Source organism: Streptomyces sp. A1277, from assembly GCF_004795015.1.
GTDB lineage: Bacteria > Actinomycetota > Actinomycetes > Streptomycetales > Streptomycetaceae > Streptomyces.
On the sequence record NZ_SSBI01000003.1, the window covers coordinates 1 to 57317 of the forward strand.

The following is a 57317-nucleotide window of genomic DNA, read 5'->3' on the forward strand; positions in this document are numbered from 1 at the left end:
GCGGCCGGCGCCGGGGCGGCCGGGGCCTTGGCCTCGGCCGGGGCGGCACCGGGCGCACCGATGACGGCGAGCTTGGCGCCGACCTCGGCGGTCTCGTCCTCGCCGACCACGATCTCCAGCAGCACGCCGGAGACCGGGGCCGGGATCTCGGTGTCGACCTTGTCCGTGGAGACCTCGAGCAGCGGCTCGTCCTCCGTGACCTCCTCGCCGACCTCCTTCAGCCAGCGGGTGACGGTGCCCTCGGTGACGCTCTCGCCGAGCGCCGGCAGGGTGACGTCGGTGCCGGAGGCGGAGGAGGCGCCGGTGGTGGCCTCGGCGCTCGGCGCCTCGGCCGGGGCCTGGGTCTCGGTCGACGGGGCGGTCGGGGCCTCGTCGGCGGCCGGGGCGGGAACCGCGGCCGGCTCGGCGGCCGGGGCCTCGTCGGCGGCCGGGGCCTCGTCGGTGGCCGGAGCGCCCGAGCCGTCGTCGATGACGGCCAGCTCGGCGCCGACCTCGACGGTCTCGTCCTCGGCGACCTTGATGGACGACAGGATGCCGGAGGCGGGGGCCGGGATCTCGGTGTCGACCTTGTCGGTCGAGACCTCGAGCAGCGGCTCGTCGGCCTCGACGCGCTCGCCCTCGGCCTTCAGCCAGCGGGTGACAGTGCCCTCGGTGACGCTCTCGCCGAGCGCCGGAAGGGTTACGGAAACCGACATGGTTTCAGTTGCTCCTAACGAAAATACGGAAGTGGTCGGTCGTCGCGCCCGGTCGACTGGTCAGTCGTGGGAGTGCAGGGGCTTGCCGGCCAGGGCCAGGTGGGCCTCGCCGAGCGCCTCGCTCTGGGTCGGGTGGGCGTGGATGAGCTGGGCGACCTCGGCCGGCAGCGCTTCCCAGTTGTAGATCAGCTGGGCTTCGCCGACCTGCTCGCCCATACGGTCACCGACCATGTGGACGCCGACCACGGCACCGTCCTTGACCTGGACGAGCTTGATCTCGCCCGCGGTCTTGAGGATCTTGCTCTTGCCGTTGCCCGCGAGGTTGTACTTCAGCGCGACGACCTTGTCCGCGCCGTAGAGCTCCTTGGCCTTGGCCTCGGTGATGCCGACGGAGGCGACCTCGGGGTGGCAGTACGTCACCCGGGGGACACCGTCGTAGTCGACCGGGACGGTCTGCAGACCGGCCAGCCGCTCCGCCACGAGGATGCCCTCGGCGAAGCCGACGTGCGCCAGCTGGAGCGTCGGGACCAGGTCGCCCACGGCCGAGATCGTCGGGACGTTGGTCCGCATGTACTCGTCGACCAGGACGTAGCCGCGGTCCATGGCGACCCCGGCCTCCTCGTAGCCCAGGCCCTGCGAGACCGGGCCGCGGCCGATCGCGACCAGCAGCACCTCCGCCTCGAAGGTCTTGCCGTCGGCGAGGGTCACGCGGACGCCGTCCTGCGTGTACTCGGCGCTCTGGAAGAAGGTGCCGAGGTTGAACTTGATGCCGCGCTTGCGGAACGCGCGCTCAAGAAGCTTCGAGCTGTTCTCGTCCTCGACCGGGACGAGGTGCTTCAGGCCCTCGATGATCGTCACGTCGGTGCCGAAGGAGGTCCACGCGGAGGCGAACTCGACGCCGATGACGCCGCCGCCCAGCACGATCGCGGACTTCGGGACGCGGTCCAGCTTCAGCGCGTGGTCCGAGGAGATGATGCGGTTGCCGTCGATCTCCAGGCCCGGGAGCGACTTCGGCACGGAGCCGGTCGCCAGGAGCACGTGGCGGCCCTGGATGCGCTGGCCGTTCACGTCCACCGAGGTGGGGGAGGAGAGCCGGCCCTCGCCCTCGATGTAGTGCACCTTGCGGGAGGCGACGAGACCCTGCAGGCCCTTGTACAGGCCCGAGATCACGTCGTCCTTGTACTTGTGGACGGCCGCCATGTCGACGCCCTCGAAGGTCGCCTTCACGCCGAACTGGCCGGCCTCGCGGGCCTGGTCCGCGATCTCGCCGGCGTGCAGCAGGGCCTTCGTGGGGATGCAGCCGTTGTGCAGGCAGGTGCCGCCGACCTTGCCCTTCTCGATCAGAGCGACGTCCAGGCCCAGCTGCGCTCCGCGCAGGGCCGCGGCGTACCCGCCGCTGCCACCGCCGAGGATCACTAGGTCGAAAACGGTGCTGGCGTCGTTCGCCACGTCACGTCCTCCATGCATGTGCGCCGTACGCCGGGCCCCGTCCTCGGGGTGTGACCGGCCGGTCGGCTGGTGTGCGGCCGCTTTGTCTTCGGCCCTGTGGTGGGGGCCCTGTCCTGCCGAGAACCCATCTTCGCACTTGTTGACGGTGGGCGGGACGCGGGGCCCGTGTCCGGGACGGATGATCGTCCGTCCCGGTGGATTACCGCGGAGTAGGAAACAGGGGATTTCGTCGAGAGCGAAACCGTCCCCGTCCCGGCCGCGGTGCCGTGGGGGGAACGCGTACGGCCCCGGACGTATGCCCGGGGCCGTAGCGCAGCCGCTGTCTCAGCCGAGGTCGCCGGCGGCGGTGCGCTCCGCCAGCTTGACCAGGGTGCGGATCGCCGAGCCGGTGCCGCCCTTCGGCGTGTAGCCGTACGGGGCGCCCTCGTGGAAGGCGGGGCCGGCGATGTCCAGGTGCGCCCAGGCGATGCCCTCGCCCACGAACTCCTTCAGGAACAGGCCGGCCACCAGGCCGCCGCCCATCCGCTCGCCCATGTTGGCGATGTCGGCGGTCGGCGAGTCCATGCCCTTGCGCAGGTCGGCCGGGAGCGGCATCGGCCAGGACGCCTCGCCGACCTCGTCGGCGATCTCGTGGATCGAGGTCCGGAAGGCGTCGTCGTTGGCCATGATGCCGAAGGTGCGGTTGCCCAGGGCCAGCACCATCGCGCCGGTCAGGGTCGCCACGTCGACGATCGCGTCCGGGTTCTCCTCCGAGGCGCGGGTCAGCGCGTCGGCGAGGACGAGCCGGCCCTCGGCGTCGGTGTTGAGGACCTCGACGGTCTTGCCGCTGTACATGCGCAGGACGTCACCGGGGCGGGTGGCGCTGCCCGAAGGCATGTTCTCGGCGAGCGCCAGCCAGCCGGTGACGTTGACGCGCAGGCCCAGGCGGGCGGCCGAGAGGACGGTCGCGAACACGGCGGCGGCGCCGGCCATGTCGCACTTCATCGTCTCGTTGTGGCCGGCCGGCTTCAGCGAGATGCCGCCCGAGTCGTAGGTGATGCCCTTGCCGACGAGGGCGAGGGTCTTCTCCGCCTTCGGGTGCGTGTAGGCGAGCTTGACCAGGCGCGGGCCGCGGGCCGCGCCCTGGCCGACGCCGAGGATGCCGCCGAAGCCGCCCTTGACGAGCGCCTTCTCGTCGAGCACCTGCACCTTGACGCCGTGCTCCTTGCCGGCGGCGGTGGCCACGGCGGCGAAGGACTCGGGGTACAGGTCGTTCGGCGGGGTGTTCACCAGGTCGCGGGCGCGGTTGATCTCCTCGGCGACGGCGAGGGCGCGCTCGGCGGCGGCCTTGAACGCCTTGTCGCGCGGCTTGGCGCCGAGTACGGCGACCTCGGCGAGCGGCAGCTTCGGGCCACCGGCCTTGGCGTCCTTGGGGGCGAGCTTGTTCTCGCCGGCCTGGTAGGCGGTGAAGGCGTACGCGCCCAGCAGCGCGCCCTCCGCGATGGCCTCGGCGTCCTCGACGGAGGCGATGGGCAGCGCGAAGCCGGCCTTCTTGGCACCGGCCAGCGAGCGGGCGGCCGCACCGGCGGCCCGGCGCAGCGCCTCGGCGTCGTACGCGCCGTTCTTCTCCGGGGCCGGGCCGAGACCGGCCGCGACGACGACCGGGGCCTTGAGGCCCCCGGGCGCGGGGACCTTCGTCAGTTCGCCCTCGGCACCCGAGGCGCCCAGGGTCGCCAGGACGGCGGCGAGCTTCCCGCCGAACGCCTTGTCCACGGCCTCGGCGCCCGGTGCGAGGACGAGGTCCCCAGGCTTGGATCCAGCGCCCTTGGCGACGCCCACGACGAGGGCGTCGGCGCGCAGCGTAGCCGCACCGGCAGTGCTGAGAGTGAGAGCAGTCACGGTGGTGAAATCTCGCTTCCGTTGAGTTCTTTTCCGGTCGAAGGGGTGGGCCGACCGTGCCCGGCGCATCGTAGACGCCGCCGCAATGCGCCGGGAATGAGCCTACGCGCGCCTTTACCGCCTGATCACGGCGGCGGGCCGTCGGACCCCCGCGGGCGTCGTACGGTGGTGGTCCCGGGAAGATCGTCCCGGTGGAACGGGTCCCGAGCGCAGCGGCGTTGGCGGGGGCCCGGTGAACATGGGGGAACGATGCGCGACTGGACGGCCGCTCGGGTGACCGGAGGGCGCAGCGCTCTCGCCGTCACCGTACTGATGGTGCTGGTGGTGCTCACCGGCTGCTCCTCGGAGCCCGGGCCGCCCCCGGCGGGGAAGGCGTCCGCCTCCGCGCGGCCCGCCGCAGCGCGCTGGCAGCCGAAGCCGGGCACGGACTGGCAGTGGCAGCTGTCGGGGAAGCTCGACACGACGGTGGACGCCCCGGTGTACGACATCGACGGCTTCGACCGGGACGCGGCCGATGTCCAGGCGCTGCACGGCAAGGGGCGCAAGGTCATCTGCTACCTGTCCACCGGCGCCTGGGAGGACTTCCGCCCGGACGCGGCCCGTTTCCCCACCGCCGTCCTCGGCAAGGGCAACGGCTGGAAGGGTGAGCGCTGGCTCGACATCCGGCGCACCGAGGTCCTGGAGCCGCTGATGGAGACCCGGATCGCGATGTGCGCGAAGAAGGGCTTCGACGCGGTGGAGCCGGACAACATGGACGGCTACCGCAACACGAGCGGCTTCCCGCTGACCGCCGCCGACCAGCTGCGCTACAACCGGCTCATCGCCCGCCTGGTCCACCGCCACGGCATGGCCGTCGGTCTGAAGAACGACCTCCCGCAGATCCCGGAGCTGATCGCGGACTTCGACTTCGCGGTCAACGAGCAGTGCGCCCAGTACGAGGAGTGCGAGGAGCTCACCCCGTTCGTGCAGGCGGGCAAGGCGGTCTTCCACGTGGAGTACGAGCTGCCGGCGGCGCGGTTCTGCGCGCGGTCCCGGAAGCTGGGGCTCAGCTCGCTGCGCAAGGAGTACGAACTCGGCGTCGAGCGTGAGACCTGCGCCCAGGGCTGACGGGCCGGCTCAGCCGAGCGCCAGTGCCACCAGCGTCACCGTCGCCGCCGTCTCCGCCAGCGCCCCGAACACGTCCCCGGTCACCCCGCCGAACCGCCGCACGCAGTGCCGCAGCAGCAGCGCGGCGGCCACCGGCCTGGCCGCCACCACCACGAGCGCGACGGCCACCGCGCCGGCCACCGGGACCGTGCCGGCGACGGCCGCGCCCAGCCCCTCCGGGCGGGCGGCCGGGACGCCGCGCCGGGAGGCCAGGGTGAGCGCGAGCCGGGCGGTGACGGCGGAGGCGACGGCCGCCAGGGCTCCGTGCGCCCAGCCCTGCGCGTACAGCTGCTGAAGGACCGCCACCTGGGCGAGCAGGACGAACAGCAGGGTGATCACGCCGAAGGGGCCGATGTCCGACTGCTTCATGATCCGCAGCGCGTCGTCGGCCGGCTTGCCGCTGCCCAGGCCGTCGGCGGTGTCCGCGAGGCCGTCCAGGTGGAGCCCCCGGGTGAGGGCGGCCGGCACCGCGGCGGAGGCGACCGCGGCGAGCAGCGGCCCCGCGCCGCCCCACAGCAGCAGACTGCCCGGGACCGCCGCGAGGACGCCGACGACGAGCCCGGCCACTGGCGCGCACAGCATCCCGGCCCGGGCGGCCTCGCGGTCCCAGCGGGTCACGCGGACGGGGAGCACGGTCAGGGTGCCGAAGGCGAAACGTACGCCGTGGCTGTTCAGGGAGGTCACGGCGCGCAGGCTAATCGGTGGGGGCGGCCGTTAGATTGTCAGAAATACCGCATAGCGGGGCAGAAGTGGACGGGCGGGAGTGCGTGGCATGGGTCACTGGTTCGATCAGAACTTCATCGAGCCGGGGAAGCTGCCCCTGCTCCTGGCCCTGGCCGCGTTCGTGCTGACGTTCGGGGCCACCCGGGTCATCACCCGGATGATCCGGGCCGGGAAGGGACCGTTCCGCAACATCACGCCCGGCGGCGTCCACGTCCACCACGTGGTGCCCGGCGTGGTGCTCAGCGTCGTCGGCGGCTTCGGCGCGGTGGCGAGCGGACGGCACGGCGTCACGGCCGCGGTCTGCGCGGTCGTCTTCGGGATGGGCGCGGGCCTGGTGCTGGACGAGTTCGCCCTGATCGTGCACCTGGACGACGTGTACTGGACCGAGGAGGGGCGCCGGAGCGTGGAGATCGTGGTGCTCACGGCGGCCCTGGTGCTGCTGGTGCTCGGCGGGTTCTCGCCGCTCGGCGTGGACGGTCTGAGCGACGATCAGCAACAGGGCCGGTCCGGGGCCGTGGCCACCGTCGTGGTCAACTTCTGCTTCGTGCTGATCGCCCTGTTCAAGGGCAAGGCGCGGATGGCGGTGGTCGGCACCCTGGTCCCGTTCGTCGCCCTGGTCGGCGCGGTCCGGCTGGCCCGGCCGACCTCGGTGTGGGCCAAGCGGTTCTACCGCGACCGGCACCGCGCCCGCTCCCGCGCGGTGCTGCGCGCCTACCACCACGACGTCCGCTGGGCCGGGCCGCGCCGCAGGTTTCAGGACCTCATCGGCGGCGCACCGGACCGGGTCCCCGCACCCTCGCCCAAGCCCTGACCGCCCGGCCGCCTCCCGCCCGGCACCGGGACCGCGCACAGCACGAGGGCCGCCACGATGGCCGCCAGGTGCTCCCGGCCCGCCAGGTTGTCCTTCACCACGGCCTCGGCCGCCATCGCCACGATCACCAGCGCCCCGGTGACCCGGGCCCGATAGGCCCAGCAGACGCAGACGGCCAGCGCGACGACCGCCGCCGACGGACCGGTGTCCACGATCCGGGCGTCCGACGCGGGCAGTCCGAAGAACCCGTCGGGCCCGGCGGCGATGCCGATCCGCGCGTACAGCGTCCCGGCCAGCGTCGCCGCGTACGCGATCAGCAGGGTCCGCCACCGGCCGAGGCAGACCTCCGCGACCCCGAACACCACCAGCATCTGCACCAACGCGCCCCACACCGGCAGGTCCAGCGCGGGTACGAACAGCGACAGCGGGGTACGCAGCAGGGCCATGCCCAGCGGGTCCTGGGCCCGGACCGCGCCGAGCGTCTGCACCGGCCCGTAGCCCCAGGGCCGGTTCTGCACCACCTGGAGCAGCCCCGTCAGGCACACCGCCGCCAGCGTCACCGGCACGGCCCGCAGCCCGTCGGCGGCGAGCGGCGCCCGTACGGCCGACCGGAGCGGGCCCCACTCGCGGCGGGCCGCCCGGCCGAGCGCGCGCACGGCTCTCATCCACGCGGTCCGGACGGGAGGTCGCGGCCCCGGCCCAGCCGCGAGCGGTGCAGCCACTTGGGCAGGCCCGGAGCCTCCAGGAACCCTTCGGCGCGGCCCGCCGCGATGCCGATGCGCAGCAGGTCCGCGCTCTTTTCGAAGAGCAGGAACCGGGGCTCCCAGATCGGGCGGTACTTGGCGTTGGCGCGGTAGAGCGACTCGATCTGCCACCACCGCGAGAAGAAGCTGAGCAGCGACCGCCACATCCGCAGCACCGGCCCCGCGCCCAGCCGCGACCCCCGCTCGAAGACCGAGCGGAACATCGCGAAGTTCAGCGACACCTGCGTCACGCCGATCTTCCCGGCCCGCTGCAGGAGTTCGATGACCATGAACTCCATCAGCCCGTTCTCGGCGTCCCGGTCACGCCGCATCAGGTCGAGCGAAAGGCCCTTGGGGCCCCACGGTACGAAGCTCAGCAGGGCCCGCAACTCGCCCCGGGCGCCGTCCTCGCCGGGCGAGGCGTCGCGGCACTCGAGCATCACGCACTGCCCGTCGGCCGGATCGCCGAGCCGGCCCAGCGCCATCGAGAATCCGCGTTCGGTGGCCCCGTCGCGCCAGTCGTCGGCCCGCCGCACCAGCTCCGCCATCTCGGCCTCCGGGATGTCGGCGTGTCGGCGCACCGTCACCTCGTAACCCGCCCGCTTCACCCGGTTGTACGCCTGGCGCACGGTCCGCATCGCCCGGCCCTCCAGGGTGAATTCGGCCGTCTCCACGATCGCCTCGTCGCCCAGCTCCAGGGCGTCGAGGCCGTGCCGGGCGTAGACCGTGCCTGCCTCCTCGCCCGCCCCCATCACGGCCGGGATCCAGCCGTGTTCACGGGCCTCGGCCAGCCACGGCGTGATCGCCCCCGGCCAGGCTTCCGGGTCCCCGATCGGGTCGCCGGACGCCAGGGAGACCCCGCCGACGACCCGGTAGGCGACGGCCGCCTTGCGGGTCGGCGACCAGACGGCGCTCTTCTCGCGGCGCAGCGCGAAGTAGCCGAGCGAGTCCCGTTCGCCGTGCTTGTCGAGCAGCGCCCGCAGCGCCGCCTCGTCCTCGGGGGTGATCGGGTCGACCGCGCGGCGGGAGCGGAAGGCCGCGTACACGACGGCGATCAGCAGCAGCGTGGACAGGACGTTGATGGCGACGTTCACCCAGCCGGGCGCGGTGATGCCGGGGAACCGGTAGTCGCTGGCCGCGACGGACACCAGCCGCAGCGCGCCGTAGCCCCAGCGGTCCAGGAACGTCGAACGGTAGTCGTCGTGCGCGGTGTTGGTGACCGTGACCAGGCCGGCCGCGAGCAGCGAGGTGACCAGCAGCCCGCCGACCGCCACCAGCGCGGCCAGCTTCGGGTTGGACCGGTCGCCCTTCGCGTAGAACTCGCGCCGGCCGAGCAGCAGCGCCGCCACGAACATGGCGGTCAGCGCCAGCGAGATCCAGTTCTGCGGGTACCGCCGGACCTCCGGGAACCCGATCACGGCGGCGCACAGCAGCAGCGTCAGGCCGCTCAGCACCAGGTTGACGATCCAGGCGGCCCGCTTTCGCCGCCGCATGGTGACGGCCAGGAAGAGCGCGACCACGCCCGAGGAGAAGCCCGCGGTGAGCAGGTACGGGGTGAAGTAGTCGTCCGTGTTGTGGCGGCGCAGATCCTGGCCGAAGGTGACCCAGACGGCGCTCAGGAAGTTGATGAAGGACACGACGCGCAGGTACCAGATGGCCAGGGCCGCGCCGCGTCGTGAACGCCCGGTGCTGGGCTTGCGGACGGCACCCCGCTCGAACTCCTCGCCGACCATCTGGACCTCTCCCATGAAAAGCGATCTTATGGGGCATCACGCTTCATGAGGGGCTGCTCCGCGGCCGGTGTCCGGCAGCCGCGGAGCAAGGCGGCGGCCTGCCCGCCGTCAGTCCTCCGCGTCGTCCTTCCCACCGTCCGTGCCGCCCTCTTCCGCCACCGGCTCGCGCTCGGGCAGCTCCGCCGCCAGCGCGGCAGCGGCCTGGACGAACGGCAGGGCGAGCAGCGCCCCGCACCCCTCACCGACGATGACGCCGTGGTCCAGCAGCGGGTTGAGCGCCATCCGGTCGAGCGCCTTCGCCTGCGCCGGTTCACCGCTCAGCTGGCCCGCCAGCCACCAGTCCGGCGCCCGGAACGCGGCCCGCTGGCCGACCAGCGCTGCGGCCGCGCCGACCACCCCGTCCAGGATCACCGGGAGCCGGCGCACCGCGCACTGCAGCAGGAAGCCGGTCATCGCGGCCAGGTCGGCGCCGCCCACCGCGGCCAGCAGCTCCAGCTGGTCGCCCAGCACCGGCCGGGCCCGCCGCAGCGAGTCGCGCACCGCCGCGCACTTGCGCATCCACGCCAGGTCGTCGATCCCCGCACCGCCGCGCCCGGTGACCACCGAGGCGTCCGTGCCGCACAGCGCCGCGATCAGGGTGGCCGCGGCCGTCGTCCCGCCGACGCTCAGGTCGCCGAGCACCACCAGGTCGGTGCCCGAGTCGGCCTCCTCGTCGGCCACCGCGATCCCGAGCCGCACCGCCGCTTCGGCCTCCTCGGCCGTCAGCGCGTCCTCGACGTCGATCCGGCCGCTGCCGCGCCGCACCCGGGTCCGTACCACCGCTTCCGGCAGCAGCTCCGGATCGCAGTCGAGACCGGCGTCGACGATCCGCACCGGTACGGAGAACCGGCGGGCCAGCACCGCCAGCGGGGTCGCCCCGTCCAGCGTGGCCCGGACCAGCTCGTGGGCGGTGCCGGCGCTGCGCCCGGACACGTCCAGCTCCGCCACCCCGTGGTCACCGGCGAACAGCACCACGCGCGGCTGCTCGACGGTCCGCACCGGCACGGCCTGCTGGGCGGCCGAGAGCCACTCGCCCAGCTCGTCCAGGCGGCCGAGGGCACCCGGAGGCACGCTGAACCGCTCCCGGCGTTCCTCGGCGTCTCGCCGTACACCCCCGTCGGGGCGTTCGATCAGGTCGGAGAAGTCGTCCAGATTCACGGGGGTCTGCCTCGCGGGTCGATACGTGGGGTGGGGCCGGGGAGCCCGGCGGCGGGCTCACTGCGGAACAGTACCCGCCGTGTTTTCCGGCCCCCGCCGATGCGCGGCCCCGGTCGCCCGGCACCGGCCGGGCGCGCCGCGTCGAGTCACACACCGCGGCGAGTCACACACCGCCGCGCCCCGCGCCGCCGCGCACTCGCGCCCCCGCGCACGCGCGGTCGGGTCGGCACCGCACCGAGAGCGAGGAGCCGGTCGAGTCCGCGCCCCCGCGCCCCCGCGGTCAGCCGCGCAGGGGCAGCACCTGCCCGGCCACCACCAGCAGCACCTGCTCGCACTCCTCGGCCACCGCCGCGTTCAGCCGCCCCAGTTCGTCCCGGAACCGCCGCCCGGCCGCCGTCGCCGGAACCACCCCGGAGCCGGTCTCGTTGGTCACCAGGACGACGGTGCGCCGCGTCCCGCGCACCGCGGCGACCAGCTCGGCGGTCCTGGCCCGCAGCGCCCGCTCGCCGCCCCGCGCCCACGCCGCGTCGTCCCAGGCGTCCACCCGGTCCATCGCGTCCGTCAGCCAGAGCGACAGGCAGTCGATCAGCAGCGGCGGCCCGTCCGAGGACAGCAGCTCCGCCACCTCGCACGTCTCCTCGGTGCGCCAGGCCGCCGGCCGGCGCTCCCGGTGCAGCCCGACCCGGGCCGCCCACTCCGCGTCCCCGTCCCGGCGGCCGCCCGTCGCCACGTACACGACCTCGGGGTACGTCTCCAGGCGCCGTTCGGCCTCGACCGACTTCCCGGAGCGGGCGCCGCCGGTGACCAGCGTGCGCCGGGACACGGCGGGCGGGGTGCGGTAGCCGCCGACGGCCAGCGTCGTACCGTCCGGCACGGCCCGCGCCCCGGCCGCGGCGAGCCGGCGCTCCAGCTCGGGCCCCGGCGGCGCGTCGTGGTCCAGGTGGACGGCGATCAGCTCGGTGCCCGGCCCGATCGCCTCGACGGCCCGCAGCCGCGCCACCGCGTCGGGCCGCCCCACGACGTCCCCGGCCACCAGGTCGTACGGCTGCGCGACCGGCTCGGCGAGGCCGGCCGGTGCGCCGCCGGGCGGCAGGTAGAGCAGGCGGGCGCCCTCCGGCGAGGTCACCTCGTACCCCGTGCCCGGCGCGTCCATCGGCACGGCCCGCACCCGGTGCCCGCTGATCAGCGTGAGCACCCGCCCGTCCGGCACCCGGCCCGCCGGAGGCAGCCCGGCGGGCAGTTCGACGGCGGGCCCGTCGTGCGGATGGGTCAGGAGCACCTGGCGTACGCCGGTGAGCGAGTGTCCCGCGCGGGCGGCGGCGAACACCGCCCCGGGTGTGAGGTCGAGCAGCAGCGCGTCGTCCACCAGGAGGGCGGTCGCGGCCCGGCTGCCGGCGGAGCGGGCGGTGGCGCACGCGGCGCAGGGGCAGTCGGGCCGCGGCAGCCCGTCGGGGGCTCCGGTGCCGAGCAGAGTCAGTTCCACGCTCCGAATCCTCCCGCGTGCGCGCGGGAGGTGCGCGACGTGGGGTGCGCCGGGTGCGGCCGTACCCCTCCCGCCCCGGTCCGGAGCCATTAGGCTGCGGACCGTAACAAGTGACCCAGGAGGCGGACATGGCGTGGACGTGGCGGTTCGAGAAGTCCGACGGTACGGAGACGGAGCCGGCCCTGCAGCCGGAGGAGTTCACGACGCAGGGTGACGCGGAGTCCTGGATCGGTGAGTACTGGAAGGAACTCCTGGACGGCGGGGCGGACCAGGTGACGCTGTTCAAGGACGGGACGAAGATCTACGGCCCGATGAGCCTCCAGGCCGACGCGGCAGGCTGACGGGACGCGGCGACGGCCGCCGGGTGAGCCCCCGCGGGCCCGCCCGGCGGCCGTCGCCGCTTCGTCTCCCTCAGATCTCGCCGAGCGTGACCCCGGCCGTCTTCCGCGCCTCGCCGCGCATGTAGGTCACGGTCACCTTCTCGCCCGGCTTGTTCCCGGCCAGGGCCTCCGAGAGCGAGGTGATCGTGGTGACGGGCGCGTCGTCGACCTTGGTGATGATGTCGCCGGACCGCAGTCCCGCCTCGGCGGCCGCGCCGCCCTTCTTCACGCTGACGATCGCGACGCCCGCGGGCTGGTAGCTGTCGTTGACGACGGTGCGGCCCGTGATGTCCAGGGCCGCCCGGCCCGAGTCGGTGACCTTGCCGTTCTTGATGATCTGGTCCGCGACCGTCCGCACCATCGAGGCCGGGATGGCGAAGCCGATCCCGGGCGCGGCGCTGTCGCCCATCTGCGGGTCGGAGGCGGCGAGCGTCGGGATGCCGATGACCTGGCTGTTCAGGTTGACGAGGGCGCCGCCGCTGTTGCCCGGGTTGATCGCCGCCGACGTCTGGACCATGTTGGCGATGGTCGCGCCGGTGCCGCCGCCCGAGCTGCTCTCGCTCACGGTCCGGCCGAGCGCCGAGACGATGCCCTGGGTGACGCTGCTGGACAGGCCGAGCGGCGAGCCCATCGCCAGCACGATCTGTCCCACCGCGACCTTCTCCGAGTCGCCGAACTTGGCGGCCCGCAGCCCGTCGGGCACGTTGTCGAGCTTGATGACGGCGAGGTCCTGCTCGGGATAGGCGGCGACCAGCGACGCCTTGAGCACCTTCTCGCCGGTGGCCACCGTGACCTTGAAGGACTTCTCGTCGCCGACGACGTGGGCGTTGGTGACGATGTGGCCCTTGGTGTCGTAGACGACGCCGGAGCCGAGGCTGTTTGAGGCGTCGATCTGCACGACGGAGGGCAGCACGTCGTTGATGACGGACTGGTACTCGCTCTGCAGGTCACCGGAGGCCCTGGAGGCCGAGCCCGGCTGGGCCGATCCGGACTTCGTCGCGTCGGGCTTCGCGGCGGCGGCGTTCGAGCCGGAACAGCCGCTTGCCAGCGCGATCGCGCAGACGCCGGCGGACAGGGGCAGCAGCAGCCGGCGCACACGGCGGCGGGAGTGAAGGGCATCCATGTCCGGATTATTACTTTTGACCCCATGGGTGGCCTGTTGAGCGCATCCACCGGGGCACCGCCCGAGGCCCGTCCCGGACGGGAGGCCCGTCCCGGACGGGAGGCTCTACCCGGACGGGAGGTTCTACCCCCGCACCCCGCACAGGTGCAGCAGCGCGGCCACCCCGCGGTAGGGGTCCGTCCGCCCCGCCCGGTCCTCCGCCGCGAGCACCCGCTCAAGCTCGGCCGCGGGCGGCAGCTCGACGTCGTTGCTCACGTTGTCCGTGAAGATCCGCACCCCGTACCAGGCGTGCAGCGGCGCCGCGATCGAGGCGAGCGTCGCCGTGAGGGCGTCGAGCCGGTCCGCACGCACGGACAGCCCGAGGCGGTTGGTGTACCGGTCGCTGTCGAACGCCGCCAGCGCCCCGTCCCAGTCGCCCGCCGTCCCGGGCCGCATCGCCAGCGCGTCCGCGTTCCGCACGAGCAGGGACAGCAGCCCGCCCGGTGCCAGCATCCGGGCCAGGCCGGCGACCATGGCGTCCGGCTCCTGCACGTACATCAGGACGCCGTGGCAGAGCACCACGTCGAAGCTGCCGGGCAGAAAGTGCACCCCGGTGTCCTGGCCGTTGCCCTCGATGAGGCGGACCCGCTCGCGGATGCCCGCGGGCTCGCCGCCCAGCGCCTCACGGGCGATCCGCAGCATCTCCGCGTCGGACTCGAGACCGGTCACCGTGTGGCCGGCCCGGGCGAGGCGCAGGGCCTGGGTGCCCTGGCCCATGCCGACGTCCAGGATGCGCAGCCGCTGCCCCACCGGGAAACGGGCGGCTATCTGCTCGTCCAGCTGCCGGGCGACCAGCTCCTGGCGCACGGTGTTGCGCAGGCCCGAGAGCCCCTTCGTCCATGCCGACGAGGCCCCGGCGAAACCGGAGACCGCACCGGCCGGCCGGTCGGCGGACACGCCGTCGACCGAGCCGGAGAAGTCCGTACTCAGGGCCGCTCTCCGCGCTTGGCCTGCGGCTTCGGCAGGCGAAGCCGGCGCATCTGCAGCGTCCGCATCAGTCCGTAGGCGACCGCGCCGCGCTTCGGGGTGTCCGGGAAGCGCGTGTTCAGCTGCTTGCGCAGCCGGAACGCGAGCCCGATCGAGTCGAGCACGATCAGCACGATCACGATGAGCCAGAGCAGCAGCGAGATGTTCTGGATGCCCTGCACCTGGACCACGCTGAGGATCAGGATGATCACGGCGAGCGGCAGGAAGAACTCCGCGATGCAGAAGCGCGAGTCCACGAAGTCGCGGACGAAGCGGCGCACCGGCCCCTTGTCGCGCGCCGGCAGATAGCGCTCGTCACCATTGGCGAGCGCCTCCCGCTGCTTGGCCATGTCCACGCGCCGCGCTTCGCGCTGGCGCTTCATGGCCTCCTTGCGGTCGAGCGGCGCGCCACTGGAGGCACGACGGCGCTGCGACTGGGCCTCGCTGCGCTTGGGGGTGGGGCGACCCTTGGGTGCCTGCGGGTCGCGGGACGTCTTGGAGAGGTCCGCCGTCACCTTGTCGGTGGGGGCCTTCTCTTCCTTGGAGCGGCTACGGAACACAAGGCCCAAGGGTACGGGGTCGATCGCGGGTACCCGCAGGCCGGCCGGGAACGATCCGGCAACGGCCTGCGTCCTTGCCGGTGTATGAGCGGACGATACGGGCGTCACCTACTCCCTGGGCCGGAGCGTGCCGAGGGCGCAGTCGTCCTTGGGGAGGACCCCATCCACGCTCGAACAGTGCGGTAATAGAGGCAGGGCCCGTACTGTGGGTTCTGTTGGAGTGCTGGAGCCCAGTTGAGTCAGAAGGGGGCGCGCGAAGCCCATGAGCGGTGTCATGAAGCGTATGGGGATGATCTTCCGCGCGAAGGCAAACAAGGCCCTTGACCGGGCCGAGGATCCGCGCGAGACCCTCGATTACTCGTACCAGAAGCAGCTGGAGCTGCTTCAGAAGGTGCGCCGCGGCGTCGCCGATGTGGCGACCTCGCGCAAGCGGCTGGAGCTGCAGCTGAACCAGCTGCAGGGCCAGTCCTCGAAGCTGGAGGACCAGGGCCGCAAGGCACTCGCGCTCGGCCGCGAGGACCTGGCGCGCGAGGCGCTGTCGCGCCGCGCCGCCCTCCAGCAGCAGGTCACCGACCTGGAGACGCAGCACACCACGCTGCAGGGCGAGGAGGAGAAGCTCACTCTCGCGGCCCAGCGGCTGCAGGCCAAGGTGGACGCCTTCCGGACGAAGAAGGAGACCATCAAGGCCACCTACACGGCGGCCCAGGCGCAGACCCGGATCGGGGAGGCGTTCTCCGGCATCTCCGAGGAGATGGGCGACGTCGGCCTGGCCATTCAGCGGGCCGAGGACAAGACCCAGCAGCTGCAGGCGCGCGCGGGCGCGATCGACGAGCTGCTCGCCTCCGGCGCCCTGGACGACCCGAGCGGCACGGCGAAGGACGACATCGCCGCCGAGCTGGACCGGATCTCCGGTGGTACGGATGTGGAGCTGGAGCTTCAGCGCATGAAGGCCGAACTGGCCGGCGGCTCCTCCTCGCAGCAGGCGATCGAGGGCGGCCCGCAGGACGCCCAGCAGCAGTCCGGCCAGTCGCACAAGTTCGACAAGAATTAAGGCGGCGTCATGATCGTACGGATCATGGGGGAGGGCCAGGCAGTCCTGGCCGACAGTCATCTCGCCGAGCTCGACAAGCTCGACGACGCCTTGCTCACCGAGATGGAGAACGGTGACGGGCCGGGCTTCCGCACCACGCTCCACGCGCTCCTGGCCCGGGTGCGCGAGCTCGGCACACCCCTGCCCGACGACTCCCTGGAGCCGTCCGAGCTGATCCTGCCGTCGCCCGACGCGACCCTCGAAGAGGTACGCGCCATGCTCAGCGACGACGGCCTGATCCCCGGCTGACACCGGCAGCTCTCCAGCACCCGCACCCCTGTGCCCCGCGCCCGGCCCACCGGACGCGGGGCACAGCGGCGCCCACGCCCGCGGCTCCCGGGCGGCCGGACCGGCCCGCGAGCGACACGCCGTAACGTAGCTCTACGTGACCACCCTCGGAACCGGGGTCCTGCGCATGCGCCAGTGGCTGCGCGCCCATCCCCTCGCGCTGGACGGCGCGCTCGCCCTGGCCGTGCTCGTGGCCATGACCATCGGATCGTTCGCCGATCCGGGCGGGCACGACGTGCCCACCTTCGGCACCCGCACCCCCGCGGCGAGCAGCCTGCTGCTGATGACGCTGGGCGCCCTGGCCCTCGTCCGGCGGCGCCGCGAACCGATGGCCGTGCTGGCAGCCACCGGCGCGCTGACCGTCGTCGAGCTGGTCACGGCCGACCCGCCGGCCCCCGTCGTGATGAGCGCGGTCATCGCCCTGTACACCGTCGCCGCCCGGACCGACCGGCCCACCACCTGGCGGGTCGGGCTGCTCACCATGGCCGCGCTCACCGCCGCCGCGATGCTCTTCGGCTCGGCCCCCTGGTACAGCCAGGAGAACCTGGGCGTCTTCGCCTGGACCGGCATGGCCGGCGCCGCGGGCGACGCGGTCCGCTCCCGGCGCGCGTTCGTCGACGCGATCCGCGAACGCGCCGAACGGGCCGAGCGCACCCGCGAGGAGGAGGCCCGCCGCCGGGTGGCCGAGGAGCGGCTGCGCATCGCCCGCGACCTGCACGACGTCGTCGCCCACCACATCGCCCTGGTCAACGTGCAGGCCGGGGTCGCGGCCCACGTCATGGACAAGCGCCCCGACCAGGCCAAACAGGCCCTCGCCCACGTCCGCGAGGCGAGCCGCTCGGCGCTCAACGAGCTGCGCGCCACCGTCGGGCTGCTGCGCCAGTCCGGCGACCCGGAGGCCCCCACCGAACCGGCCCCCGGCCTCGCCCTCCTCGGCGAACTCGTCGCGAGCGTGCGCCAGGCGGGCCTGCCCGTCGAGGTGGCCTGCGCGGCGGGGGAGGACCCGCCGCTGCCCTCCGCCGTCGACCTGGCCGCGTACCGGGTGATCCAGGAGGCCCTGACCAATGTGCGCAAGCACGCGGGGCCGGGCGCCAAGGCAGAGGTGAGCGTCGTACGGGTCGGAGCCACGGCCGAGGTCATGGTGCTGGACAACGGCCGGGGGAACGCCGCCGGCGCCCCGCAGGCCGCGCCCGGCGGCGGCCACGGCCTGCTCGGGATGCGCGAACGCGTCACCGCGCTCGGCGGCACCCTCACCGCCGGCCCCCGCTACGGGGGCGGATTCCGCGTCCATGCGATCCTGCCCGTCGAGGCCCGCGCGCAGGAGCCCGGTCGGCCGGGCGCGGCGGACCGGACGGGGGAGAACGCATGACACCGGCCATCAAGGTCCTGCTCGTCGACGACCAGGCGCTGCTGCGCAGCGCGTTCCGGGTGCTGGTCGACTCGGAGCCCGACATGCGGGTGGTGGGCGAGGCGGCGGACGGGGCGCAGGCCGTGGAGGCGGCCCGCGCCGAGCGGCCCGACGTGGTGCTGATGGACATCCGCATGCCCGGTACGGACGGGCTGACCGCGACCCGGATGATCAGCGCGGACCCGGATCTCGCGGACGTCCGCGTGGTCATGCTCACCACCTTCGAAGTGGACGAGTACGTGGTGCAGTCGCTGCGCGCCGGTGCCTCGGGCTTCCTCGGCAAGGGCGCCGAACCGGACGAACTCCTCAACGCCATCCGGATCGCGGCCGGGGGCGAGGCGCTGCTCTCGCCGGCCGCGACCAAGGGCCTGATCGCCACGTTCCTCGCGCAGAGCGGGAACGTGGCCGGTGAGGGGCCGGGCGCCGCGGTGTACTCGGAGCGGCTGGCGGCCCTCACCGGCCGGGAGCGCGAGGTGCTGGTCCTGGTCGCGGGCGGGCTGTCCAACGACGAGATCGCCGAGCGCCTGGTCGTCAGCCCACTCACCGTCAAGACACATGTGAACAGGGCGATGGCGAAGCTGGGCGCCCGGGACCGCGCCCAACTGGTGGTAATCGCGTACGAATCGGGCCTGGTGCGCCCTCGCGCGGAGTGAGGGTGCAGCCGGGGCGTACTCCAGCTGCGGTATGCGCGGCATGAGAAAGCGACCCTGGGGCCGACGCTTTTGCCCCCGGGGATCGGTGATCGTATAGGTGGGCCGGGTCTGTCCCCGTCACCCGCCCACCTGCCGCGTAAGCCACAGAAGAGAGACCCACCCATGTCCTGGCTGTCCAGATTCAGCCTCGCGCAAAGGGCCCTGATCGGGCTGATCTCGATCGTCGCGCTCGTTTTCGGAGCGATCGCGATCCCGCAGCTCAAGCAGCAGTTGCTGCCCACCATCGAACTTCCGATGGTGTCGGTGCTCGCCCCCTACCAGGGTGCGTCCCCCGATGTGGTCGAGAAGCAGGTCGTCGAACCGCTCGAGAATTCGATCAAGGCCGTCGACGGCGTCACCGGCATCACGTCGACCGCCAGCGAGGGCAGCGCCGTCATCATGGCGTCATTCGACTTCGGTTCCGAGGGCACCAAGCAGCTCGTCGCCGACATCCAGCAGGCCGTGAACCGCGCCCGCGTGCAACTGCCCGACAGCGTCGACCCGCAGGTCATCGCCGGCTCGACGGACGACATCCCGACCGTCGTCCTCGCCGTCACCTCCGACAAGGACCAGCAGGCGCTCGCCGACCAGCTGGACCGCACCGTCGTCCCCGCCCTGGAGGACATCGACGGCGTCGGCCAGGTCTCCGTCGACGGTGTCCGGGACCTCCAGATCTCCGTCACCCCCGACGACAAGAAGCTCGCCGCCGCCGGACTGAACGCCGCCTCGCTCTCCCAGGCCCTCCAGGCGGGCGGCGCGACCGTTCCCGCCGGCGCCTTCTCCGAGTCCGGCAAGAGCCGCACCATCCAGGTGGGCGGCGCCTTCTCCTCGCTGAAGCAGATCGAGGACCTGCGGGTCACCGGTCAGGACCCGGCGTCCGGCAAGCCCGGCAAGCCGGTGCGCATCGGTGACATCGCGACGGTGAAGCAGGAGCCCGCCACCGCGGACTCCATCACCCGGACGAACGGCAGGCCGAGCCTCGCCGTCATGGCGACGATGGACAAGGACGGCAGCGCCGTCGCCATCTCGAACGCGGTCGAGGACAAGCTCCCGGACCTGCGCAAGGACCTCGGCTCCGGCGCCGAGCTGACCGTCGTCTCCGACCAGGGCCCCGCCGTCTCCAAGGCGATCTCCGGCCTGACCACCGAGGGCGCGCTCGGCCTGGTCTTCGCGGTCATCGTGATCCTGGTCTTCCTGGGCTCGCTCCGTTCCACCCTGGTCACCGCGGTCTCCATCCCGCTCTCCGTGGTCCTCGCGCTGATCGTGCTCTGGACCCGTGACCTCTCGCTCAACATGCTGACCCTGGGCGCGCTCACCATCGCGATCGGCCGGGTCGTGGACGACTCGATCGTCGTCCTGGAGAACATCAAGCGGCACCTCGGCTACGGCGAGGAGCGCCAGTCGGCGATCCTCACCGCGGTGAAGGAGGTGGCCGGCGCGGTCACCTCGTCCACGCTCACCACCGTCGCCGTCTTCCTGCCGATCGGCCTCGTCGGCGGCATGGTCGGCGAGCTGTTCGGCTCCTTCTCGCTGACCGTCACCGCGGCCCTGCTGGCCTCGCTGCTCGTCTCGCTGACCGTGGTCCCCGTCCTGTCGTACTGGTTCCTGCGCGCCCCCAAGGGCGCCGCCGAGGACCCGGACAAGGCGCGCCGCGAGGCCGAGGAGAAGGAAACCCGCAGCCGGCTCCAGCGGATCTACGTCCCGGTGCTGCGCTTCGCCACCCGGCGCCGCATCACCAGTGTCGTCATCGCTGTCGCCGTCCTGTTCGGCACCTTCGGCATGGCCCCGCTGCTGAAGACCAACTTCTTCGACCAGGGTGAGCAGGAAGTCCTGTCCATCAAGCAGGAGCTGACCCCGGGCACCAGCCTGGCGGCCGCCGACGAGGCGGCCAAGAAGGTCGAGAAGCTCCTCACCGACGACAAGGGCGTCAAGGACTACCAGGTCACCGTCGGCTCGTCCGGCTTCATGGCCGCCTTCGGCGGCGGTACCGGCGCCAATCAGGCTTCCTACCAGGTCACCCTGAAGGACTCGGCCGGCTTCGAGGCCACCCAGGAACGCATCGAGAAGGGCCTCGCCAAGCTCGACGGCATCGGTGACACCACCATCAGCGCCGGCGGCGGCTTCGGCAGCCAGGACCTGAGCGTCGTGGTCAAGTCGGCCGACGCGGACACCCTGAAGAAGGCGTCCGAGCAGGTGCGTGCCGAGGTCGCCAAGCTCAAGGACGTCACCGACGTCCAAAGCGACCTGGCGCAGAGCGTCCCGCGGATCTCGGTCAAGGCCAACGACAAGGCCGCCGACGCCGGTTACACCCAGGCGACGCTGGGCGCGGCCGTCGCCGGAGCGGTGCGCGGCACCCCGTCCGGCAAGGCGGTCATGGACGACACCGAGCGCGACGTCGTCATCAAGTCGGCCCACCCGGCCACCACGATGCAGGAGCTGAAGGACCTTCCGCTCGGCGGGACCAAGCTCGGCTCGATCGCCGAGGTGAAGCTGGTCCCCGGTCCGGTCTCCATGACCCGCATCGACGGCCAGCGCGCCGCGACCATCACCGCGCGCCCCACGGGTGACAACACCGGCGCGGTCAGCACCTCGCTCCAGACGAAGATCAACGACTTGGACCTCCCGGACGGTGCCACCGCCACCATCGGCGGCGTCTCCGAGGACCAGGACGACGCCTTCGTGAACCTGGGCCTGGCCATGCTGGCCGCCATCGCGATCGTCTTCATGCTGCTGGTCGCCACCTTCCGGTCGCTGATCCAGCCGCTGATCCTGCTGGTCTCCATCCCGTTCGCGGCCACCGGCGCGCTCGGTCTGCTCATCGTCACCGGCACCCCGATGGGCGTCCCGGCGATGATCGGCATGCTGATGCTGATCGGCATCGTGGTGACCAACGCGATCGTGCTGATCGACCTGATCAACCAGTACCGCACCCAGGGCATGGGCGTCGTCGAAGCGGTTGTCGAGGGCGGCCGCCACCGTCTGCGCCCGATCCTCATGACCGCCCTGGCGACGATCTTCGCCCTCCTCCCGATGGCGCTCGGCGTCACCGGCGAGGGCGGCTTCATCTCCCAGCCGCTGGCCGTGGTCGTCATCGGCGGCCTGATCACCTCGACCCTGCTGACGCTCCTCCTGGTGCCGACGCTGTACGCGATGGTCGAGCTCCGCAAGGAACGCCGGGCCAGGAAGAAGGCCGCCAAGCGGGCCAGGAAGGCGGGCCTCCCCGCCCCGGACGAGTCGCAGGAGTCCTCCTCCGACGAACCGGAGCCGGCCAAGGCATGATCCGGGAAGGGCCTGATCCGGTCCGCCCGGCATGACCAGGGGCCTGTTCCGCACCGGCGTGCGGAACAGGCCCCTTCGGGTTCGGCGGTGGTTGTCAGGCGGCCCCGCTGAGCGCCTGGACCATGCGAAGCCACAGCTCGCCGTGCGGATGGGCGTGCTGGACGCTGAGGCCGGCGATCTCCCTCAGCAGCCGGACCCGGATCTCCTCGCGAGAGCGGGGGATCAGGGTGGCCAGCTCGCTCGGTTCGACGCCCTCGACGGCTCCGGCGAGCACCATGCCCGCCTGCGCGTGGGTCAGGGAGGACAACGAGTCGTTGAAGACCTGCCCCTCGATGGCCGCCGCGTGCATCAGCGCGTTGCCGTCCCCGGCCGCCATCGCCCTCTCCACATAGGCGTGGAGGGCGTCGCGGTCCTCGACGAGCCGGTAGGCGGCGTCCAGCCCGTCCGAGCGGGAGACATCGAGGAGGGCGACGTGCGAGAGCGGGGTGTCCTGGGCCGGCCGGGCCCCCAGGAGGCGCGGGTGGTCCTGGAGGAAGGCCCGCGACTCCGCCCAGGAGGCACAGCGGACCCACTCGTCCATCTGATCCGCGAGGATCAGCGGGTCGTAGGCGGCGGTGACGCCGAGGGCGAGCACCGCCTCGCGGAGCGCGGCGTGCTGCTGCGCGGTGCCGGGGTCCAGGAGCGCCAGCTCCTCAAGGGCCGTCGCCGTCTCCTCGCCGCCGAGCGCGTCGGCGTTGCGGGACCAGAAGTCGCGTGAAGCGGGCCAGTCGGGCGAGAACATCCAGGAGGCGACCAGCTCCAGCGTCTTGGCCGACAGGGTGAGCCAGCCGGGGGGCGGGCCGAACGTCTCCGCCTCCCACGCGGCGCGTACGGCCTCGGTGTCGGCGTGGTCGCGAAGCGCCTGCCGGGCCCGTACGGTCACCGTGTCCGGGCCGCTCTCCGGCTCGGCGCCCCCGTCCGCGCCGAGGAACGACACGAGTTCCCGCACGCCGTCCGAGGGGCGGGTGCCGGGGCAGCCCAGCAGGAAGATGCTCCGCTCGACACCGAGGCGCCGGGCGGTCTCGGGGTGCACGTCGGCGAACTCCGCCGCGACCGCCTCGAATGCCTCGACCGCCGAGGTGTGGTCGTTGGTGCGGGCGAGCGCCCGGGCCAGGTCGCCGAGGGCGTGCAGCAGGTCGTTCGCGAAGGCCCGTGGGTCGTCCAGCGCCACGGTCCGGTAGGCGGTGACCGCGTCCCCGGCCGCGCTCACGGCCCCTTCGGGGTCCTGGTTCATCTCCAGGAGCTTGCCGAGATTCCGCAGGGCGAGAGCCAGGCCGGGGAGGTGGGCGCCGCTGTGCCCGTCCACGAGCTCGTGCCAGAGCCCGACGCCTTCGCGGGCCGCTGTCAGAGCCTGCTCCGGATTGCCGGTTCCGGCGAGGTTCTGGGCCAGGGTGCCGAGCGAGCCCGCGAGGGAGGGGCGGAGGGCGGGCGCCTGGGGGACGAGTTCACGCAGGAGCGCGACGGACTCCTCCGATGCCCGCAGCCCCTCCGCCGGTTCCTGGGCCCTGTTCAGGTGGGCGGCGAGATTGGTGAGTGCGGTGGCCAGCTCCTGCCGGAAGACGGCGGGCTGCTGTGCGGCGAGTTCACGGCGGATGGCGACCGCTTCCCGGCCGGCGGCGAGCGCCCCCGACATGTCGCCCAGGGCCGCGCGGAAGTTGCCGAGGTTGTTGAGGGCCACCGCGAACTCCGCCAGGAAGGCGTCCCGGTCCTCGGTGGCGAGGCGCCCGTAGAGCGCGACCGCCTCCTCGGAGTGGGGCAGGGCCTCCCCGGGCCCACCCGCGGTGCCGAGGTGCATCGCGAGGTTGTTGAGCATCGCGGCCAGCCCCGGCGCTGAGGCCGCCGGGCGGTTCCGGACCAGATCGCGCTGGAGGCGGACGGCCTCGCGGGCGAACAGCACCGCCGACGCCCGGTCTCCCGCGGCAGCGGTCTTGTTGGCCAGGGAGGTCAGGGACCGGGCGAGATCCGGCTGGAAGACGTCGGGGTGCTGCTTGGCGAGCCCGGCGAACATGCGCGCGGCCTCACGTGCCGGAGCGAGCGCGCCCTCGTCGTCCCCGGAGGCGGAGAGCCGGTCCGCCAGATTGTGGAGGGCGCCGGCCAGGTCGGGCTGGAAGGCGGCCGGGTGACGCGCGACGAGTTCCCGGCAGATCTCCACGGCCTCCCGCGCGGGTGCGAGGCAACCCGGCAGGTCACCCACGTCCGCCCGGTGCACGGACACGTTGGTCAGGGAGCCCGCCAGTGCGGCCCGCAGGGCGGTGGGATGGCGGTCGGCCAGCTTCCGGTTGACCTGGACCGCCGCCACCGCGTGCGGCAGCGCCTCCTCATGACGTCCGATGGACTTGAGGCTGCTCGCCAGATTGGTGAGGGAAGAGGCGAGAGGGGCCAGGAACTCATCGGGGTGCGCGGCGGCGAGCTCGGTGTACATCTCCACGGCCTCCTGCGCCGGGGCAACGGCGGCCCGGCGTTCCCCGACGGCTGACAGACTCACCGACAGGTTGGTCAGCGCGTCGGCGAGTCGTGGCCGGAAGGCCGCCGGTTCGCCTTCGGCGAGCTGCCGGAACATGTCGACGGCGGCCCGCGTGAGCGTGAGCGCTCCCTCGCGGTCACCGATGTCGTGGACGCGTCGGCCGAGCGTGGCGAGGGCGAGGGCCAGGTCGGGCCGGGCCTCACTGCCTCCCGCGCCGGCGAGGCTCCGTTGGAGCGCGACCGCCTCACGCGCCGGAGCCAGCGCCCCTTCGCGGTCGCCGATGTCGGCGCACCGGTTGGCGACGGTGATGAGCGTGTGGACCAGTCCCGTCGTGCAGGACCCGGGAGCGGCCTCCTCCAGCGCCCCGTAGAGGCCGGCGGCCTGCCGCGCCGCACTCAGCGCCCCATCCAGGTCCCCGTCCGCCCCGAGGCGGGTGGAGAAGCCGTGCAACGCCTGGGCCAGAACCGGCACCGCGCTCGGCCCGACCCGCGCCGCCAGTTCCCGCAGCATCCCGATCCCCGGCTCACCCGCCCGCACCGCGTGCCGCGACAGCCCCCGCACCACGTACGGATCGACCGCCCCCCAGCTGCCGTCCGCCGCGCGCCGCTCGGCGTGCGCGACGAGCGCGGCGAGTACCACTTCCGCGGCCTCCGCGCCCCCCGGCGCCTCCCGGTCCGCGAGGTGGGACACGAACTCCCGGTGGTACAGCCGGTACACCGCCTGCCCGCCCTCCGAGTCCTCGACGATGTAACGCCCGTACGCGGACAGCACCCAGTCCACGTCCCTCTCGTCGTACGGCACGTCACGGCCGCCCAGCGCACCGGCGACCTCCTCCCAGACGCCACCGGCGGGCATGCCGCGCCCCACCGTCCACGCCAGCGCGGTCAGCAGATCCCGGGCGGCGGACGGCAGTTCGGTGCCGTCCGACAGGACCCGGACCGGACCCGCCCGAAGGTCGTCCTCGAACGCGGCCTCGATGGAGCCCGGCAGACCGTCCTGCCAACCGTCCTCCCCGGCGGCCCGCCCCCGCGCCAGCAGCGAGCCCGTCACCAGCCGGGCGAACAGGAACCCGCCGTCCACCGCCGTGGCACGCGAGGCGACCGCGTCGCCCGTCTCCCGCGCCCGGTCCTCCGGGACACCGGCCGCCGCGCACCTGCGGAACACGTACTCGGCGATGTCCTCCTGCGTGTGCGGCTCCCGCTCCAGGTCCGCGGTGGTGACGCCCGCCCCGATCAGCCTGGCCAGCGCGTCCGGCAGGGTCTCGTCCTGGTGCCCGCCGTCCGACAGGCGGCTGCGGAACGCGCGTTCGCGGGAGCCGAGCAGGACCGGGACCGCCCGCCCGAGTGGGAAGACCAGCTCCTCGATCATGGCGCGCAGGTGCTCGGCGGGCACCTCGTCCAGGCCGTCGAGCACCAGCACCGGCTGCCGGGGCAACTCGCGGAGCTCGCCCCGGAAGTCGTCCGTGTTGCGGGGCTCCGGCAGCCCGAGCTGCCGGGCCAGCTCCGAGGCCGCCTGGAGCGGGCTCAGGCCGCGCAGATGCACCGAGGCGAGGGAGCGCTCGGGGCGCGGGCCCGGGTCCGGGTCGTCCTCGCGCAGGCCGCCCCGGGCCTCGGTCTCCTTGCGCTGCACGGGATCGGTGAGCGTCGCGATCCGCCCGAGCACGGCCGACTTGCCGCTGCCCGCCGGACCGGTCACCAGGAAGAGCCCGGCCTCCTCCGCCTCCAGCCAGGCGACGATCCGGCCCAGCACCTCCTTGCGGCCCGTGAAGAACCAGCCCTCCTCGCGGTAGCCGACCCCGCGCGCGGCGAGCACCAGGTGCTCCACCAGCCGGGCCGGGGCCCCGGGCACATGGCGCGGGTTCGGGAAGACCGGCCGCCCGGTGCCCACGGTGGCGGGCACCGGCGTCTGGCCCTCGCCGCGCCAGCGCTCACCCAGCGCGTCCAGCAGGTCCGGGCCACTGATCCACGCGTTGTGCGCGCTCCACGCCGAGCGGTACTCGGTGGTGGCCGGACCCGCCCTCAGCACCTCCGTCAGCGCGTCGAGCAGCGGGCCGTCGCCGTCCGACGTCTCCCCGGGCCGGCAGCTCGCCATGATCCCGAACCACTGGACCCGGCCGGGCGGCGTGGACGTGGCCTCCCACCGCCGCAGCGCCTTCTCCAGGCCCCGGCCCACCGCGTCTCCCGCATGGCAGGTGTCGATGACCATCAGAATGTGGTCGGCGCCCGAGGCCACCGCCTCATTGACCAGCGTCTCGGCCGCGACGCCCCGCCTGAGGGCGCGTGCCTCACGCGTCACGTGATCGGCGCCGAGATCCAAATCGCTGAGGGCGAGGCGCAGTTCGCCGTCGATCAGCACGCCGTGCCCCGACCAGACGATGATCGCGGGCTTCGGTGCCCCGGATGCCCGCCATCCCTCGCTCCAGGCGGTGAGGGCGTTGTCGAAGGCCGCCCAGGACGGGTTCCCGCCGTCCACCACCCGCGGCGCGATCCCCAGCGCCTCCAGCAGTCCCGCGATGCCCTCCATCTGGGCCACCGCCCCGGTCAGCCGGGGGAAGCTCCGCTCGTCGGCGTACTCCTCGCACACCACGCACAGCGCCGTTCCCGCGGGCTCGTGTCCCTCGTCGTCCACCACGCCCGCCTCATACGCCATCGTTCGCTTCGCCTTCCCGTACCAGCACCAGAGCGGTCATCACCGGATCGCCGGACCCGCTGCGCTGTGCATGCGGGCCCGCCCCGTACTCACGCCGCCGATGAAGACAGCAGGGTATGCACGGATGGGGCGCCCCGGGGCCGGTCCGGACAAACTCGGCCGTTTCCAGCCCTCGGGTGGTAAGGGCGAGTTCGGTGCCGGCCGCAAAGGAAGACGGCCTGTCCCACACCCGCGTGTGGGACAGGCCGTTCCGCTGTTTCCGAGCCCCTACTTGAGGGAAGCGACGAAGCCGCTCCAGGCGGCGGCCCGGACGACGAGTGAGGGGCCGGTGGGGTTCTTGCTGTCGCGTACGGGGACGAGGCCGGGGAAGTCGTCGCTGATCTCGACGCATTCGCCCCCGTCGGTGTTGCTGTAGCTGCTGCGGCGCCAGCGGGCGGAACTCAGCTCGGGGGAGTGGGTCATGGTCGGTAGTCCTCCATCGCGGTACGGATCAGTTCCGCCGACTCGGCCAGGGAGTGCGAGTTGGCGCGCAGTACGTCGTACCGCCGCCGCCAATTCTTCACCGCGTCCGGGTCCTCGTAGAGGTGACCGGTCTGGATGCTCTCCTCGTACGCCACCGAGGTGCCGTCAGGCAGGGTCAGCAGAGTCAGCGCGCCCCCCAGCAGCGAGTGCGGCCCCGCACTGAACGGCATCACCTGAACCTTACTGTCCGGAGTATCCACCCGCTCCAACAGCGAGGCCAGTTGCTGGTGCATGCAGGACCGGCTGCCCACCTGCCGCCGCAGTACGGCCTCGTCGATGATCGCCCAGCGGAACGGCGGATTCGCCGAGTGTTGCCGCTCCTGTCGGGACATGCGGGCGGTGACGCGCTCATCGACCATTTCGGCGGTCAGGTGTTCCTGACGACGGAGTAACTCCCGGGCGTACTGCTCGGTCTGGAACAAGCCGGGCAGCGCTTGCGCGCCGTACTGCTCTATGACCTCGGCCCGGGCCTCGAAGTTCATGTACCGCTTGTACTTGTCGGGATGGATCTCCTGCTTGGCGAGCCCGTAGAGCCCCGTGAAGTGCCGGTCCGTCCCGAAGGCGATGTCCAGACAGCTGGGAATGTCCGGCGGCGGCATCAGTTCCGCCGTCTCGATCCGGGCGAGCGTGCTCTTGCTGGAGTTGACGATGTCCGCCAGCTGTACGAGGGAGAGCTTCGCGCGCTCGCGATGGCGGCGCAGCTCCGAGCCGAAGTAGTGGCGAGCGGAGGCGAAGGGGGAGAGCGGCTGGGACGTGAACGTCATGGAGCGGGCCTTCCGTGTGTCCCGTGCTGAACGTCGGGACGCGGCGGTCCTGTTGGGGAAACCCGCCGCAGCGCGACGATTGCGGCACACACCGTAACCAGCGGGTGTGGCCGGGGGCCAGAGTGCTCCCCGAACGGAGGCGGAGACGACATGATGTTCGACGCGCAGGGGAGCCCGATGCGGCTGCTCCCATGGGTCGGCGACAGCGGGGCGCCGTGCTACCTGAGCACCGACGACCCCGGCGGCCGGATGTCACGGCTGGCCGACGAGGTGGAGACGGATTTGCTCGACTCGGCCCAGTACGTCCTGACCGAGGCGCGGGCGCTCCTCGCGGAAACGGGGGTGGGGACGCGCGAGTTGCGGTTCACCGGGGTGCGGCTGGCGGAGTCGTTGCGGGACGCCTTGCGGATCGCGGAGAGCCGGGGATACCGGCTGGCTCCCGCCCTCACGCCTGCGGAGGCCGAGGAAACCAGGGCTTGCCCGGCGGGCCCGGGAGCCGGCACCGGCGGGGCTTGAACCGCCGCCGGCAGAGGCGGCCCGCTCCGAGGCCGCCGCGCCGGTGTCCCGGGCGCGGCGGCCGTCCGGATGGGGGCGGCCGCTACGGCAGCGCCAGCATCCGCTCCAGTGCCAGCTTCGCGTACTTCTCCGTCTCCGGGTCCACCACGATCCGGTTGACGAGCTTCCCCTCCGCGAGCGACTCCAGCGTCCACACCAGGTGCGGCAGGTCGATGCGGTTCATCGTGGAGCAGAAGCACACCGTCTTGTCGAGGAAGACGATCTCCTTGTCCTCGGCGGCGAAACGGTTCGCCAGGCGGCGCACGAGGTTCAGCTCGGTGCCGATCGCCCACTTGGAGCCGGCCGGGGCCGCCTCCAGGGCCTTGATGATGTACTCCGTCGATCCGACGTAGTCCGCGGCGGCCACGACCTCGTGCTTGCACTCCGGGTGCACCAGCACGTTGACGCCGGGTATCCGGGCGCGCACGTCGTTGACGGACTCCACCGAGAAGCGGCCGTGCACCGAGCAGTGCCCGCGCCACAGGATCATCTTCGCGTCGCGCAGCTCCTCGGCGGTGAGGCCGCCGTTCGGCTTGTGCGGGTTGTAGAGGACGCAGTCCTCCAGGGACATGCCCATGTCCCGGACGGCGGTGTTGCGGCCCAGGTGCTGGTCGGGCAGGAAGAGGACCTTGACTGCCGAGGGCTCCCCCTGATCGAAGGCCCACTCCAGGGCCCGCTTCGCGTTGGACGAGGTGCAGATCGTGCCGCCGTGGCGGCCGGTGAACGCCTTGATGTCGGCGGAGGAGTTCATGTACGAGACGGGCACGACCTGCTCGGCGACGCCCGCCTCGGTCAGCACGTCCCAGCACTCGGCGACCTGCTCGGCGGTGGCCATGTCGGCCATCGAGCAGCCCGCCGCCAGGTCCGGCAGCACGACCTTCTGGTCGTCGGTGGTCAGGATGTCCGCGGACTCGGCCATGAAGTGCACACCGCAGAAGACGATGTACTCGGCCTCCGGGCGGGCCGCCGCGTCACGGGCGAGCTTGAAGGAGTCGCCGGTCACGTCCGCGAACTGGATGACCTCGTCGCGCTGGTAGTGGTGCCCGAGGACGAAGACCTTCTCCCCCAGCTTCTCCTTGGCCGCGCGGGCGCGCTCCACCAGGTCCGGGTCGGACGGGGAGGGCAGGTCGCCGGGGCACTCGACACCACGCTCGCTCCTGGGGTCGGCGTCGCGGCCGAGCAGGAGCAGGGCGAGGGGCGTCGGCTGGACATCGAGGTCCTGGACGGGGTGGGCCGTGGTCACGTCACGCACCCTTTCTTCTGCGGAGTTCTCTATGGAGAAAGCCTTTTCGTCTAATTGACGCTATCTATCATAGCCGCTTCACGTCACTTTGACGATGCCGATAGCGTCAATGTGACGCATCCGCACCCGGGACCGGTGTGCGAGCATGAAGGGAACAGGCAAGCGCTCGGCCCGGAATGAATCCGCGGTCCCGTCGGTTGCAACGTCGGCAAGCAGTCTCCGTACAACCCGGGAGAGAAGCAGATGTCCGTATCGGACGAGACCACCACCGTGAGCGACGGCATCCTCCTGTCCGACGCCGCCGCAGCCAAGGTCAAGGCGCTGCTGGAGCAGGAAGGCCGCGAGGACCTGGCTCTGCGCGTCGCCGTCCAGCCCGGCGGCTGCTCGGGCCTGCGTTACCAGCTCTTCTTCGACGAGCGTTCCCTCGACGGCGACGTCGTGAAGGACTTCGACGGCGTCAAGGTCGTCACCGACCGCATGAGCGCCCCGTACCTGGGCGGCGCCTCGGTCGACTTCGTCGACACCATCGAGAAGCAGGGCTTCACCATCGACAACCCGAACGCCACGGGTTCCTGCGCCTGCGGCGACTCCTTCAGCTGAGCCGTCCCACAGCGTCACGGCGGCGGCCCCGGGATCCTTTCCCGGGGCCGCCGCCGTTGTCGTGTCCTGTGTCCATGTGTACGAGGAGGGCTCAGCCGCGCGGCACCAGGGAGCCGGAGGCCGCGTCGACCACCTCGCGTCCATCCAGCGGCCGCTCCAGCGTGACCGTACGGGTCAGCTCCTTCGCGGCCATCACGCAGACCTTGCCCGCGTCCTTCTTCTCGGACACGGTCACCCGTACCGTTTCGCCGTCCTCACGCGCGCTCACCGAGTACGTACTGCACACGCCGCCCCAGAACGTCACCGACAGGGCCCGCCCGCTCGCGCTGTACGACGGGACCGTGCGGGCCTTCGTCGCCCCGCCGCCGTCCGGGGTCTTGCCCGGCGACGGCTCCCGCGTCAGGTACTCCGGGTCCACGGCCACCTGGGTGACCGTGTCACCCACACCACCGGCCGGCTGCACCGAGAAGATCCAGGACGGTACGAGCAGCTGCTTGCCGCCCGCGGTGTGCACCGCCAGACCGAAGGCCGCCTTCTTCACCGTCACCGTCGTCGCCGGCCGCGCCGAGCCACTGCCGGAACCGCAGTCGGCCCCGGACGGCTTCGTGCCGTTCTCCAGCGGGGCCGGCGATGCGCAGTCGCCGGTCTTCCCGCCCGCCGGGGGCTGGGCCGCGTTGAGCCGCTTCAGCGCCTCGGCCGCGCCGATCACCGGATAGGCGTCGCCCTTCTCCAGCCCCTTCAGCATTCCGGCGCCGCCAATCACCTGCCCGTCCGGGCCCACCTGGATGCCGGTCGCCCAGCCGTACGTGGGCAGCCCGTCCACCACCGGATCGGCGTTCACCACCCGGGCCGAGCCCATGAGCTGCCGGGCGTCGAGCGCCGCGTCGTCCTGGCCCGCCGCCTTGAGCACCGGCGCGGCGGCGGCCTTCGCGGCCTTCTCGTCCACGGGCTGACCGGAGCCGCCGGGCGCCGACGAGCAGACGGCCCCCTTCTTGCAGTCGTCCGTCCCGCCGGTGCCGTACCGGGTGAAGGTCCAGCTCCCGGGCGCCTGCTTGTTCACGCGCAGCACCGGGCCCGAGCCGTCCCCGTCGGAGCCCACCTTCCAGGAGGTGGCCTCGGACTGCGGGGTGCCCGCCAGCCCCAGCGCCTTCGCCAGCCGGGTCACCTCGGCGGCCGTGACGGACCCCTCGGCGCGCTGGACGGCGGCCCTGTCCGGGCCGTCCGGCAGCTTGCCGGGGGCGCGGTAGACCAGCCGGCCGCCGTGCGGATCGGGCTCGCCGGGCGCGATGCCCTCGGGCGGGCCGGAGGAGTGGGACGAGGGGGAGACCGGTGAGGCGGCGCCGTCCAGCGCGAGGGGTGGCGGAGTGCGGTCACCGTCGGCCGCCGCGCTCCGCGCATCGTCGCCGCCGTCCGCCGCGGTCGCGGCCCAGTAGGCTCCGCCGCCGCCGGCCAGCAGTACGGCCGCCGCCACCGAGGCCGCGACCAGCGGCGAACGCCGTCGGGAAGTGGTCACGTCGTTGTCGGGTCGCTCGGTGCTCACCGGATCGCTCCTTCGCCTGCATCGCCGTCGTACGCCTGGCCGGCATACGGCCCGCCCCTGCGGGGGGGGACACGGGTGGGACGGGACGAAGGGGCGCACGGTTCCCCCGGGGCGGGGGAGGCGCGGTCTCAGTCCCCGTACTCGGCCATGGAGTCGATCAGCCGGGCCGAGGCGGCCGGCACGGTCACCCCGTGGATCAGGGCCGGGGCGACCGGGGCAGGGGTGATCCTCGCGGGTACCACCCAGTGCGGAGCCATCCGTGCGCAGTCTCCGCGCAGCTCGGCCAGGCCGGTCTCGGACTCGCGCGGGGCGATGTGGTTCGACATAACGGCACCGTAGGCACCACGGAGCTCGGGAAGAAAGCCCTACTATCGGGTAGTTTTTCCGCTTCGGAGCATGCGGGAGCGGGTAGCGTGAACTGTCACGTCACCCCCGGGACGCGGACATCCGTTCCCCTCGACCTCCGCAGGAGACGTCTCCCCGTGCGTATCGCAGTCACCGGCTCCATCGCCACCGACCACCTCATGACCTTCCCCGGCCGCTTCGCCGACCAGCTGGTCGCCGACCAGCTGCACACGGTCTCGCTCTCCTTCCTGGTCGACAACCTGGACGTGCGCCGGGGAGGTGTCGCCGCCAACATCTGCTTCGGCATGGGCCTGCTCGGCACCCGGCCGATCCTGGTCGGGGCGGCCGGCTCCGACTTCGACGAGTACCGTGCCTGGCTCGACCGCCACGGCGTCGACACCGGCTCGGTGCGGATCTCCGAGGTCCTGCACACCGCCCGCTTCGTCTGCACGACGGACGCCGACCACAACCAGATCGGCTCCTTCTACACCGGCGCCATGAGCGAGGCCCGGCTGATCGAGCTGAAGGCCGTCGCCAACCGGGTGGGCGGGCTCGACCTCGTCTCCATCGGCGCCGACGACCCGGAGGGGATGCTCCGCCACACCGAGGAGTGCCGTACGCGCGGCATCCCGTTCGCCGCGGACTTCTCGCAGCAGATCGCCCGGATGGACGGCGACGAGATCCGCATCCTCCTCGAAGGCGCCACCTACCTCTTCTCCAACGAGTACGAGAAGGGGCTCATCGAGTCCAAGACCGGCTGGACCGACGCGGAGATCCTGGGCAAGGTCGGCCACCGGGTCACCACGCTCGGCGCCCAGGGCGTGCGCATCGAGCGGGCCGGCGAGGAGCCGATCGAGGTCGGCTGCCCCGAGGAGAACGTCAAGGCCGACCCGACCGGCGTCGGCGACGCCTTCCGGGCCGGTTTCCTCTCCGGTCTCGCCTGGGGCGTCGGCCTGGAGCGCGCCGCCCAGGTCGGCTGCATGCTCGCCACGCTCGTCATCGAGACCGTGGGCACCCAGGAGTACACCCTGCACCGCAACCACTTCATGGACCGCTTCACCAAGGCGTACGGCCACGAGGCCGCCGCCGAGGTCCGCACGCACCTCGTCTGACGCGTCCCGTCAAAAGAGCCCCGTCAGGAGAGCCGGCGGACCACATAGGCCGCGCCCCGGTCCGCCGGCTCCTCGCCCACGTACTCCTGCTCCCGCATCGCGCACCAGGCCGGGATGTCCAGCCGGGCCGCCTCGTCGTCGGAGAGCACGGTCACCGTCCCGCCCACGGGCACCCCGCCGATCACCTTGGCGAGTTCGATCACGGGTACGGGGCACCGCTTGCCCAGCGCGTCGACCACCAGGGACTCGTCCGAGGCGGGGGAGGGGGCCGGGGTCGTCGGCGCGTCCAGCTGCTCGCGTACGCCCGCGACCAGGCCCGGCAGCACGTCCAGGAAGCGGTCGACCTCTTCGTCCGTGGTGCCCCGCGGCAGCGACACGCGGACGTTGCCCTCCGAGAGCACCCCCATCGCCTTGAGCACATGGCTCGGCGTCAGCGTGCTGCTCGTGCAGGACGAACCGGACGAAACGGAGAAACCGGACCGGTCCAGCTCCTGGAGCAGAGTCTCCCCGTCGACATAGAGGCAGGAGAAGGTCACCAGATGCGGCAGCCGCCGCACCGGGTCGCCGACCACCTCCACATCGGGCACCAGTTCGGGCACCCGGGTCCGGATCCGGTCCACCAGTGACCGCAGCCGCACCGCCTCGGCGTCCGCCTCCGCCCGCACCGCGCGCAGGGACGCCGCCGCCGCGACGATCGCCGGCAGGTTCTCGAACCCCGGCGCCCGCCCCGACTCCCGTCCGTCGGACGGGCCTTGGGGTGCGAACCGGACACCCTTGCGCACCGCGAGCAGCCCGACCCCGGCCGGCCCGCCCCACTTGTGCGCGCTGCCCGCGAGCAGCGACCACCCCTCCGGCACCGGGCCCCAGGTGAGCGACTGGGCCGCGTCCACCAGGAGGGGCACCCCCGCCGCCCGGCACGATCCGGCCACCTCGGCCACCGGCTGCTCGGTGCCGACCTCGTGGCTGGCGGACTGCAGACAGGCCAGCGCGGTGTCCTCGCGCAGCGACTCCCCGAACGTCTGTGCGTCCACCGCGCCGGTCCGCTCCACCGGTACCCGGGTGACCGTCCCGCCCTTGTCCTCGTGGTCCGTCGCCGCGTGCAGCACCGACGAGTGTTCGACCGCCGACACCACCAGATGGCGGCCGACACGCCGACGCCCGGCGAGCGCCCCGGAAATTCCGGAATGCACCGCACGGGTGCCCGACGAGGTGAAGGTCAGTTCATCGGGACGGCATCCGACGGCCTCGGCGGCGGCCTCCCTGGCCGCGTCCAGCAGTAGCCGGGCGCGCCGCCCCTCGCGGTAGAGCCTGGCCGGGTCGGCCCACCCTTCGTCCAGCGCGGCAAGCAGCGCCTGGCGGGCGACGGGATGCAGGGGGGCGGCCGACGCCGCGTCGAAGTAGGGCACCCGGCCACGCTAGCCCGGCCGGGCCCCGGGCCCCGGACCCGGCCGGGTCCCGCCGTGGGAGAGGGGGCGTCAGTTGGCGGCCGGAGGCGCGAATTCCACCCCTTCGGGGTGTCGGGCGGCGCGTTGGGCACCCTCCCCGCGCGACCCCAAATAGCGTCCAGTAGGGTTTGGTCCGCATAAACATCCAAACCCCTGCCCGCACAGGGCCGGCGACCGACCAGCGAGACGGACGCGCCGACCGTGCGGGCGAGACTCTCGGGAAGGCGCTACGTGAGTCCCAACGGCTCCGACCGCTCGTCGCGGCGCCCGATGCGGCGGAAGCTGCCGCAGGTGCTGACTGCGGGCCTGATCCTGGCGACCGCCACCGGTTGCACGTACAAGGACTTCCCCCGCCTCGGTATGCCTACGCCGGTAACGGAAGAGGCCCCTCGGATCCTTTCCCTCTGGCAGGGCTCGTGGGCGGCAGCGCTCGCCACGGGCGTGCTGGTCTGGGGCCTGATCCTGTGGAGCGTCATCTTCCACCGGCGCAGCCGCACCAAGGTGGAGGTACCTCCGCAGACCCGGTACAACATGCCCATCGAGGCGCTGTACACCGTGGTCCCCCTGATCATCGTCTCGGTGCTGTTCTACTTCACCGCACGGGACGAGACGAAGCTCCTCACGCTCTCCCCCAAGCCCGCCCACACCATCAACGTGGTCGGCTACCAGTGGAGCTGGGCCTTCAACTACATCGAGAACGTGGACGGCTCCGCCGCCACGGGCAACGAGGTCCCCAAGGAGCTCGACGCCATCCCGAACAGGTTCCGTGAGGCGTTCCCCAAGAACGCGGACGGCGTCTACGACGCCGGCATCCCGGGGGACCGGAACCCGCAGACCGGCAACCCGGGGCCGACCCTCTGGCTGCCCAAGGGTGAGACGGTCCGTTTCATCCTGACTTCGCGTGACGTCATCCACTCCTTCTGGGTGGTGCCGTTCCTCATGAAGCAGGACGTCATTCCGGGCCACACCAACGCCTTCGAGGTGACTCCCAACCAGGAGGGCACCTTCCTGGGCAAGTGCGCCGAGCTCTGCGGCGTCGACCACTCCCGGATGCTCTTCAACGTCAAGGTCGTCTCCCCGGAGCGCTATCAGGCGCACCTCAAGGAGCTGGCCAAGAAGGGCCAGACGGGCTACGTGCCGGCCGGCATCGAGCAGACTGACCCGGCCAGGAATGCGGAGACGAACAAACTGTGAGCATCCTCAACGAACCTCAGGGTGCCGCGGCAGCAGACGACTCGTACGAGGACGAGCTGCCGGTCCGGCGCAAGCAGCCGGGAAACGTCGTCATCAAGTGGCTGACCACCACTGACCACAAGACGATCGGCACGATGTACCTGGTCACATCGTTCGCCTTCTTCTGCATCGGCGGTCTGATGGCGCTCTTCATGCGCGCCGAGCTGGCCCGTCCGGGCACGCAGATCATGTCGAACGAGCAGTTCAACCAGGCGTTCACGATGCACGGCACGATCATGCTGCTGATGTTCGCGACGCCGCTGTTCGCCGGATTCGCGAACTGGATCATGCCGCTGCAGATCGGCGCGCCCGACGTGGCGTTCCCGCGGCTGAACATGTTCGCGTACTGGCTGTACCTCTTCGGCTCGATCATCGCGGTGGCCGGCTTCCTCACCCCGCAGGGTGCCGCCGACTTCGGCTGGTTCGCCTACTCCCCGCTCTCGGACGCCGTCCGTTCGCCGGGTGTCGGCGCCGACATGTGGATCATGGGTCTGGCCTTCTCCGGCTTCGGCACGATCCTCGGTTCGGTCAACTTCATCACCACGATCATCTGCATGCGCGCTCCCGGCATGACGATGTTCCGCATGCCGATCTTCGTCTGGAATGTCCTGCTGACCGGTGTGCTGGTCCTGCTGGCCTTCCCGGTGCTGGCGGCCGCGCTGTTCGCCCTGGAGGCGGACCGCAAGTTCGGTGCGCACGTCTTCGACGCGGCCAACGGCGGCGCGTTGCTCTGGCAACACCTCTTCTGGTTCTTCGGGCATCCAGAGGTGTACATCATCGCCTTGCCGTTCTTCGGGATCATCTCGGAAGTGATCCCGGTGTTCAGCCGCAAGCCGATGTTCGGTTACATCGGCCTGGTGGCCGCGACGATCTCCATCGCCGGCCTCTCGGTGACCGTGTGGGCCCACCACATGTACGTCACCGGCGGTGTGCTGCTGCCGTTCTTCTCCTTCATGACGTTCCTCATCGCGGTGCCGACCGGGGTGAAGTTCTTCAACTGGATCGGCACGATGTGGAAGGGCTCGCTGTCCTTCGAGACACCGATGCTCTGGGCGATCGGCTTCCTGATCACCTTCACCTTCGGCGGGCTGACCGGCGTCATCCTGGCCTCGCCGCCGATGGACTTCCACGTCTCCGACTCGTACTTCGTGGTCGCGCACTTCCACTACGTCGTCTTCGGCACCGTGGTGTTCGCGATGTTCTCCGGATTCCACTTCTGGTGGCCGAAGTTCACCGGCAAGATGCTGGACGAGCGGCTCGGCAAGATCACCTTCTGGACGCTGTTCGTGGGCTTCCACGGCACGTTCCTGGTGCAGCACTGGCTGGGCGCGGAGGGCATGCCGCGGCGTTACGCGGACTACCTCGCCGCGGACGGCTTCACCGCGCTGAACACCATCTCGACGATCTCCTCGTTCCTGCTCGGCCTGTCGATCCTGCCGTTCTTCTACAACGTGTGGAAGACCGCCAAGTACGGCAAGAAGATCGAGGTGGACGACCCGTGGGGCTACGGGCGTTCGCTGGAGTGGGCGACCTCCTGCCCGCCGCCGCGGCACAACTTCATCACGCTGCCGCGCATCCGTTCCGAATCCCCGGCGTTCGACCTGCACCACCCGGAGATCACCGCTCTGGAGCAGCTGGACCACCTCTCCGAGGGTGACAAGGCCCTCGCCGGTGGCAAGGAGGCGGGCAAGTGAAGATCCAGGGCAAGATGTTCCTCGGTCTGGCGCTGTTCATCCTGATCATCGCCATCACGTACGGCGTGTGGTCCAAGGAGCCCGTCGGCACCACCGCACTGCTCCTCGCCTTCGGCCTGAGCGTCATGATCGGCTTCTACCTGGCCTTCACGGCCCGGCGGGTCGACGCGCTGGCGCAGGACAACAAGGAAGCCGACGTGGCGGACGAGGCCGGCGAGGTGGGGTTCTTCTCCCCGCACAGCTGGCAGCCGCTCGCGCTGGCGATCGGAGGCGCGTTCGCCTTCATGGGAGTGGCCTTCGGCTGGTGGCTGCTCTTCTTCTCGGCCCCGATCCTGCTGATCGGTCTGTTCGGCTGGGTGTTCGAGTACTACCGGGGTGAGAACCGCACCCAGTGACGCCGGACCACCGGTGACACACCGCTCCACCTGACGGGGGGCCGGCACTTCCGAGCGGAGTGCCGGCCCCCGTTTGCAGTCATCCGACGCGCTGAAACGGATGAATCTTCTTAGCGTGAGTTCATGAACCACACGCCGCGCATCCGTCCCGTAGTGAGCTGCACTCTGCTGGCCGCGACCCTGGTCGCCGGGGCGGCAGCCTGCGGGGAGTCCGATGGTCATCCGCTCTCGGCCCAGCCGTTCGACGCGGCCGACGAGATCTCCTTCAGCACTCCCGACGGCGGCAAGAAGGTCGATCCCGACAAGCCCCTCGAAGTCACCGTCGACAGCGACGACGGCCGGATCACCGACGTGTCGGCCGTGGACGCCGCAGGACGCCATCTGGCGGGCGAACTCGCCGCCGACGGCCACCGCTGGCACTCCACGGCTCCGCTGGCCGCAGGGACCCGCTACACCGTCAAGGTCCGCATGGAGGACGACGACGGCGCCCCGGGCACCCGCACGATGTCCTTCGACACCGCCGCGGCCAAGAAGTTCCTGAAGGTCACCTTCGGCCCCCAGACGGGCACCTACGGCGTCGGGCAGCCCCTCACGGCCCAGCTCAGCGCCCCGGTCACCGACAACGCCTCCCGCGCCACCGTCGAGCGCGGCCTGAGGGTGCGCTCCACGCCCGCGGTCACCGGCTCCTGGTACTGGGTCGACGACAAGACGCTGCACTACCGGCCCAAGGAGTACTGGCCGGCCAAGGCCACCATCGAGGTCAGCAGCAACCTGACCGGCATCAAGGTGACCAACGCGCTCTACGGCGCGCCCGCGAAAGCGCTGAAGATCACCACCGGCGACCGCATCGAGGCCGTCACCGACGCCTCGGAGCACTCCATGACGGTGCTGCGCAACGGCGAAGTGATCAACACCATTCCGGTGACCACCGGGAAGCCCGGCTTCGACACGCGCAACGGCGTCAAGGTCGTGCTGGGCAAGGAGTACTACGTACGTATGCGCGGGGAGTCCATCGGCATCGCCGAGGGCTCCTCGGACTCCTACGACCTCGACGTCTACTACGCCACCCGGGTCACCTGGAGCGGCGAGTACGTGCACGCGGCCCCCTGGTCCACCGGATCGCAGGGGTCGGCGAACGTCAGCCACGGCTGCACCGGCATGAGCACCAGCGAGGCCGAGTGGTTCTTCAACACCGTGCGCGAGGGCGACATCGTCAGCGTCGTCGGCAGCGACGGCGAGACCATGACACCGTTCGACAACGGCTACGGCGACTGGAACCTGTCCTGGGCCAAGTGGCAGAAGGGCAGCGCGCTGCACAACGACACCACCGCACCGCGCGTCGACACGGTCCGGGCGGCGCGGCTGCGCCCCCAGGTCTGACGGCCGGGGGTGCGCCGCCCCTCCAGGAGGCCGACTGGCGGGGGCTCAGGCCCCCACGGAGAGCCTGGTGCGCAGCAGGGCGGCCAGGGAGTCCGCGAACTCCACCGGCTCGACCGGCAGGGTCACCGCGGCGTCCGCACGGCTCCAGGTGGCCAGCCAGGCGTCCTGCGGGCGCCCGATCAGCACCAGGACGGGCGGGCACCGGAAGATCTCGTCCTTGATCTGCCGGCAGACACCCATCCCGCCCGCCGGGGCCGTCTCGCCGTCCAGCACGCAGACGTCGACACCCCCGTGCTCCAGGGCGTCCAGGACGGCGGGCAGGGTGGCGCACTCCAGGAACTCCACCGGCGGCACGTCCGCCGCGGGCCTGCGCCCTGCTGCCAGCCTCACCTGCTCACGGGTGTGCGCGTTGTCGCTGTAGACCAGGACCGTGGCGGTCGGCTGCATTGTTCCTCCGTGACATCCGTGTCTTCGGGGCACTCGGGGCGCTCGGTGTACGAGAGCGGTCCGATGCGCGGATCGTACTCCGACCGACAGCCTGTCAGCACCGGTCCGGACAGCGGACGCATGGGCCGTTCGGGCAGGACACACCCCCCTGACACACCGAACAGCACCCCCCGGAGTGAGGGCGGGATAAGCGACCGACATAATGTCGGTCGTGGCGACAGCAACGACAGTAGAAACCGGGCACGCGCACCCGTCGGTCAATCGGCCGAACCTCACCAGCGTCGGAACCATCATCTGGTTGAGCTCCGAGCTGATGTTCTTCGCGGCCCTCTTCGCGATGTACTTCACCCTGCGATCGGTGACCGGACCAGATCACTGGAAGGAAATGGCGTCGTCCCTGAACGTTCCGTTCTCGGCGACGAACACGACCATCCTGGTGCTCTCCTCACTCACCTGCCAGCTCGGCGTCTTCGCCGCGGAGCGGGGCGATGTGAAGAAGCTCCGCGCCTGGTTCGTGATCACTTTCGTGATGGGTGCGATCTTCATCGGAGGCCAGATCTTCGAGTACACCGAGCTGGTGAAGGAGGACGGCATCTCGCTGTCCTCGGACCCGTACGGCTCGGTGTTCTACCTGACCACCGGCTTCCACGGTCTGCATGTGACAGGCGGTCTCATCGCCTTCCTGCTCGTCCTGGGCAGAACATACGCGGCCAAGAGGTTCACCCATGAACAGGCGACCGCTGCCATCGTCGTGTCCTATTACTGGCACTTCGTCGATGTTGTGTGGATCGGCCTCTTCGCCACGATCTACTTGATCAAGTAACCGGGCCCGAGCCCGAACCACATCCAGCATCGACGCAGAAGATCCTGACACCGGGGTAATCCGTGAAAAAGCTCTCCGCACGACGACGCCATCCGTTGGCGGCGGTCGTCGTACTACTCCTCGCGCTGGCGGCCACCGGGGGGCTGTACGCCGCGTTTGCGCCCGCGAGTAAGGCGCAGGCCGACGACACCGCCCAGTCCCTCGCCATCGAAGAGGGCAAGAAGCTGTACTCCGTCGGTTGCGCCAGCTGCCACGGAACCGGCGGTCAGGGCACCACCGACGGGCCCCAGCTTGTCGGCGTGGGCTCCGCCGCCGTGGACTTCCAGGTCGGTACGGGCCGTATGCCCGCGCAGCAGCCGGGCGCCCAGGTACCGAAGAAGAAGGTCATCTACAACCAGGCCGAGATCGACCAGCTCGCGGCCTACGTCGCGTCGCTCGGCGCCGGCCCGGTCGTACCGACCAAGAGCCAGGTCAGCCCGGAGGGTGCGGACATCGCCAAGGGTGGCGACCTGTTCCGTACCAACTGCGCCCAGTGCCACAACTTCACCGGCAAGGGCGGCGCGCTGACGAACGGCAAGTACGCGCCCGACCTCGACGGCGTGGACCCGAAGCACATCTACGAGGCCATGCTGACCGGCCCGCAGAGCATGCCGTCCTTCCCGGACTCGACGATGCCCAACCAGCAGAAGCGGGACATCATCGCCTACATCAAGACCGTGAACGGCTCCGAAGCCGAGACCCCCGGCGGCCTCAGCCTCGGAGGTCTGGGTCCGGTCAGCGAGGGTCTGTTCGGCTGGATCTTCGGGCTGGGCGGTCTGATCGCAGTTGCCATTTGGGTCGCGGCCCACACCGCTAAGGCCAAGAAGTCATGAGTAGCCAAGAGATTCCAGAAGAGAACCTGCCGGAAGAGCAGGGTGCCGCGCACGACGCGGTGGACAAGGCGAACGACCCGTTCGCCGACCCGGGACTGCCGGCGCACAAGCCGCGCATCCAGGACATCGACGAGCGGGCCGCGAAGCGCTCCGAGCGCGTCGTCGCGACCATGTTCCTGTTGTCCATGCTGGCGACGGTGGGCTTCATCGCCTCCTATGTCATCTTCCCGGTCGACAAGATCGTCTTCATCTTCCCGTTCGGTCATGTGAGCGCGCTCAACTTCTCCCTGGGGCTGACCCTGGGCCTGGCGCTCTTCCTGATCGGCGCGGGTGCCGTCCACTGGGCGCGCACGCTGATGTCCGACGTCGAGGTCGCCGACGAGCGGCACCCCATCGAGGCGGCGCCCGAGGTCAAGGCCAAGGTTCTGGCCGACTTCGCGGACGGCGCCCGGGAGTCCGCTCTCGGCCGGCGCAAGCTGATCCGCAACACCATGTTCGGCGCGCTGGCCCTGGTGCCGCTCTCCGGTGTGGTGCTGCTGCGCGACCTGGGTCCGCTGCCGGAGAAGAAGCTCCGCAACACCCTGTGGGCCAAGGGCAAGCAGCTCGTCAACATGAACACCATGGAGCCGCTGCGCCCCGAGGACGTCGTCGTCGGTTCGCTGACCTTCGCCATGCCCGAGGGCCTGGAGGAGGACTCGCACGACTTCCAGACGCAGATCGCCAAGGCCGCGCTGATGATCATCCGCATCGAGCCGGACGACATCAAGGACAAGCGCGAGCGCGAGTGGGCCCACGAGGGCATCGTGGCCTTCTCGAAGATCTGCACCCACGTGGGCTGCCCGATCAGCCTGTACGAGCAGCAGACGCACCACGTGCTCTGCCCGTGCCACCAGTCCACCTTCGACCTCTCCGACGGCGCCCGCGTCATCTTCGGTCCGGCCGGTCACTCCCTCCCGCAGCTGCGGATCGGTGTGAACAGCGAGGGCAACCTCGAGGCGCTCGGTGACTTCGAAGAGCCCGTCGGTCCTGCATTCTGGGAGCGCGGATGAGTACTGCGACGAACACACCCGGTGCCGCCGCGCCGGGCAACCGCAAGGCGCCCGCCGGTGAGCGGGTGGCCGACTGGGCGGACGGCCGGCTGGGGATCTACTCCCTCGCCAAGGCCAACATGCGGAAGATCTTCCCGGACCACTGGTCCTTCATGCTCGGTGAGATCTGCCTCTACAGCTTCATCATCATCATCCTCACGGGTGTGTACCTGACGCTGTTCTTCCACCCGAGCATGAACGAGGTCGTCTACCACGGCCCGTACGAGCCCATGCAGGGCATCCGGATGTCCGAGGCGTACGCCTCGACGCTGGACATCAGCTTCGACGTCCGCGGTGGTCTGCTGGTCCGGCAGATCCACCACTGGGCCGCGGTCATCTTCCTGGCCGGCATGTTCGTGCACATGTTCCGGGTGTTCTTCACCGGCGCGTACCGCAAGCCGCGCGAGATCAACTGGCTGTTCGGCTTCCTGCTGTTCGTCCTCGGCATGTTCACCGGGTTCACCGGTTACTCGCTCCCGGACGACCTGCTCTCCGGTACGGGTGTGCGCTTCACCCAGGGCGCGATCCTGTCGATGCCCGTCGTCGGTACGTACATCTCGATGTTCCTGTTCGGCGGGGAGTTCCCCGGCGGCGACATCATCGCGAGGTTCTACTCGATCCACATCCTGCTGCTGCCGGGCATCATGCTCGGGCTCGTGGTCGGCCACCTCATCCTGGTCTTCTACCACAAGCACACGCAGTTCGCGGGTCCGGGCAAGACGAACAAGAACGTCGTCGGCATGCCCCTGCTGCCGGTGTACATGGCGAAGGCCGGCGGGTTCTTCTTCCTGGTCTTCGGCTTCATCGCGATCATCGCGGCGATCGCCTCGATCAACCCGATCTGGGCGCTCGGCCCGTACCGACCCGACCAGGTGTCCACGGGCGCCCAGCCGGACTGGTACATGGGCTTCGCCGAAGGCTTCGTCCGTGTGATGCCGGGCTGGGAGATCAACCTCTGGGGCCACACGCTGGTCCTGGGCGTGCTCATCCCGCTGGTCGTCTTCGGTCTGATCCTCGGCGTCCTGGCGCTCTGGCCGTTCATCGAGTCCTGGATCACCGGGGACAAGCGCGAGCACCACATCCTGGACAAGCCGCGCAACGCCCCGACCCGGACGGCGCTCGGTGTCGCCTGGGTGACGATCTACTTCGTCATGCTGATCGGTGGCGGCAACGACATCTGGGCGACGCACTTCAGCCTGTCGCTCAACGCGATCAGCTGGTTCGTCCGGATCGCCTTCTTCGTCGGACCCGTCCTGGCGTTCGTCGCCACCCGGCGGATCTGCCTCGGCCTCCAGCGCCGCGACAAGGAGAAGGTGCTGCACGGGCGCGAGTCCGGGCTCATCAAGCGCCTGCCGCACGGTGAGTTCGTCGAGGTCCACGAGCCGCTCTCGCCGGAGATGCTGCACGCCCTCACCGCGCACGAGCAGTACAAGCCGCTCGAGATCGGCCCGACGGTCGACGAGAACGGCGTGGAGCGCAAGGTGTCCACGCTCCAGAAGGCCCGGGTCAGGCTCAGCAAGAGCCTGTACGGCGAGGACAACCAGATCGCCAAGCCCACCGCCGAGGAGTACAAGGAGATCACCAGCGGCCACGGCCACCACTGATCACCCGTTCTGATCGCCACGGCGAGAGCCCCGTCCATTCGCTGGACGGGGCTCTTTGCCGTCTGCGGGGCTCGATAGGGTGGTCGCGATCCCTTTATCGGCTGTGGACCCCCAGGAGCGGACCATGAACGTTGTGACCCCGGACGGCGGCGACAGCGTGGCGGCCCCTTCCTGGCCCGGCGTGCTGACCCCCCTGCTGCGCGGCGAGGACCTGAGCGCCGACGCCACCGCCTGGGCGATGGACCGCATCATGAGCGGCGAGGCGACCGACGTGCAGATCGCCGGTTTCGCGGTGGCGCTGCGCGCCAAGGGCGAGACGGTCACGGAGGTCTCCGGCCTGGTCCGCGCGATGTACCGGCACGCCACGACCATCGAGGTGCCCGGCCGGACCGTCGACATCGTCGGCACCGGCGGCGACATGGCCAAGACGGTCAACATCTCCACCATGTCCGCGATCGTCGTGGCCGGGACCGGCGCCAAGGTCGTCAAGCACGGCAGCCGCGCCTCGTCGTCGGCCAGCGGCTCCTCCGACGTCCTCGGGAAGCTCGGCGTCAACCTGGAGCTGTCCCCGCGGCGCGTGGTGGAGGTGGCCGAGGAGGCCGGCATCACCTTCTGCTTCGCGGTGAAGTTCCATCCGGCCCTGCGCCACGCGGCGAAGGCCCGGGCGGAGCTGGGCGCGCCGACCACCTTCAACATCCTCGGGCCGCTGACCAATCCGGCCAAGGTGCGCTCGCAGGCCATCGGGGTGGCCGATCTGCGGATGGCCCCCATCGTCGCCGGCGTCCTCGCCGAACGCGGCAACTCGGCCCTGGTCTTCCGGGGCGACGACGGGCTGGACGAGCTGACCACGACCGCGACCTCGCGGGTGTGGGTGGCCCGGGACGGCGTGGTGCGCGAGGAGCCCTTCGACCCGCGCGACGTCGGCCTGGACCTGGTCCCGGTGGAGGCGCTGCGCGGCGCCGACGCCTCGTACAACGCCGATGTGGCCCGCCGGCTGCTGGCCGGTGAGACGGGCCCGGTACGGGATGCCGTCCTGCTCAACTCGGCGGCCGCGCTGGTCGCGCTGGACCCGGGCGAGGGCACGCTCACCGAGCAGATCCGCGCGGGTATGGCGAGGGCCGCCGAGTCCATCGACTCGGGGGCGGCCGGGCGGGCGCTGGAGAGATGGGTCGTCGCCAGCAACGCGTGAGCGCACGGGTGTGAGGCAGGGCGCAGTCCGGATTCCGGACTGCGCCTTGCGCGTTCCCGTACGTATGGCAGGATGCTGCGCAGGTCATGAGTGACGGCGACTACGGCCCCGGCCCGCTGTCCGGCAACCCTCCGTCCGTGGCGGGGTGCCCCGGGTGAAGACCAGGCCGCAGGCAGCGAGGTCTGCGGCAAGCGCGGACCCCTTGACGTCGCGTGACGTCCGCCCGTGGGGTCCTTGGTCCTCAGGGAGCCTCTTGTGAGCAAGCGAATGCGTTAGGGCCCTCGGCCCTGTTCCGCGTACCCCTCTTCTCTCCACTCCGTGCTGCCGCGTACCCGCAGGCACGCGGAATTCGCCTGCCTGTAACGGGAGTCCGTCATGTCTGTCTTCACCGCTGCCGCCGACCAGTCCCTTTGTGCCCCTCTGCCGGTTCTGGGCGAGGATGTCCTCGTCCCGCTGGTCACCGGCGGAGAGGTCGGGTACGCCGCGCTGGACTACGCCGCGAGCGCGCCGGCGCTGAAGCGGGTGTGGGACGACGTGGCCGCGTACGCCCCGTACTACGGCAGCGTCCACCGCGGGGCCGGCTACCTCTCGCAGCTCTCCACGGACCTCTTCGAGTCCAGCCGTGCCACGGTGGCGGAGTTCCTGGGCTGCCGCCCCGGGGACCAGGTGGTCTTCACCCGGTCCACCACCGACTCGCTGAACCTGCTGGCCGCCGCGCTGCCCGCCGACTGCCAGGTGTTCGTCTTCGAGACCGAGCACCACGCCTCGCTGCTGCCCTGGCGCGACGCCCGGGTGACCTACCTGAACGCCCCGCGCACCCCCGCCCAGGCCGTCGCCACCCTGGAGCGGGCCCTCGCCGACCGCGAGCCCTACGGTCCCGCGCTGGTCTGCGTCACCGGCGCGTCCAACGTCACCGGCGAGCTGTGGCCCGTCAAGGAGCTGGCCGCCGCCGCGCACGCCCACGGTGCGCGGATCGTCCTGGACGCCGCCCAGCTCGCCCCGCACCACCCCGTCGACATCGCCGGGCTGGACGTGGACTGGGCCGCCTTCTCCGGGCACAAGCTGTACGCGCCGTTCGGCTCGGGCGTCCTGGCCGGCCGCTCCGACTGGCTGCGCGACGCCGAGCCCTACCTCGCCGGGGGCGGCGCCTCCCGCAAGGTCGCCCGGCGCGCGGACGGCGGGGTCGACGTCGAGTGGCACACCACCGCCGCCCGCCATGAGGCCGGTTCGCCCAACGTCATCGGCGTCCACTCCATCGCCTCCGCCTGCAAGGCGCTCACCGAGGCAGGCTTCGACCGGCTGGTCGCCCGCGAGCAGCACCTCGTCGGCGAGGTGCTGACCGGGCTCGCCGAGGTCCCCGAGGTGAAGGTGCTCTCGCTGTTCGGCGACGACGCCCCGCGGGTCGGCGTGATCTCGTTCGTGGTGGAGGGCTGGAACAGCTCCCACTTCGCCGCCGCCCTGTCCGCCGAGTACGGCATCGGGGTGCGCGACGGCCTCTTCTGCGCCCACCCGCTCGTGCGCACTCTGCTCGGCAGCGACCCGGGCGAGGCCGGCGAGTGCGGGGCGCCGGAGGCCGAGCCGGGGGAGCGGTCGCTGAACGCCATCCGGGTCAGCTTCGGCGCCGGCACGCCGGACGAGCACATCGAGCGCTTCCTGCGGGCGGTACGGGAGCTGGTGAGCGACGGGGCCCGCTGGAAGTACCGCACCGAGGACGGCCGTTGCGTCCCGGACCGGGGCGCCGCCCAGGTCTGAGGACGGCCCGCGTGCCGCTGCGGCCGGGTACGGAACCCCGTACCCGGCCGCAGCGGCGCGTGTACGTCCCTACGCGTCCAGGCCGATGGAGAAGGCCGCCTCCAGGTCGTGCTGGGAGTACGTACGGAAGGCGACGTGGGTGTCGGTCCCCTCGACACCGGGGATCTTGCTGATCCGGCCGGGGATGACCTCGGCGAGATCGTCGTGCTTGGACACCCGGACCATGGCGATCAGGTCGTAGGTACCGGTGACCGAGAAGACCTCGCTGACGCTGTCCAGCGCGGCGATGGCCTCGGCGATCTCGGGAATCCGGTCCACGCTGGTCTTGATGAGCACGATCGCGGTGATCACGGCTGGCTTTCTCCCTCGGTGGCCGTGGCTGGAGCCTTCACTCTAGGGCCTTTGGCATCACGCCCGTAGCGCCCCCAGGCGTAGAGGAAGCCGGTGGCGAAGCCGACGACATGGGCGAGGTAGGCCACCCCCGGGCCGCTGCCCGCGCCCTCGGCGGCCAGCCACTGCAGGACGAACCAGAAGATCAGCACCACCCAGGCGGGGAAGCGCAGCGGCAGGAAGAGCAGGAATGGGAAGAGGCTGGTGACCCGGGCCCGGGGGAAGAGGTAGAGGAACGCCCCCAGCACCGCGGAGATCGCCCCCGACGCGCCGACGAGCGTCTGGTCGGACGTGGCGTGCGCGGCCGCGTAGGCGAGCAGGGCGAGATAGCCGCAGCCGAGGTAGAACAGGGCGAACTCCGTGTGCCCCATGCGCTCCTCGGCCATCGCGCCGAACACGTACAGGAAGAGCATGTTGCCGAGCAGGTGCAGCCAGCTGCCGTGCACGAAGAGTGCGGTGAGCGGGGTGAGCAGGGCGTGCGCCGAGCCGTCCCACAGCTCGCTCGGGATGACACCCCACCGTTCGAAGTACCCCGCCTGGGCGGCGAGCAGGGCGTCCGCGCCACCGCGCACCGGGACGAAGCCGGAGAGCGGGCTGACGACGAACACCGCGCAGCACAGGGCGATGAGGGCGTACGTCACCGGCGGCCCGCCCGAAGTAGCCGCGCGCAGGAGCCTGCCGACCGCAGTCCGCCGATCGATCATGAACAGAGCATGACGCAAGGGGAGCGAACGGGACAGGCCGCCTCGCCGTGCCGGGGGCGAGCACCGAGGCCGTAGGGTTACGGGTGGACATCCGCAGTTCGACGGCGCACCGCGAGACCCTTGTCCGGCAGCTCACGGCTCGACGAAAGAGGACGCACCGATGACGACCGTTCCCCAGCCGACCGACACGACCCGCTGGCGCTGCACGCTCTGCGGAAACCTCACGCGTTTCGACGTGACGCGCTCGTCCAAGGTGGTCGAGTACGTCCATCTCGACCTGGCCGGGGAGTCGAGCGTCGAGGAACGTGAGGTGGTCAGTGAGACCATCGAGTCGGTGCGCTGTCGTTGGTGCAACGCGGTGGACCAGATCGAGCTGGTGGACAGGCCGGGTGCCGACTCCTGACGGGGCCGTGCGGAGACAACACATGAGGTGACGGATGGTGGAGCAGCCCGCGGGCGGCGCCGCGTCGGCCGACGGGGCCGACGACGCCGTGGAGGCGCTCGACCGCCCGCTGCCCGAAGGAGTGCGGCGCCGGGTCGTCGCGCTGGTCTCGGACGCGTTCGGCGGTCTCACGGTCACCGAGCTGCCCGCGCAGCTGAGACAGTACGCGCGTTTCACGCCGACCCGGCGCGCCAAGTTCGCGGGGAACGCGATGGCGGCCGCGCTGGCGGGCGACGCGGTGTTCCGCCGCCGCATCGGCGACCGGCTCCGGGAGGCCCAGCCGGAGCTGGCGGGCGCCCTGGAGGCCGGGGCGCCGCCCGCCGCCGCCGACCCGGTGGAGGTGGCGGCGGCCGCCTACGTGCTGCGCCCGGACGGCTGGGTGAAGCTCGTCGCGGCGGCCGGCGAGGAGGTCCAGCGGGCCGACGCCGAGCGGGCCGACGAGGAGACCCGGCGCGAGCTGGACCGGATGCGCGAGGAACTCGCCCTGGCCCGGGCCCAGACGAGGAGTGAGACGGAACGGCTCCGTGCCGAGCTGGAGGCGGCCCGCAAGGAGGCCGAGTCCCTCCAGCGCAAGCTGCGCAGCGCGGTCAGCGAGGTCAAGCGCGGCGAGGCGGCGCTGCGCCGGGGCAGGGCCGAGACCGACGCCGTACGCGCCGAGGCGGCCGCCCAGGTCTCCGCGGCCGAGAGCGAGACCCGGCGGCTGCGGGCGAGGCTCGGGGAGGCCGAGGCGTCCGTCGAGGCGAGCCGCCGGGCCGCCCGCGAGGGGCGCTCGGTCGAGGACATGCGGCTGCGGCTGCTGCTGGACACGGTGCTGGAAGCGGCCGGCGGGCTGCGGCGCGAACTGGCGCTGCCGCCCTCGTCGATGCGGCCGGCGGACAGTGTGGACGCGGTCGAGCCGGGCCGGATGTCGCCCAAGGACATTGCGGCCAGGGCCCTTTCGGAGACCGATCCGGCGCTGCTCGACCAGCTGCTCGCGCTGCCGCAGGCCCACTTGATCGTGGACGGCTACAACGTCACCAAGACCGGCTATCCGCAGATGCCGCTGGAGAAGCAGCGGCTGCGGCTGCTCGGCGGCCTCTCGGTGCTGGCGGCGCGTACGGGCGCCGAGATGACCTGTGTGTTCGACGGGGCCGAACTGGCCGCGCCGGTGCTGCTGGCGCCGCCGCGCGGGGTGCGGGTGCTGTTCAGCAAGCCGGGCGTCACCGCCGACGAGCTCATCCGTCAACTCGCGCGCGCGGAACCGCCGGGACGGCCCGTGGTGGTGGTCTCCACCGACCGCGAGGTGGCCGACGGAGTGGCGAAGGCGGGGGCCAGGCCCGTTGCGTCCGCCTTGCTCCTGAAGCGGCTTTCGCGGGTTTAGGGCGCCTTGCGGTGACTTGCCGGAGATCACGGAACGGTCCGTCAAGTCACCGCTACACCGGGTGTGATGTGGGCAAAGAAGTGCCCCGTGTGACGAGATTTTTCCTGTGAGGATTTGAACTGATCACAGGATGGTCACTATGGTCAGCCTCGAACCTTCGCACGGTCGATCGCCCATCCGGGGTGACGGCGAAGGAACCGCCGAGTCCGTGACGTGCACGGAGCCGGGGATTCATCTCCCCCCCCATGGCCCGGTAGGCGGCTCGAGGAAGAAGGAGCTCGCCTTCGTGGCGTCCCACCGTCGTCCCAAGCAGCCGAGCCGCACTCGTGTGACCGTGCTCACCGCGACCGCCGCCGCGGCCGTGGCCCTGTCCGCCCAGGCCGCCCACGCCGACCCCAAGCCGACCAAGAGCGAGGTCAAGGCGAAGGTCGACAAGCTCTACCACGAGGCAGAGGTGGCCACCGAGCAGTACAACGGGGCCAAGGAGAAGCAGGAGAAGCTCGAGAAGCAGATCAGCGCGCTGCAGGACAAGGTGGCCCGCGGTCAGCAGGAGCTCAACGGGCTGCGTTCCGGCCTCGGTTCCCTCGCCGCCGCGCAGTACCGCTCCGGAGGTATCGACCCCTCCGTGCAGCTCTTCCTCTCCTCCGACCCGGACAGCTTCCTCGACCAGGCGTCCGCGCTCGACCAGCTGACGGCCAAGCAGACCGAGGCGCTGTCGAAGGTCCAGGAGAAGCAGCGGGTCCTCGCGCAGCAGCGCAAGGAGGCCCAGGACAAGCTGAGCGACCTCGCCGACGTCCGCAAGACGCTCGGCAAGAAGAAGAAGCAGCAGCAGGGCAAGCTCGCCGAGGCGCGCCAGGTGCTCAACACCCTCACCGCCGCCGAGCGCCAGAAGATTCAGCAGGACGAGGCCCGCGCGAGCCGCGACGCCGGGACCCGGGTCGAACTCGGCAACGAGGCCCCCGCCTCCGCCCTCGGCGCCAAGGCCCTCAACGCCGCCGCCACCCGTGTGGGCATGCCGTACGTCAAGTCGGCCGTCGGCCCCAACTCCTTCGACTGCTCGGGCCTGACCATGTGGGCCTACGCCCAGGCCGGCGCCAACATCACCCGCACCACGTACACCCAGATCAACCAGGGCACCCGGATCGGGGTCGGCCAGCTGAAGCCCGGCGACCTGGTCTTCTTCAACGGCAACTCGCACGTGGGCCTCTACGCGGGCAACGGCACCGTCCTGCACGCCCCGTACCCCGGCGCGTACGTCCGCTACGAGTCGATGAGCACCATCGGCAGCATCTACGGCGCGGTGCGCATCTGACCGCGCCCGAACGGGCGAATTCCCGCGCCCCGTACTGACGGCCGCCCCGCCGGAGACCACAGGTCACCGGCGGGGCGTCACTGTGTGTGCTCCCCGCCGCCCCGGCGTGTCTTTGTCCGCTCCGTGATCACACGGTTACTGTCTGCCTGCCGCGCAGCTCCCGTACGTCGGTCCGCCCGCCCGGGCGGCAGGGCTGCGCGCGTCTGCGTACAGCGGAAGGGAGTGCGGCGTCCTGTGGGATCCCATCGCCGTTCCACACAGCCCGGGGCCGGCCTCAGTGCCCGGGCCCGGGTCACCGTCCTGACGGCCGCGGCGGCGACCGCCGCCGCGACGCTCGGCGCGGCCACCGCGAACGCCGAGCCGCAGGACACCCCGCAGGCCGCCGGGGCCCGCGTCGACCGCCTCTACACCGAGGCCGAGCGCGCCACCGAGCAGTACAACAAGGCCGGCGAGGACGTGGCGCGGCTGCGCGGCGAGGTGAGCCGGGCCCAGGACCGCGCCGCCCGGGGCCAGGAGCGCATCAACCGCATGCGCGAGGAGCTCGGCTCGGCGGCCAGGGCGCAGTACCGCTCCGGCGGCATCGACCCCTCGCTCGCCCTGCTGCTCACCTCCGACCCGGACAGCTACCTCGACCGGGCCGCCGCCGTGGACCGGGCCGACGCCCACCGCGCCACCGCCCTGGCCGACCTGCGCAAGGCCCAGCGGGCGCTCGCCCAGACCCGCGCTGAGGCCGCCCGTTCGCTCGCGGGCCTGGAGCGCGGCCGGGAGGCGGTCAGCCGCCACAAGCGGACCGTCCAACGCAAGCTGTCCCAGGCCCGGCAGGTGCTGAAGTCACTGCCCGGCGCCGAGCGGGCCGCCTACGCACGGGCCTCCCGCGACGGCCGCGACACGGGCGCCGGACCCATGGCCGGACTGCCCGCGGGCTCGTCCCGCGCGGCGGCCGCCGTCCTGGCCGTCCAGCGGGCGCTCGGCCGCCCGTACGTCTGGGGCGCGAACGGGCCGTCCGGCTTCGACTGCTCCGGGCTGATGCAGTGGGCCTACGCCCAGGCCGGGGTAAGCCTGCCGCGCACCTCCCAGGCCCAGCGGTACGCCGGCCGCATGGTGCCGCTGTCCCAGGCCCGCCCCGGCGACCTCGTCGCCTACCGCGCGGACGCCGGCCACATCGCGATGTACGTCGGCAACGGCCAGGTCATCCACGCCCCGTACCCCGGCGCCCCGGTCCGCTACGACCCCGTCGGCATGATGCCCGTCTCCTCGGTCACCCGCGTGTGACAGCCCTTACGCTCGTCATGTGGCGGATCAGGTGCGCACCGCGGGGCGGGCGCGCGGCGGGTGGCGGCGGGCGGCGGGTGCCGTGCTCGCCGCGCTGCTGTGCGCGGCCGGCTGCTCGGCCCCGGCCGACGAGGCGCCGGACACCACCGCCCGCGACATCCGAGCCACCCTGGACCGGCGCGCCGCCGCCGTGCTGCACCACGACGCGGCGGCCTACGTCGCGGTGGTCGCCCCGGACGCCACGGCCCTGCGCAGCGCCCAGCGCCGCGAGATCGCCCGGCTGGCGGACGTGCCGCTCGGCTCCTGGACGTACCGGCTGACCGACGTCTCCCCGCACGGCAGCGACCGGGCCACCGCCGACGTCCGGCTCGGCTACCGGATCAAGGGCTACGACAGCGCCCCCGTCTCCGTCGACCGGGTCGTGGAGCTGGCCCGGGGACCGGCGGACGGCCGCTGGTACGTCACCGCGGACCGGGCGGCGGACGGTGGCGTCCGGCAGCTGTGGGAGCAGGGCGACATCGAGGTGGTGCGCGGGGCGCACAGCCTGGTGCTCGGTGTCGGGCGCTCGCGGGAGGAGCTGGACAAGATCGCCGCCACCGCGGACGAGGCGGTGCCGGCCGTCACCGCCGCCTGGCCCGAGCGCTGGGCCGGACGCGTGGTGGTGCTGGTGCCGGACAGCGTGCAGGAGATGGGCGAGCTGCTCGGGTCGCCCGCCGCGAACTACCGGGGCATAGCGGCCGTCACCACCGGCGAGACCGGCGGCTCGGGGAAGGCGCCCGCCGACCGGGTGATCGTCAACCCGGAGGCGTACGCCCTGCTCGGCGACTTCGGGCAGCACGTCGTCCTCACCCACGAGACCGCCCACGTGGCCACCCGCACCCGGACCTCGGCGGCCACCCCGACCTGGCTCTCCGAGGGCTTCGCGGACTGGGCGGCCTACCGGGACCAGGAGCGCACCGCCGAGGAGATCGCGCCCGAGCTGGCCGACGCCGTCCGGGCGGGCGACGGGCCGGCCGCGCTGCCGGAGGACGACGACTTCGCCTTCGCGGGCGACGCGGCCCGGCTGGCGAAGGCGTACGAGGGCGGCTGGCTGGCCTGCGAGCTGATCGCCGGCCACTGGGGCGAGGCGAAGCTGTTCGCGTTCTACCGGGCCGTCGGCGGCCACCGGGCCAGGGACGGCGCGGTGGAGGACGCCCTGCACGAGGTGCTGGGCACCACCGCGCAGGACTTCACGGCGCGCTGGCGGGTGTATCTGCGCGACCGGCTCGGCTGAGCGCGGGCGCGTCCGGCACCTCGCGCACGGCGGGCGCCGCCTCCGGCGCCCGTACCGTGTCCCGCCACAGCCGCAGGGCCGCGAGCACGGACGCGGCCACCAGCAGCCCGTTGCGCAGGAACATCAGCGTCACGCCCGACGCGTCGCTCGTCACGACGTGGACGAAGCCGATGGGGAACTCCAGCTGCGTGATGCCCGTGGCCACCACCACCAGGACGGCCGGCCATCCCATCCGGCTCTCGCGCAGCACCAGGCACACCGCCGCGAGCCCGACCAGCCACAGCATGTACTGCGGGCTGATCACCCGGCTCGTCGTCGTGAACAGCAGCACCGCCGTGAACGCCGCGTCCGCCGGCGTACTCACCCCGAACGTGCGCGCCCGCAGCCGCCACAGCAGCAGCCAGCCGAACGCGACCAGGCTCAGCCCCAGCGCCAGCGTGCTCACCAGACCCACGTGCGGGCCCAGGAACTCAAGCGAGCCGTAGTGCAGCTCCACCCGGCCCTGCCAGCCGAACTGCCGCGCCACGTGGAAGACCAGCGCCCCCAGCGACTCGACCTCGGTGCCCCGCTCGCGCTGGAAGCCCAGGAACGCCAGCGACCCCGGCGCCGCCGCCGCGCACAGCACCAGCAGCCCGGCCGCCACCCCGGCCGCCGTCGCCCACGCCAGCCGGGTCTGCCGCCCCCGGGCCGTACCGGCGAGCAGCAGCGCGGGCCACACCTTCAACAGCGCCCCGAACGCCGCCAGCGCCCCCAGCACCCGGGGGTGGCGCAGCCCGGCCAGCAGCGCCGCCACCGCCACCGCCGTCACCATCACGTCGTACCGGGCGTACGCCGTCGTGCCGAGCAGCGGCACCCCCGCCACCCACACCCACACCCCGGCCGCCCGCCGGCCCGGGCCCCGGCTCGCGCGCAGCAGCAGGCCCATGACCAGCGCGTCGCACAGGAACGCCAGGACGTAGAAGGCCGTGGCGTAGTCCAGGAACGGCAGCAGGGCGGGGGAGAGGATCGCGAGGGCGGCCACCGGCGGGTACTGCCAGGTGACGTCGGACTCGGGGTAGGTGCCCGAGCGCAGCACGTCGTACCAGCCGTGGTAGATCACCGACACGTCACTCGTCACGTCGAGCCCCGGCGGGATGATCACCTTGCTCACCCAGAGCAGCAGCAGCGCCCTGCTGAGCGCCCACACCGCGAAGGCCGCCGGACGTGTGCCGCTCGAACCCGTCATGACCCGCCTCACCCGTCGCCTTGCTCGTACGAGGAGCCATGATGCCCGTCCGGCCTGTGCACGATCCATCAGGCGGGGCCGGGCCGGTACTGTCGGCGGCGATGGACAAGACCTTGATCGTGACCAATGACTTCCCGCCCCGCCCCGGCGGCATCCAGGCGTTCCTGCACAACATGGCGCTGCGCCTGGACCCCGACCGGGTCGTCGTCTACGCCTCCACCTGGAGGCGCGGGGCCGAGGGGGAGGCCGCCACCGCCGCCTTCGACGCCGAGCAGCCCTTCACCGTGGTCCGCGACCGTACGACGATGCTGCTGCCGACCCCGCGCGTGACCCGGCGCGCCGCCGGACTGCTGCGCGCCCACGGCTGCTCGTCGGTCTGGTTCGGGGCGGCCGCCCCGCTCGGGCTGATGGGCCCGGCGCTGCGCGAGGCGGGCGCCCGGCGGCTGGTCGCCACCACGCACGGCCACGAGGCCGGCTGGGCCCAGCTGCCCGCGGCCCGGCAGCTGCTGCGGCGGATCGGCGAGGGCACCGACACGCTGACCTACCTCGGTGAGTACACCCGGTCCCGGATCGCCGCCGCGCTCACCCCCGCCGCCGCCGGCCGCATGGTCCAGCTGCCCCCGGGCGTGGACGAGAAGACCTTCCACCCGGACTCCGGCGGCGGTCTGGTGCGGGCCGGGCTCGGCCTCACCGACCGGCCGGTCGTGGTCTGCGTGTCCCGGCTGGTGCCCCGCAAGGGCCAGGACACCATGATCCTCGCGATGCCCGCGATCCTGGCCGAGCAGCCGGACGCCGTGCTGCTGATCGTGGGCGGCGGGCCCTACGAGGGGCAGTTGCGCAAGCTCGCCGCGCGGACCGGGGTCCAGGACTCCGTGCGGTTCACCGGGCCGGTGCCCTGGGCGCAGCTGCCCGCGCACTACGGGGCCGGCGACGTCTTCGCGATGCCCTGCCGGACCCGGCGCGGCGGCCTCGACGTGGAGGGCCTGGGCATCGTCTACCTGGAGGCGTCCGCGACGGGGCTGCCGGTGGTGGCGGGCGACTCGGGCGGCGCCCCGGACGCGGTGCTCGACGGCGAGACGGGCTGGGTGGTGCGCGGCGGCTCGGCCGATGAGGCGGCGGAGCGGATCACCGCGCTGCTCGGCGACGCGGAGTTGCGGCGGCGGATGGGGGAGCGGGGCCGGGCCTGGGTCGAGGAGAAGTGGCGCTGGGACCTGCTGGCCGAAAGGCTCAAGGAGCTGCTCTGAAACGGGTACGGGCCCGCACCCGAGGTGGTGCGGGCCCGTACGCGTCACGCGCTCACGAGCGGTAGATCGACTCCACCTCGTCCGCGAAGTCCTTCGCCACCACGTTCCGCTTCAGCTTCAGCGAGGGCGTGATGTGACCCGCCTCCTCGGTGAACTGGGCGCCCAGGACGCGGAACTTGCGGACCGACTCGGCCTTGGAGACCGCCGCGTTGCCGTCGTCCACCGCGCGCTGCACCTCGGCCAGCAGCTCCGGGTCCTCGCGCAGCGACAGGGCGGTCGAGCCGGCCGGCTTGCCGTGCCCCTCGGCCCAGCGGCCCAGGAACTCCTCGTCCAGCGTCACCAGCGCGCCCACGAACGGGCGCCCGTCGCCGACCACCATGCACTCCGCCACCAGGGCGTGGCCGCGGATGCGGTCCTCGATGACGGCGGGGGCGACGTTCTTGCCGCCGGCCGTGACGATGATCTCCTTCTTGCGGCCGGTGATCGCGAGGTAGCCGTCCTCGTCCAGCGTGCCGATGTCACCGGTGTGGAACCAGCCGTCGGCCAGCGCCTCGGCCGTCGCCGCCTCGTTGTTCCAGTAGCCGGAGAACAGGTGCTCGCCGTGCAGCAGCACCTCGCCGTCGTCGGCGATCCGCACCACGGAGCCGGGCAGCGGCT

At 71.9% G+C, this 57317-nt stretch carries 50 protein-coding genes and 1 riboswitch (1 of these 51 running past the window's edge); of the genes, 27 read left to right on the plus strand and 23 right to left on the minus strand.

Translation table 11 applies throughout. From position 1 onward, the window contains the following. The 3 genes from E6R18_RS02710 to E6R18_RS02720 all read right to left on the minus strand — a co-directional run. A partial coding sequence (locus E6R18_RS02710) for a biotin/lipoyl-containing protein (RefSeq protein WP_346764953.1) occupies positions 1-695 on the minus strand: 695 nt, incomplete at its 3' end. A 60-nt stretch (positions 696-755) separates the two neighbouring features. Beyond that, positions 756-2144, minus strand: a complete 1389-nt coding sequence (gene lpdA / locus E6R18_RS02715) for a dihydrolipoyl dehydrogenase (RefSeq protein WP_168712269.1) — start codon at positions 2142-2144, stop codon at positions 756-758. 324 nt (positions 2145-2468) lie between these two features. Then, positions 2469-4022, minus strand: a complete 1554-nt coding sequence (locus tag E6R18_RS02720) for a leucyl aminopeptidase (protein WP_136315210.1) — start codon at positions 4020-4022, stop codon at positions 2469-2471. A 249-nt stretch (positions 4023-4271) separates the two neighbouring features. Here E6R18_RS02720 and E6R18_RS02725 point away from each other — a divergent pair, with 249 nt between their 5' ends. Further along, positions 4272-5129: an endo alpha-1,4 polygalactosaminidase gene (locus tag E6R18_RS02725; protein WP_136315211.1), complete on the plus strand. Its 858-nt coding sequence runs from the start codon at positions 4272-4274 to the stop codon at positions 5127-5129. Positions 5130-5138: 9 nt separating this feature from the next. Here E6R18_RS02725 and E6R18_RS02730 read toward each other — a convergent pair whose 3' ends face one another. Continuing rightward, a complete protein-coding gene (locus E6R18_RS02730) occupies positions 5139-5852 on the minus strand; it encodes an adenosylcobinamide-GDP ribazoletransferase (RefSeq protein ID WP_136315212.1) in 714 nt (237 codons plus the stop codon). Positions 5853-5940: 88 nt separating this feature from the next. Here E6R18_RS02730 and E6R18_RS02735 point away from each other — a divergent pair, with 88 nt between their 5' ends. Then, on the plus strand, positions 5941-6702 hold the full coding sequence (locus E6R18_RS02735) for a hypothetical protein (RefSeq protein WP_136315213.1): 762 nt from the start codon (positions 5941-5943) through the stop codon (positions 6700-6702). Here E6R18_RS02735 and E6R18_RS02740 read toward each other — a convergent pair. From E6R18_RS02740 to E6R18_RS02755, 4 genes are all read right to left on the minus strand, one after another. After that, complete coding sequence (locus tag E6R18_RS02740; protein ID WP_136315214.1) at positions 6645-7367, minus strand: hypothetical protein; 723 nt, start codon at positions 7365-7367, stop codon at positions 6645-6647. The two genes, E6R18_RS02735 and E6R18_RS02740, sit on opposite strands and share 58 nt — an antisense overlap. After that, positions 7364-9178, minus strand: a complete 1815-nt coding sequence (locus E6R18_RS02745; protein ID WP_136315395.1) for a phosphatidylglycerol lysyltransferase domain-containing protein — start codon at positions 9176-9178, stop codon at positions 7364-7366. The genes E6R18_RS02740 and E6R18_RS02745 overlap by 4 nt, the downstream gene beginning before the upstream one ends. A gap of 108 nt (positions 9179-9286) precedes the next feature. Beyond that, complete coding sequence (locus E6R18_RS02750) at positions 9287-10375, minus strand: nicotinate-nucleotide--dimethylbenzimidazole phosphoribosyltransferase (RefSeq protein WP_136315215.1); 1089 nt, start codon at positions 10373-10375, stop codon at positions 9287-9289. Positions 10376-10655: 280 nt separating this feature from the next. Beyond that, complete coding sequence (locus E6R18_RS02755; RefSeq protein WP_136315216.1) at positions 10656-11858, minus strand: bifunctional adenosylcobinamide kinase/adenosylcobinamide-phosphate guanylyltransferase; 1203 nt, start codon at positions 11856-11858, stop codon at positions 10656-10658. Positions 11859-11986: 128 nt separating this feature from the next. Between E6R18_RS02755 and E6R18_RS02760 the strand changes: the two genes are divergently transcribed. Then, on the plus strand, positions 11987-12199 hold the full coding sequence (locus E6R18_RS02760; protein WP_136315217.1) for a hypothetical protein: 213 nt from the start codon (positions 11987-11989) through the stop codon (positions 12197-12199). Between the two features lie 70 nt (positions 12200-12269). Here E6R18_RS02760 and E6R18_RS02765 read toward each other — a convergent pair whose 3' ends face one another. From E6R18_RS02765 to E6R18_RS02775, 3 genes are all read right to left on the minus strand, one after another. Next, positions 12270-13361 (minus strand): trypsin-like peptidase domain-containing protein, encoded by a 1092-nt coding sequence (locus E6R18_RS02765; protein WP_136315218.1) that lies wholly within the window; start codon positions 13359-13361, stop codon positions 12270-12272. Between the two features lie 123 nt (positions 13362-13484). Then, positions 13485-14219, minus strand: coding sequence for a methyltransferase domain-containing protein (locus E6R18_RS02770; protein ID WP_206308206.1), 735 nt, complete (start codon positions 14217-14219; stop codon positions 13485-13487). Positions 14220-14326: 107 nt separating this feature from the next. Further along, on the minus strand, positions 14327-14926 hold the full coding sequence (locus E6R18_RS02775) for a DUF3043 domain-containing protein (protein WP_136315219.1): 600 nt from the start codon (positions 14924-14926) through the stop codon (positions 14327-14329). A gap of 274 nt (positions 14927-15200) precedes the next feature. Between E6R18_RS02775 and E6R18_RS02780 the strand changes: the two genes are divergently transcribed. From E6R18_RS02780 to E6R18_RS02800, 5 genes are all read left to right on the plus strand, one after another. Continuing rightward, positions 15201-15977, plus strand: coding sequence for a PspA/IM30 family protein (locus tag E6R18_RS02780; RefSeq protein ID WP_136315220.1), 777 nt, complete (start codon positions 15201-15203; stop codon positions 15975-15977). A 9-nt stretch (positions 15978-15986) separates the two neighbouring features. After that, positions 15987-16265, plus strand: coding sequence for a hypothetical protein (locus E6R18_RS02785; protein ID WP_136315221.1), 279 nt, complete (start codon positions 15987-15989; stop codon positions 16263-16265). A 136-nt stretch (positions 16266-16401) separates the two neighbouring features. Then, the gene (locus E6R18_RS02790; protein WP_136315222.1) at positions 16402-17673 is read left to right on the plus strand and encodes a histidine kinase; all 1272 of its coding nucleotides are present in this window, start codon (positions 16402-16404) and stop codon (positions 17671-17673) included. Then, positions 17670-18365 (plus strand): response regulator transcription factor, encoded by a 696-nt coding sequence (locus E6R18_RS02795; protein ID WP_136315223.1) that lies wholly within the window; start codon positions 17670-17672, stop codon positions 18363-18365. The genes E6R18_RS02790 and E6R18_RS02795 overlap by 4 nt, the downstream gene beginning before the upstream one ends. A 162-nt stretch (positions 18366-18527) precedes the next feature. Beyond that, complete coding sequence (locus E6R18_RS02800) at positions 18528-21683, plus strand: efflux RND transporter permease subunit (protein ID WP_136315224.1); 3156 nt, start codon at positions 18528-18530, stop codon at positions 21681-21683. A 94-nt stretch (positions 21684-21777) separates the two neighbouring features. On the opposite strand, the gene E6R18_RS02805 is transcribed toward E6R18_RS02800, so the two are convergent. From E6R18_RS02805 to E6R18_RS02815, 3 genes are all read right to left on the minus strand, one after another. After that, entirely contained in the window at positions 21778-26835 is a 5058-nt protein-coding gene (locus tag E6R18_RS02805; protein ID WP_136315225.1) for a tetratricopeptide repeat protein, read from the minus strand. 267 nt (positions 26836-27102) lie between these two features. Beyond that, complete coding sequence (locus E6R18_RS02810) at positions 27103-27297, minus strand: DUF397 domain-containing protein (RefSeq protein ID WP_136315226.1); 195 nt, start codon at positions 27295-27297, stop codon at positions 27103-27105. Continuing rightward, a complete protein-coding gene (locus tag E6R18_RS02815) occupies positions 27294-28121 on the minus strand; it encodes a helix-turn-helix transcriptional regulator (RefSeq protein WP_136315227.1) in 828 nt (275 codons plus the stop codon). Before E6R18_RS02815 ends, E6R18_RS02810 begins: the two co-directional genes overlap by 4 nt. A 150-nt stretch (positions 28122-28271) precedes the next feature. On the opposite strand from E6R18_RS02815, the gene E6R18_RS02820 reads away from it, so the two are divergent. Continuing rightward, a complete protein-coding gene (locus tag E6R18_RS02820; RefSeq protein ID WP_136315228.1) occupies positions 28272-28637 on the plus strand; it encodes a hypothetical protein in 366 nt (121 codons plus the stop codon). An 82-nt stretch (positions 28638-28719) separates the two neighbouring features. Here the strand turns inward: E6R18_RS02820 and nadA are convergent, their stop codons facing one another. Then, the gene (gene nadA, locus E6R18_RS02825; RefSeq protein WP_206308198.1) at positions 28720-29928 is read right to left on the minus strand and encodes a quinolinate synthase NadA; all 1209 of its coding nucleotides are present in this window, start codon (positions 29926-29928) and stop codon (positions 28720-28722) included. Between the two features lie 234 nt (positions 29929-30162). Here nadA and E6R18_RS02835 point away from each other — a divergent pair, with 234 nt between their 5' ends. After that, a complete protein-coding gene (locus E6R18_RS02835) occupies positions 30163-30519 on the plus strand; it encodes an iron-sulfur cluster assembly accessory protein (RefSeq protein WP_018555456.1) in 357 nt (118 codons plus the stop codon). Positions 30520-30610: 91 nt separating this feature from the next. Here the strand turns inward: E6R18_RS02835 and E6R18_RS02840 are convergent, their stop codons facing one another. Continuing rightward, positions 30611-32059: a hypothetical protein gene (locus E6R18_RS02840; protein WP_136315231.1), complete on the minus strand. Its 1449-nt coding sequence runs from the start codon at positions 32057-32059 to the stop codon at positions 30611-30613. A gap of 128 nt (positions 32060-32187) precedes the next feature. Further along, positions 32188-32385 (minus strand): hypothetical protein, encoded by a 198-nt coding sequence (locus tag E6R18_RS02845; RefSeq protein ID WP_136315232.1) that lies wholly within the window; start codon positions 32383-32385, stop codon positions 32188-32190. A 156-nt stretch (positions 32386-32541) separates the two neighbouring features. On the opposite strand from E6R18_RS02845, the gene E6R18_RS02850 reads away from it, so the two are divergent. Further along, positions 32542-33516, plus strand: a complete 975-nt coding sequence (locus E6R18_RS02850; protein ID WP_136315233.1) for a carbohydrate kinase family protein — start codon at positions 32542-32544, stop codon at positions 33514-33516. A 23-nt stretch (positions 33517-33539) separates the two neighbouring features. On the opposite strand, the gene E6R18_RS02855 is transcribed toward E6R18_RS02850, so the two are convergent. Then, positions 33540-34922, minus strand: coding sequence for a cysteine desulfurase/sulfurtransferase TusA family protein (locus E6R18_RS02855; protein ID WP_136315234.1), 1383 nt, complete (start codon positions 34920-34922; stop codon positions 33540-33542). Between the two features lie 270 nt (positions 34923-35192). On the opposite strand from E6R18_RS02855, the gene coxB reads away from it, so the two are divergent. The 4 genes from coxB (at position 35193) to E6R18_RS02875 (ending at position 39663) form a co-directional block, all read left to right on the plus strand. Then, positions 35193-36155: a cytochrome c oxidase subunit II gene (gene coxB, locus E6R18_RS02860; protein ID WP_136315235.1), complete on the plus strand. Its 963-nt coding sequence runs from the start codon at positions 35193-35195 to the stop codon at positions 36153-36155. Beyond that, on the plus strand, positions 36152-37888 hold the full coding sequence (gene ctaD, locus E6R18_RS02865; RefSeq protein ID WP_136206196.1) for a cytochrome c oxidase subunit I: 1737 nt from the start codon (positions 36152-36154) through the stop codon (positions 37886-37888). The genes coxB and ctaD overlap by 4 nt, the downstream gene beginning before the upstream one ends. Then, on the plus strand, positions 37885-38283 hold the full coding sequence (locus E6R18_RS02870) for a cytochrome c oxidase subunit 4 (protein ID WP_136315236.1): 399 nt from the start codon (positions 37885-37887) through the stop codon (positions 38281-38283). The genes ctaD and E6R18_RS02870 overlap by 4 nt, the downstream gene beginning before the upstream one ends. A 123-nt stretch (positions 38284-38406) precedes the next feature. Further along, positions 38407-39663 carry an Ig-like domain-containing protein gene (locus tag E6R18_RS02875; protein WP_136315237.1) on the plus strand — a complete coding sequence of 419 codons (1257 nt, stop codon included), beginning with the start codon at positions 38407-38409 and terminating at the stop codon, positions 39661-39663. 45 nt (positions 39664-39708) lie between these two features. Here E6R18_RS02875 and E6R18_RS02880 read toward each other — a convergent pair whose 3' ends face one another. Then, entirely contained in the window at positions 39709-40110 is a 402-nt protein-coding gene (locus tag E6R18_RS02880; RefSeq protein ID WP_018104389.1) for a hypothetical protein, read from the minus strand. A 202-nt stretch (positions 40111-40312) separates the two neighbouring features. Between E6R18_RS02880 and E6R18_RS02885 the strand changes: the two genes are divergently transcribed. From E6R18_RS02885 to E6R18_RS02910, 6 genes are all read left to right on the plus strand, one after another. Then, positions 40313-40933: a heme-copper oxidase subunit III gene (locus E6R18_RS02885; protein WP_136315238.1), complete on the plus strand. Its 621-nt coding sequence runs from the start codon at positions 40313-40315 to the stop codon at positions 40931-40933. Between the two features lie 62 nt (positions 40934-40995). Further along, complete coding sequence (locus tag E6R18_RS02890; protein WP_136315239.1) at positions 40996-41805, plus strand: c-type cytochrome; 810 nt, start codon at positions 40996-40998, stop codon at positions 41803-41805. Then, positions 41802-42854, plus strand: a complete 1053-nt coding sequence (locus tag E6R18_RS02895; protein ID WP_136315240.1) for a Rieske 2Fe-2S domain-containing protein — start codon at positions 41802-41804, stop codon at positions 42852-42854. Before E6R18_RS02890 ends, E6R18_RS02895 begins: the two co-directional genes overlap by 4 nt. Further along, entirely contained in the window at positions 42851-44497 is a 1647-nt protein-coding gene (locus E6R18_RS02900; RefSeq protein WP_136315241.1) for a cytochrome bc complex cytochrome b subunit, read from the plus strand. The genes E6R18_RS02895 and E6R18_RS02900 overlap by 4 nt, the downstream gene beginning before the upstream one ends. A 124-nt stretch (positions 44498-44621) precedes the next feature. Beyond that, on the plus strand, positions 44622-45686 hold the full coding sequence (gene trpD, locus E6R18_RS02905) for an anthranilate phosphoribosyltransferase (protein WP_136315242.1): 1065 nt from the start codon (positions 44622-44624) through the stop codon (positions 45684-45686). Positions 45687-45768: 82 nt separating this feature from the next. Next, positions 45769-45886: riboswitch (SAM riboswitch) on the plus strand. Positions 45887-46061: 175 nt separating this feature from the next. Continuing rightward, positions 46062-47438 (plus strand): aminotransferase class V-fold PLP-dependent enzyme, encoded by a 1377-nt coding sequence (locus E6R18_RS02910; protein ID WP_136315243.1) that lies wholly within the window; start codon positions 46062-46064, stop codon positions 47436-47438. A 69-nt stretch (positions 47439-47507) separates the two neighbouring features. Here the strand turns inward: E6R18_RS02910 and E6R18_RS02915 are convergent, their stop codons facing one another. After that, complete coding sequence (locus E6R18_RS02915) at positions 47508-47789, minus strand: Lrp/AsnC ligand binding domain-containing protein (protein ID WP_018555470.1); 282 nt, start codon at positions 47787-47789, stop codon at positions 47508-47510. Continuing rightward, the gene (locus E6R18_RS02920) at positions 47786-48532 is read right to left on the minus strand and encodes a rhomboid family intramembrane serine protease (RefSeq protein ID WP_206308199.1); all 747 of its coding nucleotides are present in this window, start codon (positions 48530-48532) and stop codon (positions 47786-47788) included. Before E6R18_RS02920 ends, E6R18_RS02915 begins: the two co-directional genes overlap by 4 nt. Before the next feature lie 160 nt (positions 48533-48692). On the opposite strand from E6R18_RS02920, the gene E6R18_RS02925 reads away from it, so the two are divergent. The 5 genes from E6R18_RS02925 (at position 48693) to E6R18_RS02945 (ending at position 54191) form a co-directional block, all read left to right on the plus strand. Next, on the plus strand, positions 48693-48935 hold the full coding sequence (locus E6R18_RS02925; RefSeq protein WP_018104398.1) for a hypothetical protein: 243 nt from the start codon (positions 48693-48695) through the stop codon (positions 48933-48935). Between the two features lie 37 nt (positions 48936-48972). After that, positions 48973-50334 (plus strand): NYN domain-containing protein, encoded by a 1362-nt coding sequence (locus E6R18_RS02930; protein WP_206308207.1) that lies wholly within the window; start codon positions 48973-48975, stop codon positions 50332-50334. 286 nt (positions 50335-50620) lie between these two features. Continuing rightward, positions 50621-51646 (plus strand): NlpC/P60 family protein, encoded by a 1026-nt coding sequence (locus tag E6R18_RS02935; protein WP_206308200.1) that lies wholly within the window; start codon positions 50621-50623, stop codon positions 51644-51646. Positions 51647-51880: 234 nt separating this feature from the next. Next, complete coding sequence (locus E6R18_RS02940) at positions 51881-52918, plus strand: C40 family peptidase (protein WP_136315245.1); 1038 nt, start codon at positions 51881-51883, stop codon at positions 52916-52918. Positions 52919-52949: 31 nt separating this feature from the next. Further along, positions 52950-54191 (plus strand): hypothetical protein, encoded by a 1242-nt coding sequence (locus E6R18_RS02945; protein ID WP_136315399.1) that lies wholly within the window; start codon positions 52950-52952, stop codon positions 54189-54191. Here the strand turns inward: E6R18_RS02945 and E6R18_RS02950 are convergent. Next, the gene (locus E6R18_RS02950; protein ID WP_136315246.1) at positions 54148-55416 is read right to left on the minus strand and encodes a glycosyltransferase family 87 protein; all 1269 of its coding nucleotides are present in this window, start codon (positions 55414-55416) and stop codon (positions 54148-54150) included. The two genes, E6R18_RS02945 and E6R18_RS02950, sit on opposite strands and share 44 nt — an antisense overlap. Before the next feature lie 101 nt (positions 55417-55517). On the opposite strand from E6R18_RS02950, the gene E6R18_RS02955 reads away from it, so the two are divergent. After that, positions 55518-56660: a glycosyltransferase family 4 protein gene (locus E6R18_RS02955; protein ID WP_136315247.1), complete on the plus strand. Its 1143-nt coding sequence runs from the start codon at positions 55518-55520 to the stop codon at positions 56658-56660. Positions 56661-56712: 52 nt separating this feature from the next. On the opposite strand, the gene E6R18_RS02960 is transcribed toward E6R18_RS02955, so the two are convergent. Further along, positions 56713-57317, minus strand: the 3' portion of a protein-coding gene (locus E6R18_RS02960) for an AMP-dependent synthetase/ligase (protein WP_136315248.1). The gene runs 1192 nt beyond the window's last position; 605 of the gene's 1797 nt are visible here — the last part of the coding sequence; the start codon falls outside the window, past its right edge; it ends in the stop codon at positions 56713-56715.

What these genes read in the sequence shown, in the direction of transcription:
- E6R18_RS02725 (WP_136315211.1), top strand. Translation starts at nt 4,272, where the DNA reads ATGCGCGACTGGACGGCCGCTCGGGTGACCGGAGGGCGCAGCGCTCTC.
- E6R18_RS02735 (WP_136315213.1), top strand. Translation starts at nt 5,941, where the DNA reads ATGGGTCACTGGTTCGATCAGAACTTCATCGAGCCGGGGAAGCTGCCC.
- E6R18_RS02740 (WP_136315214.1), bottom strand. Translation starts at nt 7,367, where the DNA reads ATGAGAGCCGTGCGCGCGCTCGGCCGGGCGGCCCGCCGCGAGTGGGGC.
- E6R18_RS02745 (WP_136315395.1), bottom strand. Translation starts at nt 9,178, where the DNA reads ATGGTCGGCGAGGAGTTCGAGCGGGGTGCCGTCCGCAAGCCCAGCACC.
- E6R18_RS02760 (WP_136315217.1), top strand. Translation starts at nt 11,987, where the DNA reads ATGGCGTGGACGTGGCGGTTCGAGAAGTCCGACGGTACGGAGACGGAG.
- E6R18_RS02765 (WP_136315218.1), bottom strand. Translation starts at nt 13,361, where the DNA reads ATGGATGCCCTTCACTCCCGCCGCCGTGTGCGCCGGCTGCTGCTGCCC.
- E6R18_RS02780 (WP_136315220.1), top strand. Translation starts at nt 15,201, where the DNA reads ATGAAGCGTATGGGGATGATCTTCCGCGCGAAGGCAAACAAGGCCCTT.
- E6R18_RS02785 (WP_136315221.1), top strand. Translation starts at nt 15,987, where the DNA reads ATGATCGTACGGATCATGGGGGAGGGCCAGGCAGTCCTGGCCGACAGT.
- E6R18_RS02795 (WP_136315223.1), top strand. Translation starts at nt 17,670, where the DNA reads ATGACACCGGCCATCAAGGTCCTGCTCGTCGACGACCAGGCGCTGCTG.
- E6R18_RS02800 (WP_136315224.1), top strand. Translation starts at nt 18,528, where the DNA reads ATGTCCTGGCTGTCCAGATTCAGCCTCGCGCAAAGGGCCCTGATCGGG.
- E6R18_RS02805 (WP_136315225.1), bottom strand. Translation starts at nt 26,835, where the DNA reads ATGGCGTATGAGGCGGGCGTGGTGGACGACGAGGGACACGAGCCCGCG.
- E6R18_RS02810 (WP_136315226.1), bottom strand. Translation starts at nt 27,297, where the DNA reads ATGACCCACTCCCCCGAGCTGAGTTCCGCCCGCTGGCGCCGCAGCAGC.
- E6R18_RS02815 (WP_136315227.1), bottom strand. Translation starts at nt 28,121, where the DNA reads ATGACGTTCACGTCCCAGCCGCTCTCCCCCTTCGCCTCCGCTCGCCAC.
- E6R18_RS02820 (WP_136315228.1), top strand. Translation starts at nt 28,272, where the DNA reads ATGATGTTCGACGCGCAGGGGAGCCCGATGCGGCTGCTCCCATGGGTC.
- E6R18_RS02835 (WP_018555456.1), top strand. Translation starts at nt 30,163, where the DNA reads ATGTCCGTATCGGACGAGACCACCACCGTGAGCGACGGCATCCTCCTG.
- E6R18_RS02845 (WP_136315232.1), bottom strand. Translation starts at nt 32,385, where the DNA reads ATGTCGAACCACATCGCCCCGCGCGAGTCCGAGACCGGCCTGGCCGAG.
- E6R18_RS02875 (WP_136315237.1), top strand. Translation starts at nt 38,407, where the DNA reads ATGAACCACACGCCGCGCATCCGTCCCGTAGTGAGCTGCACTCTGCTG.
- E6R18_RS02880 (WP_018104389.1), bottom strand. Translation starts at nt 40,110, where the DNA reads ATGCAGCCGACCGCCACGGTCCTGGTCTACAGCGACAACGCGCACACC.
- E6R18_RS02885 (WP_136315238.1), top strand. Translation starts at nt 40,313, where the DNA reads ATGTCGGTCGTGGCGACAGCAACGACAGTAGAAACCGGGCACGCGCAC.
- E6R18_RS02895 (WP_136315240.1), top strand. Translation starts at nt 41,802, where the DNA reads ATGAGTAGCCAAGAGATTCCAGAAGAGAACCTGCCGGAAGAGCAGGGT.
- E6R18_RS02900 (WP_136315241.1), top strand. Translation starts at nt 42,851, where the DNA reads ATGAGTACTGCGACGAACACACCCGGTGCCGCCGCGCCGGGCAACCGC.
- trpD (WP_136315242.1), top strand. Translation starts at nt 44,622, where the DNA reads ATGAACGTTGTGACCCCGGACGGCGGCGACAGCGTGGCGGCCCCTTCC.
- E6R18_RS02910 (WP_136315243.1), top strand. Translation starts at nt 46,062, where the DNA reads ATGTCTGTCTTCACCGCTGCCGCCGACCAGTCCCTTTGTGCCCCTCTG.
- E6R18_RS02920 (WP_206308199.1), bottom strand. Translation starts at nt 48,532, where the DNA reads ATGATCGATCGGCGGACTGCGGTCGGCAGGCTCCTGCGCGCGGCTACT.
- E6R18_RS02925 (WP_018104398.1), top strand. Translation starts at nt 48,693, where the DNA reads ATGACGACCGTTCCCCAGCCGACCGACACGACCCGCTGGCGCTGCACG.
- E6R18_RS02950 (WP_136315246.1), bottom strand. Translation starts at nt 55,416, where the DNA reads ATGACGGGTTCGAGCGGCACACGTCCGGCGGCCTTCGCGGTGTGGGCG.
- E6R18_RS02955 (WP_136315247.1), top strand. Translation starts at nt 55,518, where the DNA reads ATGGACAAGACCTTGATCGTGACCAATGACTTCCCGCCCCGCCCCGGC.